Here is a 57671-nt window from a genome sequence, read left to right as displayed (position 1 = left end):
TTGATGAAGCACGTACACCGCTCATTATTTCTGGTCCAGGGGAACGCTCTACGGAACGCTATTATGAATTAGCGAAAGTAGTGCCACACTTAGTGCGAGATGAAGATTACACCATCGATGAAAAACAAAAAACCATAGCTCCTACAGAAGAAGGGATTGCAAAAGTTGAAAAAATGTTACACATTGAAAACTTGTATGATTCTTCTAACTTAGAATTGAATCACTTATTGAGTGCCTCCCTTCGTGCGTACGCCATGATGGAACGTGACAAAGATTACGTTGTGAAAGATGGTGAAGTGGTTATCGTTGACGAATTTACTGGTCGTTTGATGTTTGGTCGTCGTTATTCTGATGGCTTGCACCAAGCTATTGAGGCAAAAGAAGGCCTACGTGTAGAACGTGAAAGCCAAACCTTAGCATCCATCACATTCCAAAACTATTTCCGTATGTATGAGAAATTGTCTGGTATGACGGGTACAGCGAAAACAGAAGAACAAGAATTTAACAATATTTACGGTTTGGAAGTATACGAAATTCCACCAAATAAAGTATTGGCACGTGTGGATATGCCAGATTTAATCTTTAAAACAAAAGATGCTAAATACCGTGCTGTTGTTCGCGATGTAGTGGAACGTCATAAAACAGGGCAACCAATCTTGGTGGGTACTACCTCCATTACGCAATCTGAAATGCTTAGTGATATGTTGACAAAAGCAGGCGTACCTCACAATGTATTGAATGCGAAACATCATGAAAAAGAAGCAGAAATTGTTGCGAATGCAGGTCAGTATGGTATGGTAACAATTGCCACGAATATGGCGGGCCGTGGTACCGATATTTCCTTAGGGGAAGGTGTAGCTGAATTAGGTGGTTTGCACATTTTAGGTACTGAGCGACATGAAAGTCGTCGTATCGACAATCAGTTACGCGGTCGTTCTGGTCGTCAAGGGGACAATGGTTCCTCTCAATTCTTCTTATCTTTGGAAGATGATTTAATGCGTATTTTTGGCGCAGATAATATTGCTGGTATGATGGATAAATTAGGTATGGAAGAAGATGAGCCAATTGAGCATTCTTTAATTACTAAATCCATCGAACGAGCACAGAAAAAAGTAGAAAATCATAACTTTAATATTCGTAAGTATATCTTGGAATATGATGATGTTATGAATCAACAACGGGAAGTATTATACGGACAACGTCGTTTGATCTTGAATAACCAATCCTTACGTGAAACGATCTTGCATATGGTTGATAACTTGATTATCAACTCCATAAATCAATATGCAGATGAAAAGCTATATCCAGAAGAATGGAACTATGAAGGCTTACTAAAACACTTAGAACTTTACTTCTTAGAACCAGGTATGTTAACAGTGGAGCAAATGGAAGAATATGGTCGTGCAGAATTGCAAGAACATTTAATCGACATTGCTCACAAAGAGTATGAAAAACGTGAATCCTTATTTGGGGAAGCCAATATGCGTGAGCTTGAAAAAGCCATCATGCTTAAAGTGGTAGACAGCAAATGGATGGAACATTTGGATGCTATGGATATGTTAAAAGAAGGGATTGGCCTACGTGCATATGGACAAAAAAATCCATTAGTAGAATACAAATTTGAGGCCTATGACATGTTCGAAAGTATGAAAGAAGCTATTACGGATGAAACAATTATGTATTTATACCGAATCCAAATTAATGTGGACACAATAGCAGAAGAAGAACCGGTTGATCATCTAGCTGATGCTAAGACCCACCATGAAGACGTGTTGGAACCACAAAACGTAGACTAGACTTTCATGGCCACGCAGCGAGGTGATACATCTCCTGTGCGGCCATTTGTTGTATAGAATGAAAGAAAGAGGTGAATAAATTGTTAGAAGACTTAAAAGGTCCCATCGACAATTTAGAGGAGCGTATTTTTGGAATGAGGGATTCACTTTAACATCGCTCAAAAAGAAGAACGCATATTGACATTAGATATAAAAATGAGTGACCCTGATTTTTGGAATGACCCAGATGCAGCACGTGATATTTCTCAAGAGGCGACACAATTAAAAGATGCTGTGGAAGGATATAAAAAGCTTGTTACAGATGTGGAAGAAGCAAAGCTCATGTTAGAAATGGCCATTGATGAGGAAGATACATCTATGGAAGGGGAACTGACTGCGATGGTAGAGCAGTTGACCCATGAAGTAGAGCACCGAGAAGTATTGCTTTTATTAAGTGGTGAATACGATAAGAATAATGCCATCCTTACGTTTCATGCTGGTGCCGGTGGTACGGAAGCGCAAGATTGGTGTTCTATGCTGATTCGGATGTACTTGCGTTGGGCAGAAAAACAAGGATACAGCATTTCTCTCATGGATGAACAAGTAGGCGATGAAGCGGGCATTAAAAGTGCGACCTTCCTTATCAAAGGGGAAAATGCTTTTGGGTATATGAAATCTGAAAAAGGCGTACATCGTTTAGTTCGTATTTCTCCTTTTGATTCTGCCGCACGTCGTCACACATCATTCTGTGCTGTCGATGTGATGCCTGAAATTGATGAGACTGTAGAAATTAATTTGGATATGAAAGATGTACAGGTAGATACATACCGTGCTAGCGGTGCAGGTGGACAGCACATCAACAAAACAGACTCTGCCGTGCGTATGACACATACTCCGACAGGGATTGTTGTACAGTGTCAAAGTGAACGCTCACAAATTCAAAATAGAGAGCAATGTTTAAAATTATTGCGTGCTAAATTATTTGAACTAGAATTAGAAAAGCAAGCTGAACTGAAGGAACAATTAGGTGGTACCTATCAAGCCATTGAATGGGGTAGCCAAATTCGTTCCTATGTATTCCATCCGTACAATATGGTAAAAGATCATCGTACTAGCGTGGAAACAGGTAATGTACAGGCTGTCATGGACGGCAACTTAGATCAATTTATGGAAGGATTCTTGAAGAAAGAAGCGAATTTAACAATATAATGGAGTGACCGTGAGAAATTTCTTTTTTAAAACAATACTATTTGTCTTGATACTAGGGGGTATCGTCATCGGAGGATCATCCTTTTTGTTACCTACTCTTGTGAGTCATGAAGTAGAATCAAGATTAGAAAGTGCCTTGCATCCAGAAACACAGTCCATGCGCGTTGAATCTTCTCCAGGATTCAAGTTAGTATTGGGTGAGATTGATTCATTTCGAGGTTCCTTAGATGGGGTTACCTTAGGTAAGCTAAAATTACAGCGCTTAACATTTGACCTACGTCAAATTCAAATTGAGCCTAAAGAATTATTTTTCGACCAACAATTGCGTTTTACGAGTTTCGGACAAGGTCATATTGAAGGGGTTATCCATCAAGATGATTTGAAACGATACATTGAACAACATTTATCTAGTTCCAGTGCGAAAGGGTTATCTATTGAAACTGTGGAGATTTCTGGTCGTGGCGTTGTCATGAGTGGTCGTATCGATGTAGGAGGCTTCCTTTCTGGTAAGGTAACTATCCAAGGTCGATTGGAAATTGAAGGCAACACGTTGCAGTTTGCTACAGAAAAGCTGTCCATTGGTGGAGCTAGTTTGAACCGCTTATCTAGTGGTGTGGTGAAATCAATTCCTCTCTATGATTTTGGAAAGTTCCCGATTCCTGTTCAATTGGATCGTGTAGAAACTGGACGTGAAGAAATTCATGTATTTGTGCATCCTGTTGCACAATAGGAGGGCTTATGAAATTAAAGACAATATCTATTTACACATGGATTTTATTGGCCTTTCTAGGTGTAGGCATTGTGAGTGGCCTTGTATTGGTGAAAGAACGACATCATATTGAGGCACAGCAGGAGCAGATTGAAAACATCATTGACTATGATGGATTGCTCCGTGCAAATGCCTATGAGAAACGTTCCTTGCCGGAGGCTGTGGCAGCGGCTAAAGAATCCGGTATTACTGCCTTAGCGATTTATGATAGAACTCTGCAAAAAGAAAAAGATGCAGGTCATATTCACATGTATAGTTCTAATGATTTACAGCAGCTACAAGTAGAAGGTACACAGCCAGGCATGACTTATGTGGGTGTGATTCCCGGTAAAGAAGCTTACTTTCAAGAGGTACAGGAAGATTTAGTGCGCCGCTTAGGCAAAGATAAAGTCAATGTATTGCAAACATCATTAGGCCCTATGTTAGGATTAGCATTGCCAAGTGATTCTTTGAAAGATATGAATTTAGGTATTTCTAAATTGCAAGCTCAAGAAGTGGCGAACCTAGGATTCCATGTCATTGTACGTCCAACGAACTATAAAGGAGTGACTGTAGAAGATGTGGACCATGTGTTCCAACGTCTTGAGGGAGTTCCTAACATAACGGGGATGGTCTTTGTAGGTAAAGAAGCCTTGGGATATCCACTGCATGTAGATCGTACGTTAGAACAATTAGAAGCACGCCATATTCCTGTAGTTGGCATTGAAGCGGTAAACCAATTGCAATACTTTCCACAAGCTGGGTTCTTAGAAATGGCTAATGCGAATCACTATAAAGTAGGTAGATTGTACACTGTATCGAAAGAAGAAGTACGTAAGCTGACACCAGGTGAACTAGTGCAATGGTTCTACATCAGTGATATTGAACGAAATATCCGTTACAACTTGTTCCCATTATATGAACAAGGCGTAGATAACAAAACAGCTTTAGAAACAACATTATTTGTAGCGAAACAAGTAACAGATAAATTACAAGCTCGTGGCTTTACTACAGGGGAAGCCTCTATCTATCCTGTGTATACGCCGAATACTTTGTTGCGATTGTTAACGATGACAGGGGTCATAAGCTTGGCTACGTTAACGTTGGGACAATTTATACGTCTACGTAAGCCGTACTTACTCGGTCTATTTGTAGTAGGAAGTGTCCTTTCTGTGGGAATTTACTTGATGACTACAGGTACAAAAATTATGTCGGCATGGGCATTGGTGGCAGCTATATCTGCTCCGGTACTGGCGATGACGATGATTTTTGATTGTTGGTCGAAACGAAACCATACAGGCATATCCCCTTGGAGAAGTACCATAGAATCTGTGGTATATCTAGTCGTGGCAGCCTTGATTGCAGCTATTGGTGGCATTAGCATTGCGGCTATGTTAGGGAGCACACAGTTCTTTATGGAATTTGCTTTATTCCATGGTGTAAAATTAACCTTTGTAGCGCCAGTAGTATTGACAGCGATCGCTTATTTACAACGGTTTCCAATTTGGAAAGGTAGAACTATTTCTTCGGTGAAAGATATCAAATCTTTCATTACAGAATTTGTGCAAATTGATATTAAAGTTTATAGTTTATTAATCGTGGGAGCCTTAGCGGTGGTAGCCTATGTATTTGTGGGCCGCAGTGGTCATACAGCAGGTGTACCAGTACCGTCTTGGGAACTCGCTTTACGTAGATTTTTAGAAAATACTATGTATGCTCGACCTCGTGAAAAAGAATTTTTAATCGGACATCCCGCATTTATGTTGGCAGCCTATGCAGTAGGGCGTAGGATTCCGATGGTGTTACACTTTGCTTTATCCGTAGGGGCAGTCATAGGTATTGCATCTATGGTGGAAACATTCTGTCATTTGCGCACGCCAGTGTTTATGTCTATTGCTCGTGGTTATGATGGATTGCTATTAGGTATCGTCATCGGTTTAGTAGCGATTATAGCGGTACGTTTCATCGGCTATGGCATTCGTTGGTTCCAAGGACGAGGTGAAAGCCATGTGTAAGATACTCATTTCCGGTTATTATGGATTTGGTAATGCCGGAGATGAAGCGCTATTGAGTTCTATTTTGCAAGCGTTGCTAGAACTAGAACCACAGGCTGAGATTACGGTGATTTCTGGAAATCCTGTAGAAACTATGAGCACCCACAAGGTGAAAGCTATTGGTCGATTTGATATGTGGAAGATCTACCAAGCGGTGTATTCTTGCGATATGCTCATCAGTGGCGGCGGTAGTTTGTTGCAGGATGTAACAAGTGCTCGTAGTTTGTATTATTACTTGAGCATCATTGCTTTAGTGAATACATTGGGAAAACGAGTGATGATTTATGCCCAAGGCATTGGTCCTTTGCGTAAATCCTTGGCCCGTACCACGGTGGGACACGTATTGAATCAAGTGTCCCAGATTACCGTACGGGACCATGCCTCAAAAGAAGAGCTACTTTCACTAGGTATTCACGACGTACCGATTACAGTGACCGCTGATGCGGTACTTGGGATGCATCCAGTGGATACCACGGTGGGGCGTAAGATGCTAGAATCCTATGGAGTGACTGCGGATAGACCGATTGTAGGAGTATCTGTACGGTCATGGAAAGATTGTATAGACTATCAAGAAACATTGGCAGAGGCCCTTGACCAAATCCAGACCACAAAGGATGCGCAAATCGTATTCATACCTATGCAACATCGGGAAGATACGATGGAAGCAGAAACGATTGCTAACCTGATGAAAACAAAGTCCACGGTTCTAGCGGATGCGTATAGTACTACGGAGTTATTGGCGCTCAGCGGCTCTGTGGATGTCATGATAGGTGTACGGCTCCATGCATTAGTATTTAGTGCGTTAATGGAAACACCTTGTTTAGGAATCTCTTATGACCCTAAAATTTTAAACTTTCTTCATATGATTGGTGAAGTGCCAGTAGGTGATTTACATACATTAGAAGTAGAACCTATAGTGGCACGTACAGTAGAGGCTTTGGAACGAGGCAATTTCACAGAAACCGTGCTAGAAAATATCCATGAATTACGAAGAAATGCATTAGAGAATGCCCGCATTGCCATTGGCATGCTGCATGATAAATAATTTACCTTAGAATTGTGTATAACACGGGAGGGTATAGTATGTTAACACTTGAACAAAAACAATTGATACAAGAAAAAGCAAAAGCGATTCGTGTAAACATCGTGAAAGCTGTAACAGCAGCGAAATCTGGTCATCCAGGAGGATCTTTGTCCATTGCTGATGTGATGAGCTTGTTGTACTTTCAAGAAATGAATGTAAATCCAAATGAGCCGAAAGATCCAAATCGCGATCGTTTTGTCTTATCTAAAGGACATGCTGCACCAGCTCTGTATGCTACATTAGCAGAAAAAGGGTTCTTTCCAACAGAAGAATTACTAAACTTGCGCAAAATTGACCATATCTTACAAGGTCATCCAGATATGAAATACATTCCAGGGGTAGATATGTCCACTGGTTCCTTAGGACAAGGTATTTCCGCGGCTTGTGGTATGGCATTGGCAGGTAAAATTGATGGAGCCTCTTACCGTGTGTACTCTGTACTAGGTGACGGAGAATTAGAAGAAGGGCAAGTATGGGAAGCAGCGATGTTTGCAGCGCATTATAAATTGTCCAACTTAACAGCGTTTGTAGATTTTAATGGATTGCAAATCGACGGTGACATCACAAAAGTTATGAGTCCATTGCCAATTGATGAAAAATTCAAAGCTTTCGGTTGGCATGTGATCGTGGTGGATGGTCATGATATTGATGCTTTACACGAAGCAGTTACAGAAGCAAAAGCAACTACAGATAAACCGACTATGGCGATTATGAATACTATTAAAGGGAAAGGTGTACAAGCTATGGAAGGCCAAGCAGGCTGGCATGGTAAAGCGCCATCACAAGAAGAATGTGATAAATTTGTAGCGGAATTGTTGGAGGTGTAATCATGGGAAAAGCGACTCGTGAAGCATATGGTACAGCCTTAGTAAAAGTGGGGGCTACTCATAAAGATATTGTTGTATTAGATGCAGATTTATCAAAATCTACAAAAACTGATGAATTTAAAAAAGTATATCCTGAACGATTCTTTAATGTAGGGATTGCAGAGCAAAACTTAATTTCTGTAGGTGCTGGCTTAGCAGCAGCAGGAAAAGTGCCATTTGTATCTTCCTTTGCTATGTTTGCTACCGGCCGTGCATTTGAACAAGTGCGTAACGCTGTGTGCTATCCAAAATTAAATGTAAAAGTATGTGCTACTCATGCAGGAATTACTGTCGGTGAAGACGGTGCGACACACCAAAGTTTAGAAGATATTTCTTGCATGCGTACATTGCCTAATATGACTGTTGTAGTACCAGCAGATGCAGCAGAAACAGAAGCAGTCATTGCTTGGGCAGCGGAGTACCATGGTCCAGTGTATGTGCGCTTAGGCCGTGCTGGCGTAGAAGATGTGACACCAGAAGGTTACACATTTGTGCCGGGCAAATCTCAACAATTACGTGATGGCAAAGATGCAACAATTATTGCTTGCGGTGCCTTAGTGGGACCAGCCGTAGAAGCAGCGGCTACGTTAGAAGCAGAAGGTATTTCTGTACGTGTTATCAATATGGCATCCATTAAGCCTATTGATGCAGAGGCGATTGTAAAGGCAGCGAAAGAGACAGGCCTATTGATCACAGCAGAAGAACATAATGTGATTGGTGGTTTAGGTAGTGCTGTGGCAGAAGTTGTGGTGAAAGAATACCCAGTGCCAATGGAATTCGTTGGTGTGAAAGATACCTTTGGTGAGTCTGGTACACCGAAAGAATTGATGGCAAAATATGGATTAACAGCAGCTGATATTGTAGCAGCTACCAAACGAGGAATAGCGCGAAAATAGGAAGGGAATGATAGAATGATAGAATTTAGAAATGTCCATAAAGTATACGACAATGGGTCTGTTGCTTTAGAGGATGTATCGATTCATATTGAAAAAGGAGAATTCGTATTAGTCTGTGGGCATTCTGGAGCAGGTAAATCAACATTTATTAAGTTACTTTCACATGAAGTCACACCAGATTCTGGAACGGTTATTGTGAATGATGTTGATGTAACACGTATCAAATCTAGTAAAGTACCGTACTTGCGTAGAAAGTTAGGTATTGTATTCCAAGATTTCCGATTATTACCATCAAAAACAGTATTTGAAAATATTGCTTTCGCTTTGGAAGTTATTGAAGAAAAACCGAAAGTAATTCAAGAAAAAGTGTACAATGTGTTGGAATTGGTAGGATTAAGCGATAAGGCCAATGATTTGCCACAAGATCTTAGTGGTGGGGAACAACAGCGGGTTGCTATTGCTAGAGCTATTGTAAATAAACCATTGGTGTTGATTGCAGACGAACCAACAGGTAACTTGGACCCTCAGACGAGTCGTGATATTTCTGACCTTTTCAAAGCCATCAATAACTCTGGGACAACCGTGGTGATGGTAACACATGATATGGATATGGTGTCCTATCTGAACAAACGAGTGATTGCCTTAGAAGGCGGTCGTGTTGTGAGTGATCAAATGAGAGGGGCCGCATTCCATGAAAATTAGAACTTTTAAGTATTATATAAAAGAAGCCATTAAATCCATGCGTCGCAATGGATTGATGTCCTTAGCATCTATTTCCACGGTCACATTGTCTTTGTTTATCTTGGGCGTGTTTGCTTGTGGTGTTGTGAACCTTAACAATTTGGCATCCCATTTAGAGAGCCAAGTGCAAATTAGTATCTATTTGAAGGACAATTTAACAACACCGCAAGTGATGGAATTAGGTAAAAAATTAAAAGCCTTGCCAGAGCTAAAAGACATTGAATTTGTCACAAAAGATGAAGCTATGAAACGCTTTAAAGAGCGTTTAGGGGAACAACAGCAATTAGTAGACTCCCTAGATGGACATAACCCATTACCAACGTCCTATGTATTGACTTTCAATACACCAGACCAAGTAAAATCTACAGCAGAAGTGGTGTCTAAATATCCAGAAGTTGAAAGTGCCCATTATGGACAAGATGTGATTGAGCAAATTTTTGAAGTTACAAAAATTATCCGTATCGGCGGCATTGTGTTAATTGCTTTCTTAGCGGGTGCTACCTTATTTATCATTTCCAACACCATTCGATTGACTGTGTTCGCACGTCGTAAAGAAATTGGAATTATGAAGTATGTAGGGGCTACGAACTGGTTTATCCGTTGGCCTTTCGTATTGGAAGGTATGTTCTTGGGCGCTATTGGTGGTGCTATTGCAGGTGTTGCGACATGGCAATTCTATCGCTATATTACGGTGGAAGTGATTTCCAACTTTGCTTTTATGCCATTAGTACCAATGATGCCATTCATCTATCAATTGTCAGCTGGCTTAGTAGGTGTAGGTATATTAGTAGGTGCTATTGGTAGTACTATTTCGTTAAAACAATATATGAAAGTGTAGGAATGATGAAGAAAAAAACTGTAACACTAGTAACTAGTTTACTATGCGGTTCTATCATGATGGCTACACCGTATTGGTATCAAGCACAAGATGAAGACTTAACGAATCAGTTGTCAAATATTCAACAACAAATAACAAATGAAGCGAATAAAAAGTCAGAAGCTGAAAAAACGATTGGTACCGTATATGAACAGTTACATGCTATACAACGTGATTTAGATACTGCTACAGCAGAATTAAAACAAGTGCAGGCAGAGCGGATTCAATTAGATAAAGATATTACAAAAACAGAAGCTGAATTGAAAGAAGCACAAGCCCGCTTGCAGTCTCGTGAAAAAGTATTCTATAAACGAGTACGAGATATCTATATCAACGGTCGTTTAAGCTATTTAGATGTAGTGGTGGGATCAAAAGATTTTAGCGACTTTGCAAACCGTATGGAAATGTTGAAACGCATTCTACAATCCGATATGGATTTGATCAACACGATTAAAACGGAGCGAGAAGAAATTGCTAGCAAAAAAGCTAAATTAGAAGAAGATCGTGCTAAAGTATTAGAACTAGAAAAAGTAGCGCAAGAAAAGCAAAACGTAATTAATCAGAAAAAAGCAGAACGCCAAGCTGTGTTAGAACGGGCTATGAATGACCGAGATACGGCTGAGCGTGCGTATAATGAGTTAATGGCGTCTTCCGCAAGCATTACTGCGATGCTACAACAGCGGGCTGCAGAACGTGCAGCGGCGGCAGCAGCGGCTGCAAGCCAAGGCGGTGGTGGCGGTGGTGCTACATGGGTACAAGGATCTGGTCAATTAGCAGCCCCTGTGGTGGCGCCTATTACGTCTGACTTTGGTTGGCGTATTCACCCGATTTATGGCACACGTCGTTTACATGCGGGCACTGACTTTGGTGTAGATGAAGGTACACCTGTGCATGCAGCGGATGGTGGGGTTGTCGTAGAAGCTGGTTGGGTCAGCGGATATGGATATACTGTCATCATTGACCATGGAAATGGCATGTCTACTTTGTACGCTCATAATAGTGATGTAGCGGTAAGCCCGGGCCAAACTGTATCGAAAGGTCAAGTAGTTTCCTACTCAGGTAATACCGGTGGTTCTACAGGTCCACACCTTCATTTTGAGGTGCGTATTAATGGTGAACCAACAGATCCGATGGGATACTTATAGAGGAGACTATGGAAGATAAGAAAAAAACATCTATTTGGCATAAAGCTAAGACCTACCTGTTAGGCGTAAGATATGAAGTCATTACAAAAGATGAGGCAGGGAATATTATCAGCATAGAAGATGACCTTGAACATGAGAGCATTAAAGATCTCATTAAATATTATTTGCTCATTGCATTGACTTGGATACTTACCTTTTTAATAGGCTTAACCGCTTTCTTTTGGTATATCTCAGGGTCTCCGTTGGGAATTGCTAAATTTGGGTACACCTACTTTATCACTACCCAATGGGCGATGGACCCACCAGCCAAAGAAGAACTCTTTGTGAATATGTTGAAAGGCCTAGTAAAAGGCACTCATGATAAACATACTGTCTATTTAGACAAGGATGACATGAAAGAGCTGGAAATGCACACGTCCTCTACCTATAGTGGGATTGGCCTATTACTAGATTTTTCCGATGGAAAAACTCTGAAAGTAGGCGCTACGATGGAAGGACAACCAGCGGAAGCGGCAGGCCTTCAAAAAGGAGATCAAATCCTTGCTATTAATGGCACACCCGTGTCTGATATTGAAAAAGAAGACGTAGCGAATCGTATTCGCGGTGAAGAGGGCACTTTCGTGGTGCTTCGTATCCTTCGCAATGGGGAAGAACAAGAGCTTTCCATTGAACGGAAAACGATTGTAATGCCTACTGTAAAAGGGCAAATGCTAACCGAAGATATTGGTTATATTCGTGTTACCCAATTTGCTGAAAAAACAGTAGATGAATTTACGAAAGCCTATGAGGAACTTCAATCTAAAGGGATGAAACGGCTAGTCTTAGACTTGCGTGATAATCCGGGTGGCTTAATTACGACAGCTCATGGTATTGGACAATATTTAGTGCCGAAAGGACCGATTGTGACGGTACAAACGAGACGGGGTAAAACAACAGCCTATATGTCTAGAGGAGACTATCCTCTCATTCCATTAGTTGTGTTGATTAATGGTAATTCTGCAAGTGCTTCAGAAATTATTGCTGGTGCTGTGCAGGATACAAAATCAGGTACCATTGTAGGCACAAAAAGTTATGGCAAAGGTACTGTACAGAGCGTAGTACAAGGCCTTGATGAAGAAGGTTTAAAGGTTACTATCGCTCGCTATCATACACCAAATGATAGAGTTATCGATGGTATTGGTATTGAACCAGATGAAGTTGTGGAGCCGTCCAAAACAAATCCTGAAGAGGATGTGCAAATGGAACGTGCTATTGAAATTGTAAAAACTCTATGATATAGCGGCTTCGGCCGCTCTATCTATAGGGCTAGAGGAAAAAATATGTTTATAGATCGTGCCCGTATATTAGTGAAAGCGGGAGATGGCGGTAACGGTATGAGTAGTTTCCGTCGAGAAAAATATGTACCACAAGGGGGACCGAATGGTGGAGATGGCGGTAAAGGTGCTGACATCATTTTAAAAGCTGACAGAAATATCAATACATTGGTTGATTTTAGATATAAACGTCAATTTAAAGGCGACACAGGCGGTGCTGGACAGAGTGCCAACAAGCATGGACGTGGCGCTGAAAATTTAATCGTCTCTGTTCCTTTAGGAACAACGGTAACGGATGAAGAATCTGGTAAATTAATGGCGGACTTAGTGGAAGATGGACAAACCTACATGGTTGCCAAAGGTGGTCGAGGTGGCCGTGGTAACGCACGCTTTCAAACAAGTGCTAACCGTGTACCAACCTTTGCTGAAAAAGGGGAACCAGGTGAAGAACGTTGGTTAAACTTAGAGCTTAAAGTGTTGGCTGATGTTGGATTATTGGGTTACCCAAGCGTGGGTAAATCCTCCATTATCCGCAAAGTATCTTCTGCAAAACCAGAAGTGGCTGCGTACCATTTTACTACATTAACTCCAGTATTAGGGGTAGTTTCTGTAGCACCAGGTAAAAGTTTTGTCATGGCAGATATTCCAGGTTTGATTGAAGGCGCTAGTGAAGGTATTGGTTTAGGACATTCCTTCTTGCGTCATGTAGAACGTAGTAATATTTTGCTCCATGTATTAGATGTATCTGGATTAGAAGGTCGTGACCCTATTGAAGACTTTCATAAAATTAACGAAGAGTTAGCTAAATATAGCGAAAAATTAAGCAAGAAAAAGCAATTGATTGTATTGAACAAAACAGACTTGTTACAAGATGAAGAAACATTGCCAAGAGTGACAAAGTACTTCGCCGATCAAGACTATGAAGTATTTGCGGTGAATGCATTGACTGGAGAAGGGTTGCCATCATTAGTAGAACGTGCATGGTACTATGTAGAAAACTATGTGCCAGAACCAGAAGTGGTGGATGACACTGTATACTATGAAGCTAAACCAGATACAGATTTCGTCATCACTCGTGGCGATGATGCATCCTATATTATCAGTGGCTCTCGTATTGAGAAATTGGTGGCAATGACAAATCTTGATGATGAACAAGCGTTGCGAAGATTCCAAAAGATTTGGCGTTACATGGATTTAGATGCGGAATTGAAAAAACGTGGCATCCAAGATGGCGATGAAGTAGTCATCGGAGATCAACGATTTACTTTCCATGATTAGGAGATAGAATGACAGGTAAACAGAAACGATATTTACGTGCCTTAGCAAGCACTATGCCGGCAGTGGTGATGATTGGTAAAGGGGGATTGGAAAATCCTGTTATCGACAGTGCACGAGCTGCTATTACTAAACGTGAATTAATCAAAGTAAAAGTATTAAACAACTGTTTAGAGGATCCAAAAGAAATTTTGCCTCACTTAGCAGATATGTTAGGAGCAGAATTAGTACAAATCATTGGACATAATGGTATATTGTATAAAAAAGCAAAAGATCCAAAAATTGAGTTGCCAAGATAATCAATCCGTATGAGGTGAAGCGATGAGAGAAGAGTTACGACAGGCGAAACGAGTGATTGTTAAAGTAGGAACAAGTTCACTAACCCATGCAAATGGACGCATTAACATTGATAAAATGGAAGTGTTAGTCCGCCAAATTTGTAATTTAGCCAATGCAGGAAAAGAAATGATTTTAGTTTCTTCTGGGGCTACTGCTGCCGGTCTTCCCTCATTGGGGTTCACTTCAAGACCCGATGATATTGCGTTAAAACAAGCGGCCGCCTCTGTGGGACAAGGTATCTTGCTACATATGTATGAAAAACTATTTGCTGAGTATGGACATACAGTAGGGCAAATTTTGGTAACACGGGAAGATACGGTGAAACGTAGTCATTATCTGAATCTCCGGAATACATTGACAGCCCTCATCGGATTAGGAGTTATTCCTATTATCAATGAAAATGATGTGGTGGCTATCGATGAATTTAAAATTGGTGATAATGATACATTATCTGCTAACATTGCTAGCATTATTGATGCAGATGCATTGATTATTTTATCGGATATTGAAGGTCTATATACAGCGAATCCGTCTACAGATCCTAATGCTACATTAATCCATGAAGTAGAGGCTCTTACACCGTACATTTATGAAATTTCTGGCGGTGCAGGGTCTTCTTTGGGCACTGGTGGTATGTATACGAAGATTCAAGCTGCTCATATTGCAACGAACTCTGGAGTTCATATGATTATCGCCTCTGGTGACCATCCAGATAGTATTAAAGCTATTATGAATGGAGAAGAACGAGGCACGCATTTCTGGCCTCATCGAGATGTACCGCAAATTAAAAAGCGTTGGATGGCATTTGGCACACGTTTACAAGGTACCATTCATGTAGATAAGGGATGCCGTGATGCATTACTCACTAATGGATCTAGTATTTTACCAGTAGGTATTCTATCTGCTGAAGGACAATTTGAAGAAGGGGATACCATATCTATCGTTCACGATGGAGAAGAAATTGCCCGCGGTATTGTGAACTTTAATCTATCTGACTTGTTACAGATTAAAGGACGTAAATCACAGGATATTCCTACTATACTTGGTGTTCGTGATACCTATCATGTAGTAGTGCATCGAGATAACTTAGTTGTCTTACGACAGGAGTAAATTATGAATCCATATACTGCATATTTTGAAAGTTTAGGCAAAGCAGCTCGGTCAGCTTCTATGGCGGGACAAGTACTGAGTACAGAAGATAAGAATCGTATTTTGGAACAGATTGCTCGTGATTTAGAAACGGACATCCCAACTATTTTAGAGGCGAACACTATGGATTGTTCCCAAGCTAAAGAGAATGGAGTTCCATCTGTAATGATGGATCGGCTTCGTTTGACGAAGGAACGAATCCAAGGTATTTGTGAAGGTGTTCGTCAGGTAGCTAACTTACGGGATCCTATTGGTACAGTGCTAGAAACTAGAACTTTAGACAATGGTTTGCGTATTGAAAAGCGCCAAATCCCTATCGGTGTTATTGGTATGATTTATGAAGCACGCCCCAATGTAACAGTGGATGCAGCAGCGTTAGCGATAAAAACAGGCAACGCTATCATACTTCGTGGTGGTAAAGAAGCATACCACACAAGTGAGGCGATGGTACATATCATGCAAGGTTCCTTAGAACGGTGTGGAGCCCCTAAAGAATTGATTCAATTAGTGTCTATTCTTGAGCGAGAAGCTGTAGGCGAATTCTTAGCACAACGTAAATGGATTGATGTAATGATTCCACGTGGTGGAGCAGGATTGATTCAATTTGTGGTCAACAATAGTAAAATTCCTGTTATAGAAACAGGGAGCGGTGTTGTGCATGGCTATGTGGATGCCACTGCAGATGAAGCGATGGCATTACAGGTATTGGAAAATGCAAAACTGTCGCGGCCATCTGTATGTAATGCAATGGAAACGATTCTGTTACATGAAGGAAGACTACAAGATTTAGGCCCCAAAATTGTATCTATGCTAGAAGAAAAAGGCGTTGCCATCTATGGAGATACACAGATTCAAAGCTTATCTTCTCAGGTGAAACCTGCCACTGAAGACAATTGGTCTACAGAATATAATGACTATGTTGTGAACTTTAAAGTGGTATCTTCCATTGATGATGCTATTACTCATATCAATACATTTGGTACAAAACATTCTGAAATGATTATTACAGAAGACTCAACCGAGGCAGAACGATTTATGAACTTAGTGGATGCCTCCACAGTCTATGTGAATGCATCTACACGATTTACAGATGGTTTTGAATTTGGCTTAGGGGCTGAGATCGGTATTAGTACGCAAAAATTACATGCTCGAGGGCCTATGGGGTTAGATGCGTTGACTAGTTATAAATATTTCGTCTTTGGTCATGGACAGGTACGATGAAACTTACATATCTAAAAGCTTACTTTCAGTATATGAAGTCACCTAAAGGGGCTTATGAATGGAAGTCTTATGGCATCGTATTAACCATACTAGGTGTGGTATCACTAGTGTGTATAGGGGCGTGGTTACATGGCAGATAAGAAAAAGAGAATTGGCATTTTGGGAGGCACCTTTAATCCTGTCCACTTAGGGCATTTGATGATTGCAGAAATGGCGTCAGAAGCATTTGACTTGAATCGTGTCATTTTTGTACCAGCAAAGGAACCACCGCATAAAGAGACAGATGTGATTGATGCGAAATATCGGTTAGAAATGGTGCGTGCAGCGGTTTTGGATAATCCGAATTTTGTGGTTTCTGATGTAGAGATGCAGCGAGAAGGAAAATCGTATACCATTGATACATTGCGGTATTTTCATGATGTGTATGGACCATCTACGGAATTTTTCTTCATTGCTGGTACAGATACGATTCAGAATTTACCAACTTGGAAATATATAGAAGAACTGTTAGATATGTGCGAGTTCATCGGGGCTATTCGTCCTGGTGCTACGAACGATATTGGTGAAAGTATCGCATGGCTTACTCAACAAGGCGGTCACATTCATATATTAGAAGTGCCAGAAATGAAGCTATCTGCCACGGAATTGCGTCATCGATTGCGCCATGGCTTGTCCACTCGATATATGTTGCCGAAAACGGTGTATCAATATATTAAGGAACATAAGATATACAACACGTGAATTTGTCATCACTAAAGATGGAATTAATTTCGTAGTACCCTATAGAAAGGTATAGGCTAGTGAAGGATACAATGACAATAGAAAGAATACAGCATATTGTGGAAGGTCGACTTTCACCAAAACGATTTGCCCACACACTAGGGGTGGTGGATATGGCAAAACGATTAGCAAACCACTATGGGGTGCGGGTAGATCAAGCAGAAATGGCAGCATTATTGCATGATGCTATGAAAGAATGTTCCTTAGAAGCTATGCAAGATATGGTGCAGCAAGCGCAGATACCAGTGGATAAGGAAATGCTTAGTAATGGTGCTTTATTGCATGGACCAGCAGGTGCTGCCTATGCGAAATTAGAGCTGCATATCCAAGATGAATCAATTTGTGAAGCTATTCGTGTTCATACATTAGGCAGTACCCACATGAGTGTATTGGATAAGATTATTTTTTTAGCAGATTATATTGAGCCGAATCGTGACTTTCCAGGCGTGGAAGAATTACGGACGTTGGCATTTCAAGATTTGAATGCCGCTGTTGTTCAAGCCTATGATGGAACGATACGTCATTTGTTAGACCAAGGGTTAAGTATACATGTGGATACGATTCAAGGTAGAAATAGTGTATTGTTAGAAAGGTCGGAGGTATAAATGGATCAAAAGATACGACGCAAACCACGTCGAAATGGACTGCGTTGGGGTCGAATTATAGGCGCCCTCATCGTCCTCATAGCGATCGTAGGAGTGGTAGTCTGGGGTATACGTAGTGCAGTAAGTTCCGTATCACAGCCTACTACTGGCCAAGAATCGCATCCCTTGCCGGTTGTGACGAATACAACGCCTATCGATATGAGATCTATTAAGACCTCCTATATGCTGGTTGTAGGTGTCGATAAAAGTCAACCACAACAAGCAGATGCGCTGTATGTTGTGGCTTTCAATTTAGATGCCAAAACTATGCAGATTATTGGTATCCCAAGTAATAGTAAAATTATTAACCGTCATAATGAGGCTCCGCAACGAATTAATGATATCTATGCACAAGGTGGAATTGAATTGACGAAGGCAGTCGTGGAAGATATGTTCCATATTGTCATCCCTTATTATGCAGTAGTGGATCAAGATAGTTTCCACTCTATGATGAATATTTTTGGCGCTCCTAGTTTATATGTAGAGCAATCGATGGTACATCAAGATGCAGCATCTGGTGAGGTAGATATCAATATTCATCAGGGGTATCAGGATTTGACTGATGATACAGCCTTTGGATATATGCGATTCATCAATCATGAAGGGGATACACTAGCACGGACTATGCATCAAGAGCGATTGCTAAAATCTATGTGGGAACGAGAACGTAATCATGTTAGTTTGGGAACAGCTTTTCGCGTGTGGCGACAATGGAGCCATATTAGTACCAATGTGAGTACTTGGGATGGAGTTCGCTTCGTGACGAAAGTGATTGAGTTCCCGAAAGGTAAAGTGCGTTGGTATATTTTACCAGGTTCACCAGAAACGATAGACCATGTGGACTACTGGAATGTAGAACCAGTAGAGTTACAACAATTAGTAGGTATAACGGTAGGAGATATTCCAAGTGATGCAGAGGTAATTCCTGTGATTGGAGATACTTCAAAAGATGGTTCCACGGATGCTGCTAAAGAATCTGGAAAACAATCGAAGGATAAAGAAACAGAGGGTACGAAGGAGAAAACAGAACCGGGAAGCCCTACAACAAGATAAGGAGTTAGAATGAAACAGAAACAAGATATTTTAGGAACGGTAAACATCTTAGCACAAGCTGGCTTTGATAAAAAAGGTGAAGATATTTCCATTATGGATATGGAAGGTCTTACCATGTTAGGCGATTATTTTTTGGTGGTTACAGCAAACAATGTGAAACATGCACAAAGTGTGGCAGATGCCATTGAAGATGCAGGCGCAGAACAAGGCATGACTGTATTACATCGTGAAGGATATCGTGAAGGAGATTGGATCTTACTTGATTTTGGTGATGTCATTGCCCATGTATTTACAGGTGAATACCGCCATTTCTATGGCTTAGAAGAATTGTGGAAGGATGCACCGAGAGAATCCTTTGAAGGAGTCTAATATGGCTAGTACTTTATCTGAAAATACTATTGCTACACTAAAGGTATTGCGTCAAAGTGATCAAGGGTCTTTTTTAGATGGTCAAACAGGGAATACAAATGACGATATTTTGTTGCATAAAGACCAACAAACTAGTGATGTTGCGATTGGCGATGAAGTAACAGTATTTCTATACAAAGATCCCAAAGGACGATTGACAGCGAGTATGCGTTTACCCGCTATGAAGGAAGGTCAAATTGGTTATGTTGAGGTCATCAATACAACAAACTTTGGCTGCTTCGTAGAGGTGGGAACTGAACGGGGGATTTTTATGCCTCATGCAGAAATGCGTGGGCGCCCTCAAAATGGTGAAAAAGTGTGGGTTCGCCTCTATAGTGATAAATCTGGTCGTTTAGCGGTATCCATGGATGTGGATGATGCTATGCGTCGCGCCTCAAAACCGGCTAACGATGCTAAAATTGGAGGTATGGTGAAAGGTGCTATTTACAACATGACTAGCGAAGGGGCCTTTTTGATTACCCCAGAGCGATGGATTGCTTTCATGCATCGTAGTGAAATGACAAAGCCACTAAAAGTAGGAGAGCTTATTGAAGGTCGCATTACTTTTAAGCGTGATGATGGACGTATCAATATTTCTATGCGCCCTGTCAAAGAAGAGGCATTGGCTACGGATGGTGCAAAAATTATGACCTATTTAGGCAGTCGTCATGGACGTATGCCTTATGGTGATAGTACGTCGGCACCTATCATTAAAGATAAATTCAACATCAGCAAGGCCGCTTTTAAACGTGCCTTAGGACATCTGATGAAAGCAGGATTCATTGTGCAAGAAGATGGATGGACCCTATTAACAGAGAAAGGGCAAGCCACTTTACTAGAGGCGGATGAACAATCTGCTACTGTAGAGGAAACAAAATAGGGAGGATGTCATGAAAATTGTGGTAGTAGGTGCGGGTAAAGTAGGCTACTCCTTGGCACAGCGATTAGCGCAAGACCAACATAATGTATATGTCATTGAAAAAAACGGAGATCGCATAAAAAATTTAGAAAATAATTTAGATGTGAACTTGGTACAAGGTAATGGCAGCAGTATTTCACTATTACAGGAAATTGGCATCGCAGATATGGGCATGCTCATTGCGGTAACGGATTCTGATGAGGTCAACATGTTAGCTTGTATGCTTGGCAAGGCAGCAGGGATTCCCAAGACGATTGCACGAGTTCGTGATACAGAATATGAAAATGGTACGAATGCGGTGATTCGTGACCGTTTGGGCATTGATCTTTTCATTAATCCAGAAATGGTAACAGCGCAAGAAATTTACAAAGTTTTAAAAACACCAGCTGCCTTAGATGTAGAAGACTTTGCTAGTGGCGCTGTACGGTTAGTGGAGTTTAAGATTCGCAACAATTTACATGTGACGGGAATACCCTTGCGAAAATTGGAATTACCCCCTAATGTGCTTATAGTTGGGATTATGCGTGGTGGCGAAATGATTATTCCTCATGGTGAAAGTACCTTGGAATATCTAGATAATGTATTCTTTCTAGGGGCGAAGGAAAGCATCGATAAGGTGGAAGTATGGTTGAATGAAGTAAGTCGTCCTACACAACGGGTTGTTATCATTGGTGCAGGTCTTATAGGGAGGAATCTTACCTTACTATTAGAAGCTGATGGATATGATGTGAAGGTTATTGAAAAGGATTTAGATCGTTGTGAACAACTAGCTGCTCTAGTGAGTCGATCCATTGTCATACATGGAGATGGTACCGATGTTGACTTATTACAGGCAGAAGAGATTAGTGACAACGATGTGATCATTTGCTTAACAGATGATGATAAACTAAATCTATTGGTAGCACTGTTAGCGAAACATTTAGGGGTTCCTAAAACATTTGTCCGTGTCGGTCGCTTAGAATATATTACGTTAATGGAACAAGTAGGTATCGATGTGGTATTCTCCCCACGATTATTAACATCAGGTCAAATTTTGAGACTCATCCGAGAAGGAGAAAATTTAATTAATATTTCCACCTTTGAAGGTTCCAAAGCAGAAGCTATTGAGATTAGCATTACTAATCGTTCAAATTTAATGAATCAATACTTAAAAGATTTAAAATTCCCTGGTAAATCTTTAGTGGGTGCTGTGGTGCGAGATAATCGTACAATTGTGCCAAAAGGAGATACGCAATTAGTGGAAGGTGACCATATTGTTATCTTTACATTGCCAGAATATGTTAATAAACTCCTTACCTATGTAGGCGGATAAGGAAGTATGATGAAAGAAAGGAGGATTTCATGCGCATTCAAAATATTATGCGAGTAGTGGGGCAAGTATTGATTACACTAGCTCTCTTCATATTAGTTCCTTTTTTCTTTGGTATCTTAGATGAAGGTATAGGATACTATTCATTCCTTGTAGCTAGCGCACTGTCTGGTGTATTAGGGGGCGTATTGTATTATTATGGAACAGATACAGACTCCTATAGCTTGCGAGATGGTTTCTTGGTGGTCAGTTCAAGCTGGTTATTTGCAGCTATATTTTCAGCCTTGCCCTTTTACTTTAGTGGTGTATTCACGAGCTTTGTAGATGCACTTTTTGAAGCTGTATCAGGGATTACGACAACGGGAGCAACTATGATTGATGATGTCAGTTCATTGCCTAGAACTTTCATTTTATGGCGCGGCCTTACGAATTGGATTGGTGGCATGGGAATGATTGTCTTAGTCTTAGCGTTCCTTCGTAATTTGGGGGCTGATGCAGCTCATTTTTTTGAAGCGGAAGCCTCTGTACCAAGACCTGGCATTGTATTACCTAGAATTCGTTCCATTGCGGGAAATTTGTTGCGTACCTATATGGTATTTACTATAGTTTGTTCATCATTGCTGTGGTTGGCAGGAGTAGATTATTTTAAAGCGATTAACCTAACATTTGCTACCGTTGCCACGGGGGGATTGGCCCCTATGACGGGAGGGACCTTTGCTTATGCAGATGCACCTATTGTATGTATCATATTATTGGTATTTATGGTATTAGCAGGAGGAAACTTTGCGGTGTATCAATCTGTTTGGCAAAAGGGGATACAAGAAATTTGGCGGGATTTTGAATATCGTATGTATTTGATGACCCTCTGTATTGGATCAGTATTAGTATTGGTAGCGCTCAGCTGGGAAGCGGGGGGATTGGATATATCTCATATTCAAAATTCCTTATTTACATTAGTATCTATGCAAACAGGTACGGGGTTTGCCATTGTGGATTATAATCAATGGCCTAGCTTAGCACAGATGGTACTATTCATGGGGACATTCTTTGGGGGCTGTAGTGGATCCACCACAGGTGGTATAAAGATTATTCGAATTATTATCTTAGCAAAAAGTAGTATCCTACATTTGCGTAAAGCCATTCATCCAGATATGGTACAAATGGTGCGATTAAATGGACATGTACTACCTACTAAGTGGTTACATATGACGCAACAGTTTTTCTTTTTCTATCTCTTAATCTTTGGTATTTCCTCTGTGTTGATATCTACAACGGGGCTACCGATTGGAGATGTATTAGGGATTGTGACTGGCACCTTAGGAAATGTAGGGCTTGCATTTGGCAGCTTAGGACCTACGGAAACATTAACCATTCTGTCTCCATTGGCTAAAGTTGTTTGTATCATCGATATGCTGTTAGGGCGATTAGAACTATTCACTTTATTAGTATTATTACACCCAGGTTTTTGGCGAGGATATTTTGCAAAAACAGGGAAAGGATATGGACGATTCGATGGACATCGTAAGAACGCCTCAAGGCTTGTATAAAACAAATTGTTATATTCTGAAAGAAAATGGATACGCCCTTATTATTGATCCAGGCTTTCACGGTCAACGTATTATGAAAGAATTACAGGACGTGGTGCCGGTAGGTATTGTGTTGACCCATGGTCATGCAGATCATATATGCGCTGTGGATGCCTTAGTAGAGGCGTATCATATCCCTGTATACATGCATCCTAAGGATGAAGAACTATTGCTAGTGAAACGGCGAATGCCATCGGGATACAAAGAACGATTTACTTCTCCATATATTGCGTTGGAAGAGGGATCTTTACAAATAGGGCCCTTTTCTCTGAACGTATGGGAAGTGCCGGGGCATAGTGCAGGTAGTGTGTGTATTGGATATCAACATATTTTGTTTACAGGAGATACATTATTTAAGGGTACCGTAGGCAAAGTGAATACCTATAATGGAAATCCTGTGGCTATGAAAGCAACATTAGAAAAAATAAAAACATTCAATCCAGCCTATGTAGTATACCCTGGTCATGGTACGAGTACTACATTGGGCCATGAATTAGTAACGAATCCATATTTACTAGCACCTTGAGTTAGAGAAACTAGTAGCAAGAACAAGGCTATTATTGAGGTTATTGTGTAGGTCCCAGATAAGCTTTCAAAGAAATACAAACTCTTTATAAAAAAATATAAAAAATAGTTGACGAAAGAAATGAAATAGGGTATACTAACAAAGTAGTCAATTGGCCCCGTGGTGTAGCGGTTAACATGTCGCCCTGTCACGGCGAAGATCGTCGGTTCAAATCCGATCGGGGTCGCCACTACTTGCCTCGGTAGCTCAGTCGGTAGAGCAACGGACTGAAAATCCGTGTGTCGGCAGTTCGATTCTGCCCTGAGGCACCATTTGCGGAAATAGCTCAGCGGTAGAGCACCGCCTTGCCAAGGCGGGGGTCGCGAGTTCGAATCTCGTTTTCCGCTCCACTTTTTTGGCGGCATAGCCAAGCGGTAAGGCAGAGGTCTGCAAAACCTTTATTCCCCAGTTCGATTCTGGGTGCCGCCTCCACAACATTCCACCCATGCCGGGGTGGCGGAACAGGCAGACGCAACGGACTTAAAATCCGTCGGTTAGAGATAACCGTACCGGTTCGATTCCGGTCCTCGGCACCATTTAGACCAACTTCGGTTGGTCTATTTTTTTATGTTTAAATGGATTATAATGTAAGTATCATATAATGAGTGTGCTTAGGGAGGGACTATGAATACAGTTAATGATGTTGATCGATTATATAATGCTATTGAAATCAATGAAAAAACATTTCAGTTTTTTCAAATTGATGTACAGTCCTATGGAATACAAGAAGTCAATAAAGGAAGCACACAATTCTTTTATATTTTACTTGAAATCATGAATGGAAAATTTAATTGTAATTTAGCGTTTATCGTAAACTGTTATGATGAGTTAGGAACCATAATCTATAGTAATGAGAAGACAGTTTATGTAGATACATATATTGGCTATGATACTTTAAAATTTTGGTGTAATGATACTAATTTGATTGATAGGACGAATAAAATTCGTGTATTTGTAAGAAAAGGATAATATTAAAGTGCCCTATACCGATATGCATATGTATGTCATAGCATAAGGTATAGAGCACTTTTTTATATCTATAGGCTTATTGATGCTGAGGAATTTCTTCTTCGTAAATCGCTTCTTTTTTTACAGGTTTATAGTAGATGGCATAAAGTATCAATACGATAACTGGAATGATGGCAGATACAATATAGATTCCGCTGTAGGATAGTAAGCCATGTAAGATTCCTAATGTATAAGGTCCGACGCCTAATCCAAGATCTAAACCGATGAAATAGGTGGAAAGAGCCACCCCAATTTTGGCAGGTTCTACGGCTTTCAAGCAAATAGCTTGTCCGTTAGACATAAAGGTACCATAGCCTAAGCCGACAAAGGCACCAGCGATGAGTAGTAACGCTGCATTTGAACTATAAGCGATGAGTAAAAGACCAATCGTTAAACATACATAGCTAGGGTACATGACAGCATTTTCACCGCGTTCATCGAAGATACGACCTGCAATAGGACGGGTCACGGTAATCACAAGGGCATAGACCACAAAGAAGAAGGCTCCTGCTGTAATGAGACCGATTTCATGGGTAAAGATAGAAAGGAAACCGAGTACGCTAGAATAGGCTAAGCCCATTAGGAATCCAAGAAAGGCGATGAAGGCTACACGTGGTTCAATGAAATTCTTCATAGACCAAGATGTCATGGAGGCTGCTTCCGTAGAGGATAGTACTAAATTTTGTACAGGGAATCGTAAACAAGCGATGGCAACACCGATAGATAATAGGACGGCGAGATAAATAATCCACGTAAAACCAACGGCAGGTAATAAAATCATGCCGATGAAAGGGCCAATAGCCGCTGCTAAGCTAGTGCTAAGGCCATAATAATTGATACCTTCTCCATCTTTCGATTTCGGAATGTAAGCAGTGACTACCGCATTGGCTGCGGTGGATACAGTACCGTAAGCAAAACCGTTTAGGAAACGGACTGCATCTAAGATTAGAATATCTTTGGCAATGAGATACGCAAGGGTAGTGAGGAAATAAAAAATTGCTCCGTACCGAAGTACCTCTTTACGGCCGATAAGTTCTAAGCGTTGTCCCATGATAAGGCGAGCGAATAAGGTGCCAATAATATAAATACCAGTAGCAAAGCCTGCTTCGGCAACTGTAGAATGAAGTTCTTTTGTAGCGTAGCTTGCTGTGATAACCACAAAGCAGTAGTATACTAAAAAGACAATAAAATTAATGATAGTAATACTAATGAATCCAGAATTAAAAAGTGTTTCTTCTTGATTTTGTATCGATTGGGCATTCATGGATAACTCCTCCTTTTGTAATACGTTCTATAGAATATACCTAAATGCGAATCTTGTAAAGGTTATATAAATATTTTCTATAGATCTTAACTAAGTTAACAATCTACAAATAGGTAAACAGGAGAAACGAGTATACAAGAATAGGGATATGAGCGTATTATATAAATCAATTTCGTACACTTCAGAAAATAAGGAAAGGAAAGAGAGGATATAAAATTTTTTTAGAGTGTAACTATCCATGAAGTTAGAAACTGGTATAAAAGAAATATTTATATGAGGGAATGCGTTGTGTCTCTAGTCCGATTATCAGTATAGATTTGTTTTGAGCAGACTATCTTGTAATTAAATTGTGTAGGTGTAACATAACGTATTGCGACTTTCAGAGAAACTGACTATAATAAAAAGATAAGCATTGAGAATATATGTACAATGCTATCGTTTATAAAACATAGATGTGAATCATAAGAAAGGAGTCTCCCTTATGACAGTACAATTAGACACATTGGATCATCGTTTATTACGTTTATTAGATGAGGACGCCTCTATGTCGGCTGCCGACCTCGCCATTATGCTTAACAGTGAAGAGGCACATGTGGCAAGTCGTATTCAAGCCTTCGAGGAGTCTGGTATTATTAAACGGTACCAAGCAGTCATTGATTGGGAACAAGTAGACCAAAACAAATCTACTGCTCTTATCCAATTAGGTGTGACTCCTGCTCCAGATCAAGGTTTTGATAAAGTAGCAGAACGAATTATGGAATTTCCAGAAGTACAAGGTGTGTACCTTATGTCTGGTAGCTATGATTTAACGGTTATCGTGGAAGGGGCGAGCATGCGTGATATTGCATTATTCGTATCTCGTCGTCTATCTACATTAGATTCGGTGTTGTCCACGACAACAAACTTTATCTTAACACGTTATAAAGATAACAATATTGTGTTCCACACGGGTGGAGTTCGTGAAGATCGGAGAAATGTATTCGATGATTAATTATGACAACTATTTAAATTCTGAAATCAAAGCTGTGAAACCATCGGGGATTCGTCGTTTTTTTGAAATTGCTAACGAATTAGATAATGTTATCTCCCTTAGTATTGGTGAACCAGATTTTGCTACGCCCTATCATATACGTGAAGAAGGGATTAACACATTAGAAAAGGGGAAAACTTGGTATTCTCCTAATCGTGGTTTTATGGAATTACGGGAAGAAATTTCTAACTGGTTAGAACGAAAGTATCATGTGTCTTATGACCCAACTACGGAAGTGATTGTAACCGTAGGCGGTTCGGAGGCCATTGACTTAACCTGTCGTACCTTACTCAACCCAGGGGATGAAGTGTTGATTCCTGTGCCGAGCTTTGTGTGTTACACTCCATTAGCAGAATTGTGTAATGCAAAGCCAGTGCAGATTATTACGAAAGAAGAAGATGAGTTTCGTTTGACTCCAGAGGCGATTGAAGAGGCTGTGACAGAAAAGACGAAGCTGTTAGTATTACCATTCCCTAATAATCCAACAGGGGCGGTATTACGCCGTGAGCACTTGGAAGCGATTGCAGAAGTGGTTATCAAGCATGATTTGTTCATTCTATCCGATGAGTTATACAGTGAACTTACCTATGGTGATGAACCACATGTATCCATTGCATCTATACCAGGTATGCAAGAGCGAACAATCTTAATTAATGGATTTTCCAAAGCCTATGCCATGACGGGTTGGCGCCTTGGGTTTGCCACAGGTCCAGCACCGATTATTGCGCAGATGACGAAAATGCATCAATATGGTATTATGAGTGCGCCGTCTATGTCTCAATATGCAGCTATTGAGGCTTTAAAAAATGGAGACAAAGATATTCAATACATGCGTGAAGAATACGATATGCGTCGTCGCTTGTTGGTGAGTGCTTTCAATCGTATGGGGCTTCATACATTCGAGCCAGAAGGGGCATTCTATGTATTCCCGTCCATTAAGAGCACAGGCATGACATCGGAAGAGTTTTGTGAAAAACTACTCTATGATCAACGTATTGCCGTTGTTCCTGGTAATGCCTTTGGCGACTGTGGAGAAGGATTTGTTCGTGTAGCCTATTCTAATTCCTTGCAGAATATCAAAGAAGCGGTAAAACGGATCGAAATATTCTTGGAAAAAATTAAAAATAAAGAGATTGAGTAATAAAAAAGACAGACATAGTTTTGCAGTAAAACTGTGTCTGTCTTTTTAACGTTTATACAATACATAGGTCCGTCGGCGAATTGTATAGTGGTATTTGAAAAGAATAGGTGTAAGAATACAATGGGCTGTAACAAAATAGCCTACCAATACAATAGAGGAAAGTTGAACAAACAGCATCAACTTTCCTCTACTTTTATATTTTTAATAAGTGGGGCTGTAGCAACATGTAAAAATGTATATGTTGTTACAGTCCCCAATATACTATTGATTCTTATATTTGAAAGCTAAAATAGCTTGGATTAATGCATCTAATGTCATCTCACCACGTTCTGCCACCATGGATAAAGTAGCTTTATGTTTCATTAATTTAGCAAGTGGAGAATTTAGCATTTTAAAGTTTGGATTGATATGAATCATGTGATCTTTTAGACCAGGGATTATATCAAATAGAGGGAATAGTTTGGTATCTCCTGTTAAACCTAGATCATTTTCATAGACCGTAGATTGTGGTGTGCTTTCTGGCACCGTACCTTGTTCAGTTGAGTTAGTTGTACTATCCTCTTGGCGTACATGTTTGTAATCGATGTGGTCTACGGCATGGTACGCAGAATTAGAACCTTCCCAAATAAGTTCTTTCCGAGAACCGCTTAAGCTACGAATATGCGTGCAATCTTGAACCATTTCTAAAATACCTTTAAATTGACCTTCTTCATTGCGCACGGCGATGTATTCGATATGAATGAATAGGTCCGGCTTGTTAATCCACATTTCAGCGTAATCTTGTCTACCAGCTTTGAAAGAATCGATAATTTCTTGTACTAAAGGTAGACTTTTCTTTGGATGGCAGTTTTGTACGATGCGACCGATGATATTAGAGCTGCGAGGGAAGATGCGGTGCTTTGTATCATTATAGAAACGAACTAAGTCATTTTCGTCTACAAAAGTAATATCTACAGGTAAGAATTTGAAGATTAATTTAATTTGTTCAATTGTCAAGGAGCCCACAGCTAGGTCATGCGTTTGTTCAGGGCTTCCGTTAATGCCATACTTGCCCACTAATTGTGCTAACTCTTGTAAAAGAGCGGTAGGGTTACCAGTACCACCTAATTGGGTGTTTTCATGATTTTCTACATCAGCATGATTATGTTGTGCTGTTATATGACCCACATTTACAGATGCCTCTCCAAGATTCTTAGGTTCCGCATCAGGACGGCCTTTATAAAATGGAGGAGGGGCGATGAAAGCAAACCCAATTTCATGATCACCTTGGCTCATAGTAATGAAGTCACTGTCTTGTAATAACTTCCATGCTGTTGGGATTAGTACTTCTTTTTCTTTGTTATTGAGGTCACGGATAATATCGATGACGTCTGCTTGTTTTGCTAAAAATTCAGACTCATGTCCAGATTCTAGCAGTTGTTTACTTTCAGAGATGGCATCACGAACAGCGTCATCAAAAGTCCACATGATTTTCGTAGGGCGATCGAAACCGTAACGCTCTAGGACTGGATATAATTGATTTTGTTTGCGAGCCAAATGGATGCGCCAAGTAGTGAGGGCATCATATACACCAAGCCAAGGGTTGAGAATGAAGTGAGGTGCTTGTAACAGAGCTTCCATTTCTGTTAACTGTTGTTCCATGGCGTTGATTTCATTTAGATACACTGTTAATGGATGATGTTCAGGATATTCATTGTTCGCACGAATTAAAATACCATCAAATAATTCTAATAAGTCATCCATACGATGGGTGATTTCTTCGTCAGTATAAGAACCTTTTAATTGTTGCTCGCCATAAGCAAATTCATCAGGTGTACAAGTTCCGATTTTTTCTTTCAATAACGTACGAGCTGTTTCTAAATCTAAGGTGCCACCGAGAAAGCGGTCTTTAATATCGATCATAATTTCCATTCTGTCATTGCCTGTAAGCCCAAGAGCTTGTTTCATTGTGTCCATGTGCGAGTCCTTTCTGTGTTTACTATTAGTATAATCATTGCTATGGTATCGTCTTGTGTTGGCTGAAAGAATGCAGACATTGCTACAAATATAGATACCATAGGTCTAGCGTAATAAAGTATAGGGAGCGTACTCTCAGGGGAGTCAATTCCTTTTATGTATTTAGTATACAGTAAATAAAAATAATTTTCAGTTGCTAGGGATACAGAATTATAAAAGTTTTGCAAGAAAGGAAATGATTTTGTAAGAAGTTTAGAATGTGATTTTTAATGATAAAATCTGTTGCAGATAAGAATATCAATAATCATTAATTTGACTATTATTCTTATAAGATATAAAATTTAAGAATAAAAAGGTGGTAGATATATGGATAAAAAAGAAAGACTATTGAAAACAATAGAAGATAATTGTGGAGTGATTACAACAAAAGAAGTTTTAGATTTAGGTTTTCATAAAGATACGTTAAAAGCATTAGTGCTAGATAATACATTGGAAAAAGTAGCGACAGGATTATATGCATTTCCCCATGAGAATATTGACGAGTATTTATATTTCTCACATCGTATAAGAAAAGGAGCTTTTTCACATGAGACAGCTGCTTATTTACATGGTTTAACGACAAAAGTACCTAATAATTTTGTTATGACTGTTATGGTTGGAGATAATGTTAGTCGAGTATCGAAGGTAAAAGACAATATTAACTTTAAATATGTAAATAAGGATCAGTTTAGTGTTGGGAAAGTAGAACAATTGAGCCCTTTTGGGCATCTTATCATAACATATGATAAGGAAAGAACGGTACTTGACATAATTCGTGATAAAAAGCGAGTTGATGCACAAGTTTTCAGAGAAGTAATACGTTCATATTTTTTTAGTAACGATATAAATTTATTAAAACTGTCTAAATATGCAGTAGAACTAGATATGGAAGATGAATTGAGACAATATACGGAGGTCATGCTATAAAAATAGCCTGCGCAAATGATGCACAGGCTGTTTTGTATTTATTTAGTGTAATTGGATGCTGTATAGATTCCAAGGGCTACCCAAATGAAAGAAAAGGCAATCATTTTATTGGTATCGAAGCTTTCACCGAAATAGAAGATGGCAATAAGTAAAGCGATGGTGGGCGATAGGTATTGCAGAAATCCTAACAGGTTTAAGGGTAATAATCGCGCTCCATAGGTAAATAAAACGAGTGGTGCCGAGGTGGTTAGACCAGAGATTACGAATAGTGCAGCTGTATAAGAATCATTTTGAAATGCTGTCCAAGAACTAGCGTCGATATACGTCGTGTATGCTAGTGCTAAAGGGGCTACAAGCCAAGCTTCAAAAGCGATGCTTGTAAAAGGATGAATCAATAGTTTTTTCTTCACTAGGCCGTAAAGACCAAAGGTTAAGGCAATGGCAAGTGCTAAATCAGGGGTGCTTCCCATTTGTAGAGAAATGAAGATGATGCCGATGGTAGCTAAGCCTACACTACACCACTGCGGAAATGTTAGCTTTTCTTTAAATACCAATACCCCTAATACTACATTTAGTAACGGATTGATGTAATAGCCAAAGCTAGTATCCATAACGCGGTTATTGGAGATAGCCCAGATGTATAAGCCCCAATTACTAGATACGAAGATAGAAGCTAGAAATAGTAGACCCAATTGAGATATATTCTGTCTTAAATGCAGGCAATCTTTCTTAAATTGCTGGTAATTTAGTCCGATAGCCACAAAGGACATAAAGAGGGCAGACCATATAATGCGGTGTGCCAGTACGCTATAGGCTGATATATGGTGGAGAAGACCCCAGTAGATGGGTAAAAGTCCCCAAATAAAATAGCAACTTAAAGCGGTGATGAGACCTTTTTTATTGGTTTGTTGCATAGATACCTCCTTTAGTGTATTCAGTTATCATAGTACCACAGATTACATACATGTTCTATAGGAAAATAATACGTATCATAGAAAACTGATACTATCACAAAAATAATAAGTTAAGATAATATAGAGTGACTTAAATATGAAATTTAGTTATATTTGAAAAATATATTGTAAAATGAAGATTCTATGAAGTATAATTATAAACAGCATGTTATTATGTATTGAAAGCAATACATATATATTAATTCGTATGGGTGTACGAAATTTTTTGGAGGTATATTCATGAAAATAACAAATAAGCGCATTTCTGCAGCTCTGTTAGCCTGTGTAGCATTGACTACATTTAGCGGCGTACACGCGGCATTTGATGAGCATTTAGACAATTATCAATTAGATACAAAGGTAGTGAAAGGTGATCGTTCTAAAGATCAATTTGGTAACACAGTAACAGAACAATCCTATTATCGTACAGGTGGTGACGTAAAAGTTATCACTCGTGATGAAATTGAAAAACGTCATTATTCTGATTTAACAGAAGCCATCAAACGTATTCCAGGGGTAACATTCCAAAACCCAGGATACCGTGGTGGGGAATATGGGTTCCAGTTTTTCAACAACGGAATCTCTATCAATGGTGATACTCGTGTTATCGTGCTAGTAGATGGTCGTCGTGTAGATAATGCAACAAGTACACGTATCTCTGATGAAAGTGGCCGTGGAAGTAAATCTACAGGTGTGAACTTAGATCAAGTAACTAATATTAATGCAGTTGATAAAATTGAAGTGATTAAAGGACCTGGAGCTTCTGCGTATGGATCAGATGCGACTGGTGGGGTCATCAATATTATTACTCGTAAAGGTACAGAAGCTAATCAAGGTACGATTGATCTATCTACAGGTTCTTGGAAGAAGCATGAGTATAATCTAACTTACTCTGGTAGTGCAGGAAATGATAACTCCTTACATTATTTTGTTGGATTAAATCGTGTTAAATCTGATGATACAAAATACCGTGATGGACACACTGGTGAAGTGGGAACATTAGGTGGAGCTCGTTTTGATGAAAGAGGCGCTAATGTACGTATCGATAAAGACTTTAGCGATACACAACGATTGACAATTTCCATCAATCATAAGCAAGGTAAAGATGGGTATCCAATTTCCACTCCAAATTTACAATATTGGAACACAAAAGATTGGCATCGCATCATTTTCTCTGCTGATGTGGGAGCATTAGATGAAAATGGTATGTTAATTGATGATAGCACAACATGGGGTAATGCAACGAATCCTGGATATCATAATTTGTTTGCCTTAGATGGATTGGCATATAATTCTTATAGTAAGTTTAAAAATAATGATGTAGATGTAAAATATACATTTGATCGTCAATCTGATATGGAAAGTTTTGTTCGATTCTATAGCCAACACCATAAATACTCTAGCACAGATACATACTCTTGGCATTTGCCATTACCAGAGGAAAAAACTATTCAAGATAAATTTAAAGAAGATTTCCCGACTGGTGTGAAAGATCAATCTTTACTAGATGATTGGATTTCTAAAAATTTAGCACCATTCCCAGGAGACAGCAAAGCAGCCCTAGAAGAATGGGTAGAAAAAACTGGTGGTAAGGCAGCAGCACCGACAAGTTATCGAAATGAAAAAACTCGTGGTATGCAAGTACAAGTAGGTCGTTCTATTGGTAAGCATGATTTACTTGCTAATGTAACTTATGATAAGGCGTTTAATGATGCAGTATCAAAACGTCACGGTAAAGTTCAAAAAACTGTCACTAAACGTACTTCGTTATATGGATATGTACAAGATAAAATTCATGTAAATGATAATTTCGATATCACTCCAACACTCCGTTTTGTAAAATATGGAAACTATATTGTTAATGGTGTAAAATCCCAAGGTGGAGCTAGCCATGTAATAACACCAGCTTTAAATCTTCAATATAGCTTTGGTGATCATAATACAGTGTATGCTGGTTGGACAAAAGTAGTGCGTCCATTACGTAGCGGAGACTACACGTCTACTTATGGTGAGTTTAAAACGCCTTTACAAGATGAAAAAGGCAATGTGTATACTATTGGTTATCAAAAAGAGCTGAATAAGAAAACTGTGGTAGGTCTAAATTATAGCTTAACAGATATGAGTAATGCTATTGCTTCTTTCCCAATTCGTGTAGGAAATGAATTTGAAAGTACAGCGGTCAATGCGAAACAAAAGAAAACTGCTTTTAATGTAACAGTGGACCATAAAATCAATAAGTATTGGTCTGTAGGCGCTGCATATAGCCATTTGAAAGATAAATGGGGCGTTAAACCTGGATATGTTATAAAACCAGAGTGGGGTTATAACGATTCTGGTGATATTAATACAGGTATTAACAAATTGCGTCCGGCGAATCATTATACACTCAATGTAAATTATGATGCGGGTAAAGTATCCTCTGGATTATTGGTTAACTACTATACTGGTTCCAATATTGAAGCCTTTACTTCAAAACGTTTCGTAATCCTAGATTGGAACTTAAACTATGATGTAAATAAAGATTTAACAACATATGTAGCAGTAACAAACTTAACAAATGAAGCTTACGAAACAACAAGTAACTCTAATTATGGGCCAGGTAGCTCTGCAATGCCAGCACGTCAAGCTATGATTGGTGCTAAATACAAATTCTAATACTGATTCATGAAAGAGCTACCTTGGTAGCTCTTTCGTTTAGGTGAATAAATGAAAAAGTTATATATAACTGGATGTATGTTAGCTATCATATTAGGATTATACAGCGCACACCTACATGGTATGGAAGAGTTCGTTCCTATGCCTGAGTATGTGGAGAGTACTGTTATATCCCATGAAGTAGGACCTCGTACGGTAAATCAATTAACGAGTAAAGGCACGGATCAAGTGATTACCTATGAAGGGGAACCACGTCGCATCATGGGCGTTTGGCAAAGTTCGGTAGAAACGTTGCTTGCTTTAGGTGTAGGTGATCGTATGATCGCAGCTATAGGAGTGCCAGATAGTAAATATATAGCAGAAGAATATCGTGATGCTTACGAAAAGATTCCTTATAAAAGCATGGAAATTCCAGATGTAGAAACTACATTACTATGGGAACCAGATTTGCTTGTAGGCTGGTATTCTACCTTTCAGAAGAATAATTGGAAGAGTACAGATTTCTGGGCACAACGTGGGATTGATAGTTATATTTCAAGAGCATCCTATAAAAAATCTAAGAGGACAGTAGAGGGAGAATATCAATATATTCTTGATCTAGGAGCGATTGTCAATAGAGAAGAACGTGCACAGTCGTTGGTGAATCGAACTAAACGTGCAGTGGCAGAAGCAAGAGCCTATGGAGAAACACAGAACACGAAAGATACGGTTCTGATACTCGAAAATTCGGGACGCCAGTATCGTGTATATGATAAGGAAACATTAGCAGGAAATATGCTGGAAGAAATAGGAGGACATCTTATTTCTGAGGCAGGACAAACAATCAATGCAGAAGAGTTGATTCATTTAAATCCATCAGTTATCTTTTTAGTGCTAGTAGAAGAGGATTATGAACGGCAAGATGAACTCATAGACAATCTATATAAGAATCCTACACTACAACACGTAGATGCCATACGTAATCATCGAGTACATGGGGTTCCATTATTTATGGTATACAGCGCAGGCACTCGAGTTCATGATGGATTGAATCTTATGATTCACGGATTGTATCCTAATTTTACAGGAGGTATTCATGAGTAATCGAACACATACATTCACAGTGGTGGGTGTAGGAATTATACTCATAGCTCTATTGATTGCGGGTATGGCATGGTCTTTATTTTTAGGGACAGTCCATATTCCAGCACATACATTGTGGCAAGTAGTGGCATCAAAATTTGTCAATACCATTACGATTGAGGATCCACGGCAAGGGGCTTTGAACGATATTGTATGGATGTTGCGTATGCCACGGGTTATCTTGGCGGCTTTAGTCGGTGCAGGACTTGCTGTCAGTGGTGTCATTATGCAAGCCATTGTTAAAAATCCACTGGCAGATCCATATATTTTAGGCATTTCATCAGGTGCATCCACAGGGGCTACGGTAGCCATTTTAATGGGTGTAGGCATTGCCTTTGGTGAAGAATATGTGGGCATTATGGCTTTCATAGGGGCTATGGTTATATCGTTTGGAGTGCTTATTATTGCCAATATGGGCGGCCGTGCTAATGCAATCAAATTGTTATTAGCAGGTATGGCATTGAGCGCCGTTTGCAGTGCTTTTACGAGCATTATCGTATATTTCGCAAAGGATAAAGAAGGAATTCAAAACGTAGCTTTCTGGATGATGGGGAGTCTAGCAGGGGCTAATTGGGATTTGATTGGCATTATGCTATTTGTCATTCTATTGCCAATTGTATTCTTCTGGTTCCAAACACGCATTTTGAATTTGATGTTACTAGGTGATGAAGTGGCTATTACCCTTGGTGTAGATCTACATAGATATCGTCAATTATACCTTGTAATGAGTTCAATTATGATAGGCTTCGCCGTATATGCAGCAGGTATTATTGGATTCGTTGGGTTGCTGATTCCTCATATTGTACGTCAAGCCTTAGGTACAAATCATAAAGGATTAATTCCTATTTCTGCTTTGGGCGGTGCTTTGTTATTAGTAGTAGCAGACACGTTGAGTAGAACGATCATTCCTCACACGGAACTACCGATTGGTATCTTAATTTCTGTGATTGGTGCGCCAGCTTTTGTATACTTAATGATTAAGCAAACCTATGCGTTTGGAGGTAATTAATGAATTTACAAGTAGAACAAGTTGCCTTTGGCATTGGACAAACGCAAATCTTACAAGGTATAGATTTAGATGTGCAAGATCGTGAAATTGTAGGTCTAATTGGTCCTAATGGTAGTGGTAAAAGTACATTGTTGAAATGCATGTATCGTACATTACATCCTAATGCGGGACAAATTATGCTGAATGGTCGTGCCTTAGATGAACTTTCCTTCCGTGAAAGTGCCTTACAAATGGCTGTAGTGGCACAACATAATCAGTACCAATTTGATTTTACGGTGATGGATATTGTTCTTATGGGGCGTATGCCACATAAAAAATTACTTGAAGGAGATACACGAGAGGACTATACTATAGCTAGACGGGCCTTAGCACAGGTGGGGATGGACCATATGGAAACACGGAGTTTCTTGAGCCTTTCAGGGGGAGAACAACAACGTGTGATTTTGGCCAGAGCCTTAACACAAGAAAGCCCATGTCTGATTTTGGATGAACCAACGAATCATTTGGATATCAAGTACCAATTGGAAATGTTGGAAATCGTTCGAGATGCAGGGGTAACTGTATTGATGGCTGTTCATGATTTAAACTTGGCATCCCAATTTTGTCATTGTCTAGTAGCCTTAGAAAAAGGGCAAGTGGTCGGTACAGGGACGCCGAAAGAGTTGCTGACACCAGAGTTTATTCAAAACCTATATGGTGTACATAGTCGCATTGTGGAAGGTCCGACAGAAGATTCTATTCATATTATTTTTACGGAAACAGTGAAATAAGTATTTATATATAAGGAGGTATCACATGGAATTATTTGAATTATTTATTAAGGGTGGATATGTAATGTATCCATTGTTACTTTGTTCTTTCATTGCTGTGATTATTTTTGTTGAACGCTTGCGTTTCTACCGCTCTATGTTAGATGATGTAAATGTATTGCGTGAAAAGATTATCCCACTAGTACAACAAAGCAACTGGAAGGGCTTACAAGCTTTAAAAGAAACAAGCAAAGGTATGGCTACGCATGTCATTGCAGAAGCAGCTTGTGGTGGCAACAACAAAGAGCAACAAGAAAAATTGTTGGAAGCAGCAGCGATTAGTGAATCTGCAAAATTACGTCAATATTTAAACTACATCGAATCTATCGTAACAATGGCTCCTTTGTTGGGTTTGTTGGGTACAGTAACAGGTATGATTGGGTCTTTCAGTGTATTATCCATTTCTGAAGGGCAACCATTTGCCATCACTGGCGGCGTAGGGGAAGCCTTGATTGCTACAGCCACAGGCTTGATCGTGGCGATTATTGCTTTGATTTTACATACATACTTAGTGCAACAACAAGATATTTTGATTAGCCAAATCGAAGATGCAAGTGCTATGTATATGGCGGAATTGGCAGGTGACAACCATGCGGCTTAGATCCTTACGGACTACGTCTAAACCGAAACTCATGATTATTCCAATGATTGATATCATCTTCTTTTTGTTGGTATTCTTCATGATGAGTATGTTGACGATGGTCGTACAAAAATCTGTGCCAATTCAATTACCGCAAGCGGTGGCATCGAAAGTGGACTTGCAACGTAAAATTCCAATTACTGTAACAAGTAATGGACAAATCTATGTGGAAGCGCAACCGGTGACGCTAGATCAAATGATTCGTTACTTGCAAGCAGAAAAAGCGAAGGGCGATGACATGGTCGTTATCTTGCGTGGTGATGCGAAAGCGGAATATGGTGCATTTGTTGCTGTCTTAGACACGTTGAAACAAATGGGTATCGTGAAAGTATCCATTGCGACAGATAGTAAATAAGGAGGTACTATGGATAGACGATGGCGTATACCCGCAGTGATATCCGGACTGACGAATATAGGTCTTGTAGTACTTCTAGGCGTATTGGGTCATATCCAAACACCGACACCAGAATCGGATGAAATTGTAGAGGTGCAGTTGGTTCATGAGGACAAAGGTAGTGCAGGGCAACCGAGTGCAGGACCAGCGATTACAGCACCCCATACTGAAAAACGTGAAATTCCACCACCGATTACGAATCTAACCGATGCAGATGCAATTTTAGAACAAGTGAAAGCGGAAGCACCTAAAAATGTAGCGATTGTAGCACCACCATCAGCACTTCCAGGAACCACTGGAGGCGGTGGAGAAGGTACGGAACCTAGCGATGGAAATGGTAATGGTAACGGTAACGGAGATGGAGACGGCAAAGGTACTGGAGATGGTAACGGGGTAGACGGCAACGATGATGGAGTGATTGTCGATGCTGGTAGTTTATCTCTAGTCAGTGATGTAGAAGCACCGTACCCTCCTAAAATGCTCCGCCAAGGTAAAACAGGCACTGTGGTTGTTCAATTGGTAGTAGAAAAAGATGGTTCCGTTAGCTCTGTAGATATTATTGGAGGCAGCGGACAACCTGAATTTGAACAAGCGGTGATGCGCGTGGCGTATCAATGGACCTTTGTTCCAGCCACACGAAACGGCCGACCAGTTCGAGCCTATGCAACGAGAACCTATCGGTTTGCATTATAAAATTAAATAGATACGTTTATGCGTTACCATAAATGAAGTACATAGCGCCATATGGTTCTGACTACGTGTAGTTAGAATTGTATGGCGCTTTTAGTCACTATAGTAGTATTAGAAAAATTGTAGATGAACGTAATCAATACTAAAAAATATATACAACATAGTGTAATACTAGGAATTATAAACTTTCATAATCTGAAACTTGAAATTTAACATAATGTAGAGTTATACTTAATTTGGAACCTTATATGTGTAAGGTCTTATTTTATTTTTCGTATGGGCGTACGGAATACTTAAGGGAGGTATATTCATGAAATTTACAAAAAAAGGGGTGTCAGCAGCTTTGCTGGCTTGCGTAGCACTGACTACATTTAGTGGTGTACAAGCGGCATTTGATGAACATCTAGATAAGTATCAATTAGACCCTAAAGTCGTGAAGGGAGACCGTTCAAAGGATCAATTTGGGAATACTGTAACGGAACAATCCTATTATCGTACAGGTGGTGATGTGAAAGTTATTACTCGTGAAGAAATTGAAAAACGTCACTATACTGATTTAAGTGAAGCCATTAAACGTGTTCCCGGTGTAGCTATCCAAAGTCCCGGATATCGTGGTGGAGAATATGGATATAATTCACATAATAATAGTTTGACTATTAATGGTGATGCAAGAGTAATTATTCTTGTAGATGGTCGTCGCGTTGATAATATGACTAGTGAAAATATTGGCTCTATAAATGAAAATGGTAGCAAAAGTACTGGTGTAAATTTAGATCAAGTCATCAATATGAATGCTGTTGATAAAATTGAAGTTATCAAAGGACCTGGTGCTTCCGCGTATGGTTCAGATGCTACAGGTGGCGTCATTAATATTTTGACTCGTAAAGGAGTTGAAGGTGGTGGACAGGCTACATTAGATATTTCAACAGGTAGCTGGAAGCAGCATAAGTATGACTTCACCTATTTAGGCAGTGCGGGTAACGATAACTCTTTACATTATTTTGTAGGTCTTAATAAAATTACCTCTGGCGACACAAAGTTTGTGGATGGATATACAGGTCAATCTGCCACACTTGGTGGGTCTGAGTTTAAGGAAAAAGGTGCCAACTTACGAATCGATAAGGATTTTGATGATACCCATCGTTTAAGTATTTCCTATACCCATAAACAAGGTAAAGATGGTTATCCTGTATCAACACCTAATTTAAAATATTGGAATCAAAATGACTGGAATCGTATTATATTTGCCATAGGTGTGGGTAAATTAGATGATCAAGGCAAATTAATGATCAATCCGAATACAGGGAAATCTTATTACCTAAGAGGGGAGAATGTTATTCCTGGATTCCGTAATCTATTTGGGCTACACGGCATAGGTTTTAGTTCATATAATAAATTCCAAAATAATGACTTAGATGTAAAATATACCTTTGACCGTCAAGGAGATATGGAGAGCTTCGTAAGACTATATAATCAAAATCATAAATATTTAGGCTCTATGTTAGGTACCTGGGCGCTGCCAGGTAGTATAGACCAATTTCAAGCAGACTTTCCAGATGGTGTTAAGGATAAAGAGACGTTAAATAAGTGGATTAGTAAACACCTAGCTCCGTTTCCAGGAGGCAGTAAAAAGGCACTCGAAGAATGGGTAGCAAAAGTTGGAGGAAAAGCACCAGCTCCTACTTCCTATCAAAGTGAGAGAAATAGAGGGGTTCAACTACAAGTGGCTCGCTCATTAGGAAAACATGATGTGATTGGTAATGTTACCTATGATAAAGCGGCAAACTATCATATTAGCAATGGCGAAAAAGGCCATCGAGAAACCTTTGTAAAACGCAATTCTATCTATGGATATTTACAAGATAAAATTCATGTTAATGATCACTTTGATATTACACCAGCACTTCGGTTTGCTAAGTATACAGATTTTACAACGGAAACAAAAGAATCTCAAGGTGGTTCTACGCATGTCTTAACACCAGCATTAAACCTACAATATCGGTTTGCTGATCATAGCACTGTATATGCAGGATGGGTTCGCATTTTACGACCATTACATGCTAGTGATTATCAAGCGGTATATGGAGAAAATAATACGCCATTGCAAGATGAAAAAGGTAATGTCTTTACATTGGGATATCAAAAAGAGTTTGGCAAAAATACTACACTAGGAGCCCATTATAGTGTGATGAATATGTCTAATTCTATCGCGATAGTTCCTTTTGTAAGTGAAGAAGATGAGGAATATGCAGTAAATGCAAAACAAAAAAGAACATCTTTTAATGTTACCTTAGATCATAAGTTAAATGATCATTGGAATATTGGACTTGCCTATAGCCATTTAAAAGATGTTTGGTCCGCAAAACATGGTTATACTACTAAAGAAGGTTGGAGTTTTAATGATCCAGCAGATATTAACTCTGGTATTAATAATTTACGACCAGCTAATCATTATACGTTAAATCTTAATTATGATAGTGATAAATTCTCTTCTGGTCTGTTGATGAACTATTATACTGGTGCTAATACAGTAGGGTTTACGTCTAAACGATTCTTTGTAATTGATTGGAATGCAAATTACAATATCACTAAAGATATAACTACATATTTAGCCATTACAAATGTAACAAATGAAGCCTATGAAACAATGGCAGATTCTTACTTTGGTGCAGGTGGCGCTGCAATGCCGGGACGACAAGTCATGATAGGTGCTAAATATAATTTCTAATCATTGTAAAAGAGCTACAAATTGTAGCTCTTTTATTTAGGGGACAGAATGAAAAAAATATATATTTTTCTAGTTAGTAGCGTTATTTTAGCTAGTATATATACAGCATATTTGCAAGGAATAAACGAACTTATTCCTATGCCCAGGTATGTTGTTACTACGGAAGGAAGTAGTAAGACAAGTCCTCGTATTGTACAGCAATTGACAAGCAAAATTACTTACCAAGATATAGCCTATGATGATGAAAGTTATCGAATTATGGCGGTTTGGCAAAACTCAGTAGAAACTTTATTAGCATTAGGTATGGGAGATAGAATCATTGTAGCTATTGGGGTGCCTGATAGTAAATATATTTCAAAAGAGTATCGTGCAGAGTATGAAAAAATTCCTTATAAAAGTATGGAAGTTCCAGATGTGGAAAGTACTTTGTTATGGGAACCTGACTTAATAGTAGGTTGGTACACTACATTTCAAAAGGACAGGTTAAAAAGTACTGATTTTTGGATGAGCAGAGGAGTTCATACGTATATCGCAAGTTCATCAGCGGAGTCTTCTTTAGCTACTGTAGAAGGAGAATACCAATATATTTTGGATTTAGGAAATGTGGTCAATCGAAAAGAGAAAGCTGAAGAGATTGTTTATCGAATACAGCAATATGTGAAAGCAGCTAAAGAATATGGAGAAACACATCCTACACAGGATACAGTGATGATTATAGAACCTGCCGGACGACAGTTTGGTGTGTATGATGACGATACACTTGGTGGAAAGATGATAGAAGAGATTGGTGGTAATTTATTGGGCGATGTTGGGGAAACCATCAATATAGAAGAATTGATTGATTTAAACCCTTCTGTCATATTTGTAGTGTTACAAGAAGATGATTATGAACATCAAGATGAGATTATACAACGTTTATGTGATAATCTAGCATTGCAACATGTGGATGCAATTCGTAATCATCGGGTCTATGGGATCCCTTTGTTTATGGTCTATAGTGCAGGGGTCCGCATATATGATGGATTAGATATTATGATTCGTGGTTTGTATCCAAACTTTGAAAGTAAAGACTATAAATGAGTGAACTTTTACGTTCATAAACTACTAGCCTATCATCTAAAAAAGGTATATACTATGCCATGACATATAATGTAAAGGAGGCGTTATAATGGAAGTTGTTAGTCAAGAGGTAAAAAGTCGTTTTTTACGCTTGCAAATGAATTCTTTGATTGGTGTATGGATTGGATATGCAGCCTATTACTTAGTGCGTAGTAATTTTAATTTAGCGTTGCCGTATTTATCAGGCGAACTAGATTTAAGTAAAACGCAATTAGGTTTATTATCTAGCTGCTTATTGATTACATACGGACTTAGTAAAGGGTTCATGTCTGTATTGGCAGATAAAGCAAATCCGAAGTATTTTATGGCTATCGGTTTGACTTTATGCGTCATTTTGAATGTATTGATGGGATTTACTACACATTATTCCTTATTCATCGGACTCGTTATTTTATTAGGTTTATTCCAAGGAATGGGCGTAGGACCGTCAATCATTACAGTAGGCTATTGGTTTCCAAGATCTCAGCGGGGGCGTGCTAGTACGATTTGGAATATGTCCCACAATTTAGGTGGTGGCATTGTGGCACCTATCGTGGGTGTAGCGATTGGCTATTTAGGAACAGAGCACTGGAGAATCGGTACATTTGCAGTACCAGCTATCTTGGCCGCTATTTGTGTCTTATTAGTTTTGTATTTTGTTCGTAAGCGCCCAACCGAAGAAGGATTACCAACTGTAGAGGAAGTATTCCAAGAGGAAGCGGCAGGGCAAAAATCTGCTAAAATGGCAACGGGTAAACCAGAGAATATGAATGCATTCCAAGTGTTCTACAATTTTGTATTTAAAAATCCAAACTCTTGGTATTTGGTATTAATCGACGTATTCGTATACATGGTACGCTTTGGCATGATTACCTGGATTCCATTATACTTACTGAAAGTAAAAGGTTTTACAAAAACAGAGATGAGTGTAGCTTACATGTTATTTGAGTGGGCTGCTATTCCATCTACTATCTTGGCAGGCTACTTAGTAGATAAATACTTCAAAGGTCGCATTATGCAATTACCAATTTATTGCTTGGTGGTTATCTTTGCTTGTGTGATTGGATATATGAACTCTGATAGTATTTTGTGGGCCACTGTATTTGCTTGTATTACAGGATGCTTGATTTACATTCCACAATCTATGATTCCAGTACAAGCAATGGAAGTGATTCCAACCTTTGCCTTAGGATCTGCCGTAGGCTTGCGTGGTTTTATGAGTTACCTTGTGGGTAGTTCCTTAGGAACAACACTCTTTGGTTTCGTTGTAGACCATTGGGGCTGGGACATGGGTTTCTACACATTACTAGTGGGTGTAGTTCTTTGTATGTTCTCTTGCTACTTATCCAACAGAGGAGTACAAAAAATCTATGCAGCTGCTGATAAAGCATAAACAGATATTTCAATGCTAATAAAAGAATAGGTACTAGTAGAATGTGCTAGTGAAAGTTACGAAGGAAAGCCTAAGTATGGGCTTTCCTTTGTTGTGCATATGGTGAAATATGTTAGCTATAGATTTGTAAAATTTTCATAATAAGTATTTACATAGACAGTATGTGTCTATCGTGGATGATATGATAGAAGAGTAGTTATTGTTTTCTATGTAAAAGTAATTTATGAAAAGGAGTATGACATGGGACTATTAAATGACTTAAAAGAAGCTAAAGAGGTAGCAAAAAATTTAAAGAAAGAGTTTGATGCCAGCGAAGAAGGACAAGAAATAAAGAAAGATTTAAAACAGTTTATTCACGAATTTTTCTTTGGAAGACCAGATCAAACCTTGTTCCAAAGATTAAATGAATTTTTCATCCCTTTCATTGTATTTGTAGGGGCTTTATTTTATCTCCATCATTATACGGCTATTTTTGGATACACCGAAGCTAATGCAGCTAGGTTGGCACCGATTACACCTTGGGTGATTATGTCTGTGAATAATACGAACCCTAGTACTGAAAAATCATTATTAGATATGACAAAAACTAACTTTATATTTGGTCCAGGACGATTTGATATAGACTTATTAAAAGGTGGCGCCAAAACAGATGGAACTTGGGAGCAAACCGTGCAAAATACATCGGATTATTTTGTGGCTATCAAAGTGAAAGCTCATGGACGAGTAGATGCAGCACATAAAGTAGAAGATATTAGATACACTTTAATTCCACCAAATAGTTCTATTAGAATTAAAGGACTGTTCAATACAAAAGGTGGCAAACTAACATCCTTTGACCCGGAAGAAACAGAACTTGAATTCGTGAAAGAATACGATATGGAACAGGCACTGGAGAATATCAAGCATAATTTGAATAAATTAGATAAAAAGTAATAGTTGTAATGGCATAGCAGGCTAAATAGAAATCAGTATTTAATTAATATGGATGAATGTAGTTAGTTTTGAAAATAAGTATTGACTACATAGAAGAAATGTTTTTATACTTTTTGTAAGGATATGTATCAGATCCGGCATAGTTTTGTGATTTATGAGAAAATAGGAAGATTGGAGTTAGTATGTCTAAGGTAAAAGAAAAAATAAATCGTTATTTTGACGCAGCATTTCCTATTATTTTGTATAAAGTAATAGAAGAGGCGAAGGCAGTTGAACTTTTAAAAGAATTGGTACCTTCAAGACGTATCATAGAGTGGAGTACTAGTGAATGTAAGGATACTACTATTCCTGACTTGGATGATTACACATTAGATGGTATGTTAAGTATATTATATGAAGATGCCTCATTAGAACTGAGAAATTCGTTATTAATTATTAAAGATAGTGCATCGTTTATTGATAATCCAAGAGTAATTGGTTATTTGAAACAATTGGCACAAATGATTACTGATGGAGAAATTGAAGATTGTACAATCGTTATAGTAGGACAAAACATTAAGATTCCTGATGAGTTAGAGCTATATGTTAGTATTGTAGAAGAAGCTCCGTTAACGCATGAAGAAATTGCTAAGATAATAGAGCAATTTTGTACAGATTATGAGATTGTAGCGGATAAACAGTTGCAGTATATATTATCCAATGCGTTTAAAGGGCTTTGTGAATATGATATTATTAATATTTTAGCGTTAGCTTATGCGAATGATGGTGAACTGACAGAATCAGATATCGATTTAATTCTTGAGCATAAACGACAAATTGTACAGCGCACAAGCGTATTAGAAATGGTACCGTTAAAAGAATCTATTCGTGATATTGGTGGCTTAAATAGTCTGAAAGAATGGATTACAAAGAAAGAAAAGATTTTTAATAATATAGAAGCGGCAAAAGAATTTGGTGTAGATATTCCCAAAGGGGTATTAATCGCTGGTGTACCGGGTTGTGGTAAATCACTGAGTGCCAAAGCGATAGCTCATTTGTTTAAAGCGCCTTTATTACGGTTAGATATGGGCCGTATTATGGGAAAATACGTTGGTGAATCAGAAGAAAATATGAGAAAAGCAATTGCTCTTTCAGAGAGTATTGCACCTTGTGTGTTATGGATTGATGAAATAGAAAAAGCTTTATCAGGCGTTGGCGGAGAAGGTGGCAATGCAGATATTACCAATCGTTTATTAGGCTCTTTTTTAACGTGGTTGCAAGAAAAGAAAAGTCAAGTATTTGTAGTGATGACTGCTAATAAAATTGATAAATTACCACCTGAATTGATTCGAAAAGGAAGAATGGATGAGATCTTCTTTGTTGATTTACCAAATCAAGAAGAACGAACTAAAATTTTTGAAATTCATATTAACTCAAGAAGACCAAAGGATAGTGCCTCCATTCAACTAGATAAATTAGCGAAACAAACGGAAGGATATAGTGGCGCAGATATTGAAGGTGTTGTCAAGGAGGCCGTTGAAACCGCTTTTACAAATAATCGTAGTAGCATTACAACGGAAGATATTGAAACAGCTATTAGCAAGTCATATCCATTGAAAGAAATTATGAAAGAACAAATAGAAGCAATGGTGAAAATTTACAAAGAGAAAAAATTCAAAAGTGCTACATAAGGGGGAATTATGAAAGCAACAGATGTTAATGTAAGTGGCTTTCAAAGCATATTAAAGCGAGCTACAGAATCATGGGAGCAAGAGGCACCGCAAACAAAAGAGGAGTCGAAACGCTGGTTATCTGAATTTTATAGAAATGAAATGCCAGAATTAACGCAAGAAGAGGCTGATACTCAAGCTGAATTAGCAGTTACAGGACTGGAACGCTATCAAACCGCAAAGGTAAGCTTGGAAGAAAGTGAAAGTAAAGGTGTAAGTAGGCAAGGATGGCTGCAAACACAGTTTGATTCGGTATCGGCACAAATGGGGAAAGAACAGTTTGTTTCGTATTTAAGTGAAATAGATAGAACTCTAGATCAAGCAAATCAAGAAAGCATGAAAACGATTTTGACGCAGAGTGGTTCTATTAATCAGAATCCTAATTTAGATGGGTTTATTGCAGAAACAGAATTGGTTAATTCCTATAATACAAATGCTGCCTTACAAGATGGAGCCTATCGAGCTAGAGTATTGCAGCCTGAGGTAGGGCAAACATATGGTAAAAACTCTGTAGATATTTCTGTAGATAGTATGAGTACAGGTCAAAAAGGTGTGCAGCGGTATCAAGCTAAATTCGGTAAAGATTCTACTGCCACAGCGGATATGGTGCTAGATAAAGATTACAGGAATCAAAGGATTTTAGTGCCCAAAGGTCAAGGGCTTGAAGTTAAAAACAAATTAGGTAAAAAGACTGTTACAGAGTACATAGAAACTGCAGATGGAGTAAAAGGGAGTGCTCTGAGTAAAGCAGAAGTAAAGCGAAAACAAGAACTGGCTCAATCAGGAAAAGGGATTGAAGAACGAACTTGGAATGATTATGATGCTAAAGAGTTAACAAAATACATGGGCATGCAAATTGGATTAGCATCTGCCGCAGGTGGAGCGATGGGAGCAGGTATGCAAGTCTTAGGGGACCTTGTCAATGGAAATGATATAGAAGCCGACAAAGTCATGGAAACTGCTATTAAAACAGGTGCTGACACAGGGGCGAAAACTGCATTAACAGCAGCGTTAAAAGTGGGTACAGAAAAAGGCGTATTGCCAAACTTAGTGGGATCATCGACGGGTGTCTTAGGAGTTGTTAGCTCTATTTTAGTAGATAACACAAAAGTTATGTATGAACTAGGGAATGGTGATATTACTGCAATGCAAGCCATACATAAAATGGAGTCAAATACATACTCTGGAGTTGGTGGGTTCTTAGGTTGGGCCACAGGTGCGGAAATTGGTGCAACCATAGGCTCTATAGTACCGGGAATTGGAACACTCATTGGTGGTATTGTAGGAGCTATGGCTGGCTCCACCGTAGGAAAAATAGTCCATAAAGGAGTTACTACAGTTAGAAAGGTAGCTGTGAAGGCAGCAAAGGCTACTTGTAGTGCTATTGCATCTGTGGCAAAAGCAGTATGGAGTGGTGTAAAGTCCATTGCAAAAGCATTAAATCCGTTTAATTGGTTTTAAATATAAGGATTAAACATATGGGTAGAAAAATCAGATTTACATTAAAAAATACAGAAGGGAAAAGTATCACAACACTAGAAGAGCTGAGAACATATGGGGATTTAAAATGCGTGGTAGAGTCATTTTATACCCAAAAGTTGATGAGATGGCTTGAAGATCGTAAATATATAGAAGAACTTGAGTTATTATCTAATATTGATATTGATGATGTAGATTTTTTAGAAAAATTAGTTACGATTCTGGGTTTACAACGTGCTGATATAGTTTGTGATATTGATACAATAAAAAAAGAACAAGATAAGCTAGTAGCATTGAAAGAATATAAGAAGAATGTTCAAAACCGTGAAGATGCAAGAATCGCGGAGCTTTTGGAGAAAGCTTTTCTTGAGGGTGAGACAGAACTTTACAATACTTATCAATTAATGCTAAATAACCCTACTATGGAAGAACGGTATGTATATACTTATGATTTTTTGCAACTCAATGTAGACTTTTATAAGGTATGGAGCGTAAAACATAATTTCCCTATAGAATGGTACATTAAAGCATCTGAATTTGGAGATTCTAAGGCTAAACTAATACTGGGGTATTGTTACTTATGTGGAATAGAAGTAACTACTAATGAAAAGAGAGCTTTTGAACTATTTAATGATGCTTGTAATCTCGGGAGTTTGGAAGCATTAATTCAAGTAGGAGATTTATATGCAACAGGAACTGGGGTAAAAAAGGATGTAATGAAGGCGATAGAAATATATGAGAAGGCTTTAAAAGCTGGAGCGTCCTGCGTTGCAAATTCTTTAGGTGTTTGCTATATAAATGAAAATATTCAACTACAGAAAGGCCGGCAGTTAATTACTGATGCGGTTGAAGTTGGTAGTAGAACAGCATATTTTAGTTATGGTATTTGCTTAGCATATGGTATTGGTGGATTTGAAAAAAACATAGAAAAAGGAATTGAGTTTATAATACGATCTTCAGAATCGGAATATACAACGGCGCAATTTGAATTAGCCAATATGTATTATGAAGGTAATCTGGTTGTTCAAAATCATGAAAAATGCCTTTCATTAATGAAAAAAATAGGAGAAAAAAACTATTATGATGAAAAAATAGTGCTAGCTAGACGATATGTTGCAGATTTCTATAATTCTGGGATTGGAACTGAAATAAATTACAAAGAGGCAGTTAAATGGTATGAAAAATCCTTGGAAACTGGTATAGAGGAAAATAATCTATGTGCACTTTATAGACTTGGTTTATGCTATGAGGTAGGAAATGGAGTAGATAAAGATTATTATAAGGCAAAAGAATATTATCAAAGAGCTCTTGAAGAAGGCTATAAGGATGAGGAGGTAGCAGACGATATAATGCGAATTAATAGGAAAATAAGTGATAAGGAAGAATATGATCGAGTTATTAAGAAGGCTAGTGAAGTAGCTAAAGAGGTGACTGCTGAGCTATATAGGATTCATAATAGTTAATTTTATGGATGGTAAAGTCATATGAAGAGAAAAATAAAAGCTAAACTAATACTATCTCGTGATAGGGAGATAAATACGATTGAAGAGTTGCAAGAATATGGAGATATTGAGTTAATTGTATCGCATTTTTATTCTGGTAAGATATTGAATTGGCTACAAGTAAGAGGATATGGTTCCATTGCAGAGGAAGTCGAAAAGTTAGATATAAATGATGAGAATAACTTAGTATCATTAATGCATATCCTTTGTATTAATGAAGAAAGATATAGTCAAATTATTACGAAAGTAAAACATAGGGAAATCTATATTAAATCAATTGTAAACAAGGATACAATGAGATTATATGAACTTTCCCAAAAAGCAAAGTGCAATGGTTGGATGGATGTGTGTGATGTATATTACAATATGATTGAAGCTCCCAACTTAGAAGAAAATAAATTATATAATTTCAATTTTAAAGTTTCTTTTAGAGATTATTGGTATGCAGATCATAAACAATTTTCTGTAGAGTGGTATAAGAAAGCAAGTATGTTGGGCGATATTCATGCAATGGCTATCTACGGTATACTCCTATATTATGGGTATCATGGTAATGAAGATAGAAAATTAGGGTTAGATCTGATAAAGGAAGGCGCGGATGCAGGAATTGGACTATGTTTAAATGCGTTGGGATCATACTATGAAGGTAATGATAACATAAAAGCGTTTAATTATTACCAAAAATCATATGAAGTAGGGTATTGTAGTGGAATATTGAATTATGCAAGATGTTATGACGAGGGAATCGGAACATTAGTAGATAAAAAAAGAGGATTTGACTTATTTTCCGAAGGGGCTGAGAGTAATAATGCTGATTGTATAAACGCTTTAGGTTGGTATTATCAGTATGGTAAATTTGTTACTACAGCTACACCTGCTGAAACAGCATTTGAATACTATAAAAAAGCCGCTGATTTAGGCTCTTCTAAGGCTATGTATCGTGTTGGTAACCACTATATAAATGGAGATGGGGTTAGTGTTGATAATGCAGCTGGAGTTGCGATGTATGAGCGAGGAGCACGTTTACAGCATGGGAGCTGTTTAACAGCGTTAGGTCGCGCATATATTAACGGAGAAATTATTGAGAAGAATATAGCTAAAGGTCTTGAATATATTCATAAAGCTATGGAACAGAATAATCCTTGGTCATTTAATATGTATGGATGGTGTTATGATACGGGGACTGGAGTAGAGAAAAATCAATCTCTAGCGAGAGAATATTATTTAAAGGCGGCAAAATTAGGTGAAAGCCCAGCAATGTCTAATTTAGCATATTTATATGAGAAAGGACAGGGAGGGCCTGTGGACTTGGAAAAAGCTTTTAAATACTATCTTATGTCTGCTGAGAAGAATTATAAAAGAGGGATAGAAAATACTATACGGTGCTATAAAGAGGGTATTGGTGTATCGGTTAATATGGAAGAAGCAAGAAAGTGGGAAGAAAAGTTAAAAGAACTTAATTAGTGAAGCGGTTACGATATTTCTAAGGTGAAGAGATATATTACTAGTTATAGATTAATATGCATCTATTATCTTGAAGGAAAGTTGAATGATTTCAACTTTCCTTTTGCTATATATAGATAAAATTTGTCGCAGACTCCATAAAAATGTTAAAATAAATAAAAAGTTACATTCTAATCCATAAAATAATGAAGTATAGGGTATAATATGTTATAGATTCCATAAAATAATAAGAATTGATCTGGATTTGCAATAAAATCCATAATATAAAGGAGGAAACACATGAAGTTAATTGAACGAAAACAGTATTTAGACTTTCTGCGCAATCACTGGTACACGGATGCGATTATTGTTGTATCTGGTATCCGTCGTTGTGGTAAGTCAACGCTCTTTCAATTATATAAGGAAGAGTTGTTAGCTCAAGGTGTTCAGCCGGATCAGATTGTAAGTATTAACTTTGAAGATTTAGAGTATGAATATTTACAAGAGTATCGGACGTTGTATCAATATATTTTAGAACGACTCATTCCCAATCAAGAGATGTACATCTTTCTTGATGAAATACAGCATGTGCCTAATTTTGAAAAAGTGGTGGATAGTTTATATATAAAAGATAAGGTGAAGGTATACATCACTGGATCTAATGCATATTTTATGTCTTCTGAAATGGCTACGTTATTGTCGGGACGCTATGTGCAGCTAGATATGTTATCTCTTTCATTTAAAGAATTTTGTGAAGCCCATGGAAATGATGAGCACCCATCATTAGAGGAATCGTATCAAAAATATATTCAATATAGTTCCTTCCCAGGCACGTTAACATTAGGGGATAATCTGCCAATGATACTAGATTATTTACAGGGTATATTTAACACTATTGTATTGAAAGATATCATTACTCGCAGTAAAATTGGAGATCCACAATTATTGGAGAGTGTAGCTAGATATTTGTTTGCCAATATTGGGAGTCTGAGCAATCCAGCAAAGATTAAAAATTCGCTCATTAGTGCAGGCCGAAAAGTGGATGGTCGGACTATTGAGCGATATATATCATCGTTACAAGATGCGTTGTTAATGTATCAAGTCAATAGATATGATGTACGAGGAAAAGAAGTATTACAGCTGAATGCAAAATATTATGCAGCGGATGTAGCGTTAAAACAATTCTTGTTACCCAATCGTGGCGAGGATACAGGACATATATTAGAAAATATCGTATTTTTAGAACTCATACGTAGAGGGTACAAGGTCTATGTAGGTCATCTACAAAAAGGTGAGATAGATTTTATTGTCCAAAAACATGGTACCATCGAATATTACCAAGTAAGTCAAAGTGTATTAGATCCCTATACGTTAGAACGAGAGTTAAAGCCGTTAGAACAAATACAAGATCATTATCCTAAGTTCCTATTAACCTTCGATGTGATTAATAAGAATGCTAGTTATAATGGGATTCAACAGAGAAATGTATTAGAATGGTTATTAGACACTCCATCGTAAGATAACAAGGGCAGCTAATCGTATAGGGAGATACCAAAGTATAGTATCCTAGTGTGTATCATAAACTTATGTTAGGAGATACATACTATAAATAACAGTCGAAAAATCTCCCACAATATGGTATGCTAATTTATATATAATTATTTATTCAATAACAATAAAGGTGGATGCATATGAATGAATTAGTAGGTTTGATTTTAGCGGCCGGTAAAGGGACACGCATGAAATCTAAACTTCCGAAAGTATTGCACAAGGTAGCTGGTAAAGCGATGGTGGAACGTGTCTTAGAAGCGGCTCAATCTGTTGGGGCTAAGCGCAATGTGGTCATCGTTGGTTTTGGTGGCGATGATGTGAAAGCCTATTTAGGTGATCGTGCGGAATACGTCACACAATTAGAGCAAAAAGGCACAGGTCATGCGGTACAACAAGCAGAATCCGTATTGGGCAACCATGAAGGTCTCATCTTGTTGTTGTGCGGCGATACTCCATTAGTAACGCAAGAAACATTGGAACAATTGTTGGCGCACCACAAAGAAACAGGGGCGGCAGCCACAGTATTAACGGCATACATGGACAATCCATATGGGTACGGCCGTATCATTCGTAATGAATCCAAGTCCGTACAACGCATCGTGGAAGAAAAAGATGGCAAACTCGATGAATTAAAAGTGCATGAAGTGAACACAGGCATGTACATTTTCGACTCTAAAGAATTATGGCCTTGCTTAGAACAATTGTCAGATGACAATGCACAAGGTGAGCTATACATTACAGACGTGGTGAGCATCCTTGTAAAAGCAGGTAAAACGGTGAGCGCTTATATGACCATGGACAGCGACGAATCCCTAGGGGTCAATAGCCGTTTACAATTAGCACAAGCAGAATTGATTTTGCGGAATCGCACAAACTTGGCGTTAATGGAAGCTGGTGTTACCTTGGTGGATCCACATAGCACATACATTGCCCCAGAAGTAGTGGTGGGACCCGATACAATCATTTACCCCAATACGACATTAGAAGGTAACACAGTAGTAGGTACGAATAATATTTTGGGACCTAACACACGGTTGTCCAATGTAATAGTAGGCGATAATAACCACATCCATGATTCTTACGCCCATGATTGTGAAATCAAGAATGATACAGTGATTGGACCATTTGTTCATTTGCGCCCAGATACAGTACTTTCTGATAAGGTGAAAATCGGCAACTTCGTAGAAGTGAAAAATAGCGTGGTTGGTACAGGTACAAAACTTCCGCACTTGTCCTATATTGGCGACAGCGATGTAGGGGCCAAGGTGAATATCGGTTGTGGTACTATTACTGTCAACTACGATGGTAAGAAGAAACATCGTACCACAATTGAAGATGGCGTGTTTGTAGGTTGCAATTCCAACTTAGTAGCGCCTGTGACGATTGGTAGTGAAAGTTACGTAGCAGCTGGCTCTACCATAACGAAGGATGTACCAAGCCGTGGGTTGGCATTTGGACGGGCTCGCCAAGTGGTAAAAGAGAACTGGGTAACAGAGGATACTTTCAAAAAATAAAAATGTATGGAAATTTCATAAAATTGTTTACACAAAATTGAGAAAATGAAGTACAATATATAGAGAGCCTTTGTGCATCAAATTGTAAGTCAATTGTTTTAGAGGAGTAATGACATGGCATTAGAAGATGGTAAACGACTCAAAGTTTTTACAGGTAATGCAAATCCAGCATTAGCCAAAGAAATCTGTGATTATTTGGACCTCCCATTAGGCGAAGCATTTGTGGGACGCTTCAACAATGGGGAAGTACAAGTCATGATTGATGAAAGTGTACGTGGTAAAGACGTATTTATCGTGCAACCTACTAGCTATCCAGTAAATGATAATGTAGTGGAATTGTTCATCATGGCAGATGCATTAAAACGTGCATCCGCTCGTCATATCACAGCCGTTGTACCATATTATGGATATGCTCGCCAAGATAGAAAAACTCGTGGTAGAGAACCAATTACAGCAAAATTAATGGCAGACTTATTACAAACTGCTGGTGTTACTCGCCTTGTAACAGTAGACCTTCATGCAGGTCAGATTCAAGGTTTCTTTGATGTGCCAGTAGACCATTTAATGGGTGCGTCTATCATTGCAAACTATATTAATGAAAAGAAAATGGAAGATGTCATCGTTGTATCTCCAGACCTTGGTGGCGTAACACGTGCCCGTGATTTAGCGGACCGCATTGGTGCACCAATTGCGATTATCGAGAAAAAACGTCCACAACCAGGCGTTGCGAAAGTAATGAACTTAATTGGTGATGTACAAGGTAAAAATTGTATCATCATCGATGATATTGTAGATACTGCTGGATCTCTTGTGGAAGGTGCAAAAGCATTGCAAGAATTTGGCGCAAAATCTGTAACGGCTTGTGTAACACATGCAGTGCTAACAGATCCAGCTTGTGAACGTATTGCAAACTCCAATATTAAAGAGTTAATTGTAACAAATACAATCGATATTCCTGAAGAACGTCACTTGCCAAATATTACAGTCTTGTCCGTAGCTCCATTATTGGGAGAAGCGATTTTACGTATCTTTCAAGAAGAGTCTGTAAGCTCTTTATTCGATAAATAAGATGAAATTAATCGTCGGACTAGGAAATCCAGGCAGAGACTACGAGGGAACTCGCCATAATATCGGATTCATGGTGGTAGATGCTATTGCGGATGGTGTGAGCCATACACCATGGAGAGAAGATTATAAAGCAGAAATTTGCTCATGTACCATAGAGGGTGAAAAAGTGTTGTTGGTGAAGCCACAAACCTTTATGAACCTCAGCGGTGAGTCTGTAGGTCCCTTGATGCGATATTATAAACTCACACCTGAGGATGTATATGTTATTTATGACGACATGGATTTGCCGGTAGGTAAATTACGGATTCGACCAAATGGTAGTGCCGGTGGGCATAATGGTATCAAATCTATGATTAGCCATTTAGGAACAGATGGGTTTCCCCATTTTCGCTTTGGTATAGGTCGTCCTTTGCCAGAGTGGACCGTGGTGGACCATGTATTGTCGCGATTCCCAGAAGACCAACAGGATACTGTGCAAAAGGGAATTAAGGCTATGGTGAAAGCCGTATTAGGTTGTGTAGAAGTAGGTATCGATAAGGGTATGAATCTATATAATCCTAAAAAAGGGCGTCCCCGTTAACAGAGTGAGAAAACCAAAATAGAGCACTTGTTCTATTTTGGTTTTTATTATGCATATATCGTGTATATAAGGGTAGTTTTGATCAACTAGTGAATTACTTTTGGATTGTTATGCGAATTCAATCAAATAAATTCATTATATATGTCTTTTCATCTTGAAATTATGAAAATAAAAGTATATACTAGGTTTAGAGCAGTATAATTAGTATTTAATGTGAATCGTCTTTATTTTTACTTATTGTGAGGGAGGCATTATCATGAAAGGTAATAATTGGGGCGGCAAGCGGGCTGGTGCAGGTCGCAAAAAATCCTTATTTGAACGTAAAGGACGTACTTTCCGTTTGACTGATGCTGAATTTTTAGAAGTCAAACCATTAGTAGATGCAGTACGACGTCGTACTGAGGAAGCTATGTTAGCTACATTAGCAACTAAAAATAAAAAATAGTTGTACGTTCTTAATACTACTGAGTTTAATTAGCTAAGCGCTTTTGATTACAAGTTAGTATGGAAAATCGACTCCTTGTGGGGTCGATTTTTTTTGATTCTATAGAACTTACTTGACAATATCGAAAATTATCGTTATAATATTACATAGAATAGCAATATAGGCTGATGCTACGTAAGACTTGTATGCGAATAGATGCTTACTGTATACGCTCTTATGACGGTCTAGTCGCTATGGTGGTTCAACCCGACCACAGAAGGATCCAATTTTGGAAATGAATTCAAATAATTACTACACAAATGGAGGTTAGCAATGAGCTTAATTAAAAGTTTATCCAACCGCTTGTCTGTGCTAGGATATAGTGGTTACGAAATTTCACAAATTATCAATAGTGCAACGGGCGGTCAAGACATCAATGCTTTGACTGGTCAAGATTTACACCATGTGGCAAATACAATGGAACACTACGTACAAGCAGGTTCCCAATACGTTGCGGAATATAGTAAATAATTAAAAACTGCTACAGTTTGTAAGAAATTACAAATTGTAGCAGTTTTTTGGCTCTATAATAAATGTTGGGGTGACACCACTACGGTGTCACTTCCAACATTATTTTTTTGCAAAAAAATAAGCAT

Annotated in this window: 51 protein-coding genes and 5 tRNA genes (1 of these 56 running past the window's edge); 53 read left to right on the top strand and 3 right to left on the bottom strand. The window is 38.7% G+C overall.

Annotated elements, in window-relative coordinates:
• From secA to EO121_RS06710, 29 genes are all read left to right on the top strand, one after another.
• Positions 1 to 1796 carry the 3' portion of a preprotein translocase subunit SecA gene (gene secA, locus EO121_RS06850; RefSeq protein WP_127166976.1) on the top strand. It extends 643 nt beyond the left edge of the window, so 1796 of the gene's 2439 nt are visible here — the last part of the coding sequence; its start codon lies beyond the left edge, outside the window; the stop codon is at positions 1794 to 1796.
• A gap of 80 nt (positions 1797 to 1876) precedes the next feature.
• A protein-coding gene (gene prfB, locus EO121_RS06845; protein ID WP_240629408.1) for a peptide chain release factor 2 occupies positions 1877 to 2984 on the top strand; the annotation gives its coding sequence in 2 pieces (ribosomal slippage) (positions 1877 to 1933 and positions 1935 to 2984; 1107 coding nt in all).
• Between the two features lie 4 nt (positions 2985 to 2988).
• On the top strand, positions 2989 to 3714 hold the full coding sequence (locus EO121_RS06840; protein ID WP_127166974.1) for an LmeA family phospholipid-binding protein: 726 nt from the start codon (positions 2989 to 2991) through the stop codon (positions 3712 to 3714).
• 8 nt (positions 3715 to 3722) lie between these two features.
• Positions 3723 to 5747 (top strand): DUF5693 family protein, encoded by a 2025-nt coding sequence (locus EO121_RS06835; protein WP_127166972.1) that lies wholly within the window; start codon positions 3723 to 3725, stop codon positions 5745 to 5747.
• The gene (gene csaB, locus EO121_RS06830) at positions 5704 to 6831 is read left to right on the top strand and encodes a polysaccharide pyruvyl transferase CsaB (protein ID WP_240629405.1); all 1128 of its coding nucleotides are present in this window, start codon (positions 5704 to 5706) and stop codon (positions 6829 to 6831) included. The genes EO121_RS06835 and csaB overlap by 44 nt, the downstream gene beginning before the upstream one ends.
• Positions 6832 to 6869: 38 nt before the next feature.
• Complete coding sequence (locus EO121_RS06825; RefSeq protein ID WP_127166968.1) at positions 6870 to 7697, top strand: transketolase; 828 nt, start codon at positions 6870 to 6872, stop codon at positions 7695 to 7697.
• A 2-nt stretch (positions 7698 to 7699) separates the two neighbouring features.
• Positions 7700 to 8632, top strand: coding sequence for a transketolase family protein (locus tag EO121_RS06820; RefSeq protein WP_127166966.1), 933 nt, complete (start codon positions 7700 to 7702; stop codon positions 8630 to 8632).
• Positions 8633 to 8647: 15 nt separating this feature from the next.
• Entirely contained in the window at positions 8648 to 9334 is a 687-nt protein-coding gene (gene ftsE, locus EO121_RS06815) for a cell division ATP-binding protein FtsE (protein WP_127166965.1), read from the top strand.
• A complete protein-coding gene (gene ftsX / locus EO121_RS06810) occupies positions 9324 to 10211 on the top strand; it encodes a permease-like cell division protein FtsX (RefSeq protein ID WP_127166963.1) in 888 nt (295 codons plus the stop codon). Before ftsE ends, ftsX begins: the two co-directional genes overlap by 11 nt.
• A 5-nt stretch (positions 10212 to 10216) precedes the next feature.
• On the top strand, positions 10217 to 11395 hold the full coding sequence (locus EO121_RS06805) for a murein hydrolase activator EnvC (protein ID WP_127166983.1): 1179 nt from the start codon (positions 10217 to 10219) through the stop codon (positions 11393 to 11395).
• A gap of 8 nt (positions 11396 to 11403) precedes the next feature.
• Positions 11404 to 12669 (top strand): S41 family peptidase, encoded by a 1266-nt coding sequence (locus tag EO121_RS06800; RefSeq protein ID WP_127166961.1) that lies wholly within the window; start codon positions 11404 to 11406, stop codon positions 12667 to 12669.
• A gap of 45 nt (positions 12670 to 12714) precedes the next feature.
• A complete protein-coding gene (gene obgE, locus EO121_RS06795) occupies positions 12715 to 13986 on the top strand; it encodes a GTPase ObgE (RefSeq protein WP_127166959.1) in 1272 nt (423 codons plus the stop codon).
• Between the two features lie 8 nt (positions 13987 to 13994).
• Entirely contained in the window at positions 13995 to 14282 is a 288-nt protein-coding gene (gene yhbY / locus EO121_RS06790; protein ID WP_127166958.1) for a ribosome assembly RNA-binding protein YhbY, read from the top strand.
• Between the two features lie 22 nt (positions 14283 to 14304).
• Positions 14305 to 15432, top strand: a complete 1128-nt coding sequence (gene proB / locus EO121_RS06785; protein ID WP_127166956.1) for a glutamate 5-kinase — start codon at positions 14305 to 14307, stop codon at positions 15430 to 15432.
• Between the two features lie 3 nt (positions 15433 to 15435).
• Positions 15436 to 16692 (top strand): glutamate-5-semialdehyde dehydrogenase, encoded by a 1257-nt coding sequence (locus EO121_RS06780; protein ID WP_127166954.1) that lies wholly within the window; start codon positions 15436 to 15438, stop codon positions 16690 to 16692.
• A 129-nt stretch (positions 16693 to 16821) separates the two neighbouring features.
• Positions 16822 to 17433 (top strand): nicotinate-nucleotide adenylyltransferase, encoded by a 612-nt coding sequence (gene nadD, locus EO121_RS06775; RefSeq protein WP_127166952.1) that lies wholly within the window; start codon positions 16822 to 16824, stop codon positions 17431 to 17433.
• A gap of 71 nt (positions 17434 to 17504) precedes the next feature.
• Positions 17505 to 18077, top strand: coding sequence for a bis(5'-nucleosyl)-tetraphosphatase (symmetrical) YqeK (gene yqeK, locus EO121_RS06770; RefSeq protein ID WP_127166950.1), 573 nt, complete (start codon positions 17505 to 17507; stop codon positions 18075 to 18077).
• Positions 18078 to 19169, top strand: a complete 1092-nt coding sequence (locus EO121_RS06765; RefSeq protein WP_127166948.1) for an LCP family protein — start codon at positions 18078 to 18080, stop codon at positions 19167 to 19169.
• 9 nt (positions 19170 to 19178) lie between these two features.
• Positions 19179 to 19538: a ribosome silencing factor gene (rsfS, locus tag EO121_RS06760; RefSeq protein ID WP_127160747.1), complete on the top strand. Its 360-nt coding sequence runs from the start codon at positions 19179 to 19181 to the stop codon at positions 19536 to 19538.
• Position 19539: 1 nt separating this feature from the next.
• A complete protein-coding gene (locus tag EO121_RS06755; RefSeq protein ID WP_127160748.1) occupies positions 19540 to 20457 on the top strand; it encodes a S1 RNA-binding domain-containing protein in 918 nt (305 codons plus the stop codon).
• A 10-nt stretch (positions 20458 to 20467) separates the two neighbouring features.
• On the top strand, positions 20468 to 21808 hold the full coding sequence (gene trkA / locus EO121_RS06750) for a Trk system potassium transporter TrkA (protein ID WP_127166946.1): 1341 nt from the start codon (positions 20468 to 20470) through the stop codon (positions 21806 to 21808).
• Between the two features lie 29 nt (positions 21809 to 21837).
• Entirely contained in the window at positions 21838 to 23352 is a 1515-nt protein-coding gene (locus EO121_RS06745; protein ID WP_127166944.1) for a TrkH family potassium uptake protein, read from the top strand.
• The gene (locus tag EO121_RS06740; RefSeq protein ID WP_127166942.1) at positions 23318 to 23917 is read left to right on the top strand and encodes an MBL fold metallo-hydrolase; all 600 of its coding nucleotides are present in this window, start codon (positions 23318 to 23320) and stop codon (positions 23915 to 23917) included. Before EO121_RS06745 ends, EO121_RS06740 begins: the two co-directional genes overlap by 35 nt.
• 153 nt (positions 23918 to 24070) lie before the next feature.
• A tRNA-Asp gene (locus EO121_RS06735) sits at positions 24071 to 24146 on the top strand.
• Between the two features lie 6 nt (positions 24147 to 24152).
• Positions 24153 to 24228: transfer RNA gene (locus tag EO121_RS06730), tRNA-Phe, on the top strand.
• 3 nt (positions 24229 to 24231) lie between these two features.
• Positions 24232 to 24306, top strand: a tRNA-Gly gene (locus EO121_RS06725).
• A gap of 7 nt (positions 24307 to 24313) precedes the next feature.
• Positions 24314 to 24388 (top strand) — tRNA-Cys (locus EO121_RS06720).
• 15 nt (positions 24389 to 24403) lie between these two features.
• Positions 24404 to 24492 (top strand) — tRNA-Leu (locus EO121_RS06715).
• An 88-nt stretch (positions 24493 to 24580) separates the two neighbouring features.
• Positions 24581 to 24925 carry a hypothetical protein gene (locus tag EO121_RS06710; protein WP_127160751.1) on the top strand — a complete coding sequence of 115 codons (345 nt, stop codon included), beginning with the start codon at positions 24581 to 24583 and terminating at the stop codon, positions 24923 to 24925.
• Between the two features lie 76 nt (positions 24926 to 25001).
• Here the strand turns inward: EO121_RS06710 and EO121_RS06705 are convergent, their stop codons facing one another.
• Positions 25002 to 26228, bottom strand: coding sequence for an MFS transporter (locus EO121_RS06705; RefSeq protein ID WP_127166940.1), 1227 nt, complete (start codon positions 26226 to 26228; stop codon positions 25002 to 25004).
• Between the two features lie 481 nt (positions 26229 to 26709).
• Here EO121_RS06705 and EO121_RS06700 point away from each other — a divergent pair, with 481 nt between their 5' ends.
• Positions 26710 to 27219, top strand: a complete 510-nt coding sequence (locus EO121_RS06700; RefSeq protein ID WP_062403287.1) for an Lrp/AsnC family transcriptional regulator — start codon at positions 26710 to 26712, stop codon at positions 27217 to 27219.
• Positions 27188 to 28399, top strand: coding sequence for a pyridoxal phosphate-dependent aminotransferase (locus EO121_RS06695; RefSeq protein WP_370447219.1), 1212 nt, complete (start codon positions 27188 to 27190; stop codon positions 28397 to 28399). The genes EO121_RS06700 and EO121_RS06695 overlap by 32 nt, the downstream gene beginning before the upstream one ends.
• A 261-nt stretch (positions 28400 to 28660) precedes the next feature.
• Here the strand turns inward: EO121_RS06695 and EO121_RS06690 are convergent, their stop codons facing one another.
• Complete coding sequence (locus tag EO121_RS06690; RefSeq protein ID WP_126941097.1) at positions 28661 to 30355, bottom strand: DUF438 domain-containing protein; 1695 nt, start codon at positions 30353 to 30355, stop codon at positions 28661 to 28663.
• 366 nt (positions 30356 to 30721) lie between these two features.
• On the opposite strand from EO121_RS06690, the gene EO121_RS06685 reads away from it, so the two are divergent.
• A complete protein-coding gene (locus tag EO121_RS06685) occupies positions 30722 to 31321 on the top strand; it encodes an abortive infection protein (protein ID WP_127166938.1) in 600 nt (199 codons plus the stop codon).
• A 38-nt stretch (positions 31322 to 31359) separates the two neighbouring features.
• On the opposite strand, the gene rarD is transcribed toward EO121_RS06685, so the two are convergent.
• Positions 31360 to 32235, bottom strand: a complete 876-nt coding sequence (gene rarD / locus EO121_RS06680; RefSeq protein WP_127166936.1) for an EamA family transporter RarD — start codon at positions 32233 to 32235, stop codon at positions 31360 to 31362.
• 279 nt (positions 32236 to 32514) lie between these two features.
• Here rarD and EO121_RS06675 point away from each other — a divergent pair, with 279 nt between their 5' ends.
• From EO121_RS06675 to EO121_RS06575, 21 genes are all read left to right on the top strand, one after another.
• Positions 32515 to 34929, top strand: a complete 2415-nt coding sequence (locus tag EO121_RS06675) for a TonB-dependent receptor (protein ID WP_206168552.1) — start codon at positions 32515 to 32517, stop codon at positions 34927 to 34929.
• A gap of 51 nt (positions 34930 to 34980) precedes the next feature.
• Positions 34981 to 36012, top strand: coding sequence for an ABC transporter substrate-binding protein (locus EO121_RS06670; RefSeq protein ID WP_127166934.1), 1032 nt, complete (start codon positions 34981 to 34983; stop codon positions 36010 to 36012).
• The gene (locus EO121_RS06665) at positions 36005 to 37060 is read left to right on the top strand and encodes an iron ABC transporter permease (RefSeq protein WP_127166932.1); all 1056 of its coding nucleotides are present in this window, start codon (positions 36005 to 36007) and stop codon (positions 37058 to 37060) included. The genes EO121_RS06670 and EO121_RS06665 overlap by 8 nt, the downstream gene beginning before the upstream one ends.
• Positions 37060 to 37830, top strand: a complete 771-nt coding sequence (locus tag EO121_RS06660; protein ID WP_127166930.1) for an ABC transporter ATP-binding protein — start codon at positions 37060 to 37062, stop codon at positions 37828 to 37830. Before EO121_RS06665 ends, EO121_RS06660 begins: the two co-directional genes overlap by 1 nt.
• A gap of 25 nt (positions 37831 to 37855) precedes the next feature.
• Positions 37856 to 38470 carry a MotA/TolQ/ExbB proton channel family protein gene (locus EO121_RS06655; RefSeq protein WP_127166928.1) on the top strand — a complete coding sequence of 205 codons (615 nt, stop codon included), beginning with the start codon at positions 37856 to 37858 and terminating at the stop codon, positions 38468 to 38470.
• A complete protein-coding gene (locus EO121_RS06650; RefSeq protein ID WP_127166926.1) occupies positions 38460 to 38864 on the top strand; it encodes a biopolymer transporter ExbD in 405 nt (134 codons plus the stop codon). Before EO121_RS06655 ends, EO121_RS06650 begins: the two co-directional genes overlap by 11 nt.
• Before the next feature lie 9 nt (positions 38865 to 38873).
• A complete protein-coding gene (locus EO121_RS06645; RefSeq protein ID WP_127166924.1) occupies positions 38874 to 39596 on the top strand; it encodes an energy transducer TonB in 723 nt (240 codons plus the stop codon).
• A 307-nt stretch (positions 39597 to 39903) separates the two neighbouring features.
• The gene (locus EO121_RS06640; RefSeq protein ID WP_127166922.1) at positions 39904 to 42321 is read left to right on the top strand and encodes a TonB-dependent siderophore receptor; all 2418 of its coding nucleotides are present in this window, start codon (positions 39904 to 39906) and stop codon (positions 42319 to 42321) included.
• Between the two features lie 138 nt (positions 42322 to 42459).
• Positions 42460 to 43401 (top strand): ABC transporter substrate-binding protein, encoded by a 942-nt coding sequence (locus EO121_RS06635; RefSeq protein ID WP_164725883.1) that lies wholly within the window; start codon positions 42460 to 42462, stop codon positions 43399 to 43401.
• An 88-nt stretch (positions 43402 to 43489) separates the two neighbouring features.
• Positions 43490 to 44812 carry an MFS transporter gene (locus EO121_RS06630; RefSeq protein ID WP_127166918.1) on the top strand — a complete coding sequence of 441 codons (1323 nt, stop codon included), beginning with the start codon at positions 43490 to 43492 and terminating at the stop codon, positions 44810 to 44812.
• Between the two features lie 240 nt (positions 44813 to 45052).
• Positions 45053 to 45745 (top strand): hypothetical protein, encoded by a 693-nt coding sequence (locus EO121_RS06625; protein ID WP_127166916.1) that lies wholly within the window; start codon positions 45053 to 45055, stop codon positions 45743 to 45745.
• Between the two features lie 239 nt (positions 45746 to 45984).
• On the top strand, positions 45985 to 47415 hold the full coding sequence (locus EO121_RS06620) for an AAA family ATPase (RefSeq protein ID WP_164725882.1): 1431 nt from the start codon (positions 45985 to 45987) through the stop codon (positions 47413 to 47415).
• A 9-nt stretch (positions 47416 to 47424) separates the two neighbouring features.
• Entirely contained in the window at positions 47425 to 48915 is a 1491-nt protein-coding gene (locus EO121_RS06615; protein WP_127166912.1) for a hypothetical protein, read from the top strand.
• Positions 48916 to 48932: 17 nt separating this feature from the next.
• Positions 48933 to 50396, top strand: coding sequence for a tetratricopeptide repeat protein (locus EO121_RS06610; RefSeq protein WP_127166910.1), 1464 nt, complete (start codon positions 48933 to 48935; stop codon positions 50394 to 50396).
• A 21-nt stretch (positions 50397 to 50417) separates the two neighbouring features.
• Positions 50418 to 51899, top strand: coding sequence for a tetratricopeptide repeat protein (locus EO121_RS06605; RefSeq protein WP_127166909.1), 1482 nt, complete (start codon positions 50418 to 50420; stop codon positions 51897 to 51899).
• 279 nt (positions 51900 to 52178) lie between these two features.
• Positions 52179 to 53396, top strand: coding sequence for an ATP-binding protein (locus EO121_RS06600; protein ID WP_127166907.1), 1218 nt, complete (start codon positions 52179 to 52181; stop codon positions 53394 to 53396).
• Positions 53397 to 53569: 173 nt separating this feature from the next.
• The gene (gene glmU, locus EO121_RS06595; protein ID WP_127166906.1) at positions 53570 to 54943 is read left to right on the top strand and encodes a bifunctional UDP-N-acetylglucosamine diphosphorylase/glucosamine-1-phosphate N-acetyltransferase GlmU; all 1374 of its coding nucleotides are present in this window, start codon (positions 53570 to 53572) and stop codon (positions 54941 to 54943) included.
• 114 nt (positions 54944 to 55057) lie between these two features.
• Positions 55058 to 56011 carry a ribose-phosphate pyrophosphokinase gene (locus tag EO121_RS06590; RefSeq protein ID WP_127166904.1) on the top strand — a complete coding sequence of 318 codons (954 nt, stop codon included), beginning with the start codon at positions 55058 to 55060 and terminating at the stop codon, positions 56009 to 56011.
• Position 56012: 1 nt separating this feature from the next.
• The gene (gene pth / locus EO121_RS06585; protein ID WP_127147151.1) at positions 56013 to 56591 is read left to right on the top strand and encodes an aminoacyl-tRNA hydrolase; all 579 of its coding nucleotides are present in this window, start codon (positions 56013 to 56015) and stop codon (positions 56589 to 56591) included.
• A gap of 256 nt (positions 56592 to 56847) precedes the next feature.
• Entirely contained in the window at positions 56848 to 57036 is a 189-nt protein-coding gene (locus tag EO121_RS06580) for a hypothetical protein (RefSeq protein WP_126939527.1), read from the top strand.
• A 312-nt stretch (positions 57037 to 57348) separates the two neighbouring features.
• Entirely contained in the window at positions 57349 to 57546 is a 198-nt protein-coding gene (locus tag EO121_RS06575) for a hypothetical protein (RefSeq protein WP_127160766.1), read from the top strand.
• Positions 57547 to 57671 lie beyond the last annotated feature (125 nt).

The sequence above is a fragment of the Veillonella sp. CHU732 genome (genome assembly GCF_003992085.1).
GTDB lineage: Bacteria > Bacillota > Negativicutes > Veillonellales > Veillonellaceae > F0422.
This window is presented reverse-complemented; position numbering and strand designations above follow the sequence as displayed.

What these genes read in the sequence shown, in the direction of transcription:
- EO121_RS06835 (WP_127166972.1), top strand. Translation starts at nt 3,723, where the DNA reads ATGAAATTAAAGACAATATCTATTTACACATGGATTTTATTGGCCTTT.
- csaB (WP_240629405.1), top strand. Translation starts at nt 5,704, where the DNA reads ATGGCATTCGTTGGTTCCAAGGACGAGGTGAAAGCCATGTGTAAGATA.
- EO121_RS06825 (WP_127166968.1), top strand. Translation starts at nt 6,870, where the DNA reads ATGTTAACACTTGAACAAAAACAATTGATACAAGAAAAAGCAAAAGCG.
- EO121_RS06820 (WP_127166966.1), top strand. Translation starts at nt 7,700, where the DNA reads ATGGGAAAAGCGACTCGTGAAGCATATGGTACAGCCTTAGTAAAAGTG.
- ftsE (WP_127166965.1), top strand. Translation starts at nt 8,648, where the DNA reads ATGATAGAATTTAGAAATGTCCATAAAGTATACGACAATGGGTCTGTT.
- ftsX (WP_127166963.1), top strand. Translation starts at nt 9,324, where the DNA reads ATGAAAATTAGAACTTTTAAGTATTATATAAAAGAAGCCATTAAATCC.
- EO121_RS06805 (WP_127166983.1), top strand. Translation starts at nt 10,217, where the DNA reads ATGAAGAAAAAAACTGTAACACTAGTAACTAGTTTACTATGCGGTTCT.
- EO121_RS06800 (WP_127166961.1), top strand. Translation starts at nt 11,404, where the DNA reads ATGGAAGATAAGAAAAAAACATCTATTTGGCATAAAGCTAAGACCTAC.
- obgE (WP_127166959.1), top strand. Translation starts at nt 12,715, where the DNA reads ATGTTTATAGATCGTGCCCGTATATTAGTGAAAGCGGGAGATGGCGGT.
- yhbY (WP_127166958.1), top strand. Translation starts at nt 13,995, where the DNA reads ATGACAGGTAAACAGAAACGATATTTACGTGCCTTAGCAAGCACTATG.
- proB (WP_127166956.1), top strand. Translation starts at nt 14,305, where the DNA reads ATGAGAGAAGAGTTACGACAGGCGAAACGAGTGATTGTTAAAGTAGGA.
- EO121_RS06780 (WP_127166954.1), top strand. Translation starts at nt 15,436, where the DNA reads ATGAATCCATATACTGCATATTTTGAAAGTTTAGGCAAAGCAGCTCGG.
- nadD (WP_127166952.1), top strand. Translation starts at nt 16,822, where the DNA reads ATGGCAGATAAGAAAAAGAGAATTGGCATTTTGGGAGGCACCTTTAAT.
- yqeK (WP_127166950.1), top strand. Translation starts at nt 17,505, where the DNA reads ATGACAATAGAAAGAATACAGCATATTGTGGAAGGTCGACTTTCACCA.
- EO121_RS06765 (WP_127166948.1), top strand. Translation starts at nt 18,078, where the DNA reads ATGGATCAAAAGATACGACGCAAACCACGTCGAAATGGACTGCGTTGG.
- rsfS (WP_127160747.1), top strand. Translation starts at nt 19,179, where the DNA reads ATGAAACAGAAACAAGATATTTTAGGAACGGTAAACATCTTAGCACAA.
- EO121_RS06755 (WP_127160748.1), top strand. Translation starts at nt 19,540, where the DNA reads ATGGCTAGTACTTTATCTGAAAATACTATTGCTACACTAAAGGTATTG.
- trkA (WP_127166946.1), top strand. Translation starts at nt 20,468, where the DNA reads ATGAAAATTGTGGTAGTAGGTGCGGGTAAAGTAGGCTACTCCTTGGCA.
- EO121_RS06745 (WP_127166944.1), top strand. Translation starts at nt 21,838, where the DNA reads ATGCGCATTCAAAATATTATGCGAGTAGTGGGGCAAGTATTGATTACA.
- EO121_RS06740 (WP_127166942.1), top strand. Translation starts at nt 23,318, where the DNA reads ATGGACATCGTAAGAACGCCTCAAGGCTTGTATAAAACAAATTGTTAT.
- EO121_RS06710 (WP_127160751.1), top strand. Translation starts at nt 24,581, where the DNA reads ATGAATACAGTTAATGATGTTGATCGATTATATAATGCTATTGAAATC.
- EO121_RS06705 (WP_127166940.1), bottom strand. Translation starts at nt 26,228, where the DNA reads ATGAATGCCCAATCGATACAAAATCAAGAAGAAACACTTTTTAATTCT.
- EO121_RS06700 (WP_062403287.1), top strand. Translation starts at nt 26,710, where the DNA reads ATGACAGTACAATTAGACACATTGGATCATCGTTTATTACGTTTATTA.
- EO121_RS06690 (WP_126941097.1), bottom strand. Translation starts at nt 30,355, where the DNA reads ATGGACACAATGAAACAAGCTCTTGGGCTTACAGGCAATGACAGAATG.
- EO121_RS06685 (WP_127166938.1), top strand. Translation starts at nt 30,722, where the DNA reads ATGGATAAAAAAGAAAGACTATTGAAAACAATAGAAGATAATTGTGGA.
- rarD (WP_127166936.1), bottom strand. Translation starts at nt 32,235, where the DNA reads ATGCAACAAACCAATAAAAAAGGTCTCATCACCGCTTTAAGTTGCTAT.
- EO121_RS06675 (WP_206168552.1), top strand. Translation starts at nt 32,515, where the DNA reads ATGAAAATAACAAATAAGCGCATTTCTGCAGCTCTGTTAGCCTGTGTA.
- EO121_RS06670 (WP_127166934.1), top strand. Translation starts at nt 34,981, where the DNA reads ATGAAAAAGTTATATATAACTGGATGTATGTTAGCTATCATATTAGGA.
- EO121_RS06665 (WP_127166932.1), top strand. Translation starts at nt 36,005, where the DNA reads ATGAGTAATCGAACACATACATTCACAGTGGTGGGTGTAGGAATTATA.
- EO121_RS06660 (WP_127166930.1), top strand. Translation starts at nt 37,060, where the DNA reads ATGAATTTACAAGTAGAACAAGTTGCCTTTGGCATTGGACAAACGCAA.
- EO121_RS06655 (WP_127166928.1), top strand. Translation starts at nt 37,856, where the DNA reads ATGGAATTATTTGAATTATTTATTAAGGGTGGATATGTAATGTATCCA.
- EO121_RS06650 (WP_127166926.1), top strand. Translation starts at nt 38,460, where the DNA reads ATGCGGCTTAGATCCTTACGGACTACGTCTAAACCGAAACTCATGATT.
- EO121_RS06645 (WP_127166924.1), top strand. Translation starts at nt 38,874, where the DNA reads ATGGATAGACGATGGCGTATACCCGCAGTGATATCCGGACTGACGAAT.
- EO121_RS06640 (WP_127166922.1), top strand. Translation starts at nt 39,904, where the DNA reads ATGAAATTTACAAAAAAAGGGGTGTCAGCAGCTTTGCTGGCTTGCGTA.
- EO121_RS06635 (WP_164725883.1), top strand. Translation starts at nt 42,460, where the DNA reads ATGCCCAGGTATGTTGTTACTACGGAAGGAAGTAGTAAGACAAGTCCT.
- EO121_RS06630 (WP_127166918.1), top strand. Translation starts at nt 43,490, where the DNA reads ATGGAAGTTGTTAGTCAAGAGGTAAAAAGTCGTTTTTTACGCTTGCAA.
- EO121_RS06625 (WP_127166916.1), top strand. Translation starts at nt 45,053, where the DNA reads ATGGGACTATTAAATGACTTAAAAGAAGCTAAAGAGGTAGCAAAAAAT.
- EO121_RS06615 (WP_127166912.1), top strand. Translation starts at nt 47,425, where the DNA reads ATGAAAGCAACAGATGTTAATGTAAGTGGCTTTCAAAGCATATTAAAG.
- EO121_RS06610 (WP_127166910.1), top strand. Translation starts at nt 48,933, where the DNA reads ATGGGTAGAAAAATCAGATTTACATTAAAAAATACAGAAGGGAAAAGT.
- EO121_RS06605 (WP_127166909.1), top strand. Translation starts at nt 50,418, where the DNA reads ATGAAGAGAAAAATAAAAGCTAAACTAATACTATCTCGTGATAGGGAG.
- EO121_RS06600 (WP_127166907.1), top strand. Translation starts at nt 52,179, where the DNA reads ATGAAGTTAATTGAACGAAAACAGTATTTAGACTTTCTGCGCAATCAC.
- glmU (WP_127166906.1), top strand. Translation starts at nt 53,570, where the DNA reads ATGAATGAATTAGTAGGTTTGATTTTAGCGGCCGGTAAAGGGACACGC.
- EO121_RS06590 (WP_127166904.1), top strand. Translation starts at nt 55,058, where the DNA reads ATGGCATTAGAAGATGGTAAACGACTCAAAGTTTTTACAGGTAATGCA.
- pth (WP_127147151.1), top strand. Translation starts at nt 56,013, where the DNA reads ATGAAATTAATCGTCGGACTAGGAAATCCAGGCAGAGACTACGAGGGA.
- EO121_RS06580 (WP_126939527.1), top strand. Translation starts at nt 56,848, where the DNA reads ATGAAAGGTAATAATTGGGGCGGCAAGCGGGCTGGTGCAGGTCGCAAA.
- EO121_RS06575 (WP_127160766.1), top strand. Translation starts at nt 57,349, where the DNA reads ATGAGCTTAATTAAAAGTTTATCCAACCGCTTGTCTGTGCTAGGATAT.